Here is a 47663-nt window from a genome sequence, read left to right on the forward strand (position 1 = left end):
TCAGAACCTTTCATAAAAAACGCCTAAAACCTATTTGGATTACCTATACTTTTTCACTTCACACTCGAAAAATTCATGCTTTTCATGTCGGTTATCGAACAATAGAGATCTTCAAAAAACTCCTTAACTCTATCATTCAAACAAAACCAACAAAGATTTATACCGATAAACTCAATACTTATCGGTTAGTTATTCCTTCTGCAATTCATTCAACCAGGTTTCGATCTACCAATCATATCGAAAGAAATCACCTTAGTTTACGTACTCATCTGAAACGATTAAACCGAAAAACCATTTGCTACACAAAAAACATGGACATACTATCCGCTATCCTAATCATTTATTTTTGGGGTTGAACTACCAAACTATTTATCCAAATAAATCAATCTTACTAAAATTTTATAACACCTTTTATGTCAAGTAAAAGATGTTTTAACGTGTTTAAAAATATCAATCTTATTTCGTAGCTATTTGCCTTCAAAAAAAGGATTGAATCCACACAACAAGCCTCTATTTATTGCACTCCCTTAATTTGCTATTCTACTAAATCGTTAAAAATTAATGAAAAAACACAACAAGTAGAGTTTAACATTCAAAACGTTTGTATTTTTGTCTTATAAAATATATCCAATATGAAGCATCAAGCAGTAGAAGGTTTTTCGAAATTATCGAAAGAAGGAAAAATTGAATGGGTTGTAAATGAATATTTGAATGGCGATGAAAAAGCAATTCAAATCATGAAACAATATTGGAATGATGATGCAGATTTACAAAAACTGCACGACGAGTTTTCAGAAAATACAGTTTCTAATTTCTATATGCCGTTTGGTTTAGCACCAAACTTTTTAATCAACGACGAATTATATGCCATTCCTATGGCTGTTGAAGAGTCGTCTGTTGTTGCTGCAGCTTCTAAGGCTGCAAAGTTTTGGCAAACACGTGGTGGTTTCAAAACAACTATTTTATCGACAACAAAGTTGGGGCACGTGCATTTTATGTACGAAGGTGATAAAGAAAAGTTGAGAAATGCTTTCGAATCGACTATCAAACTACAATTAATCGAAACTACAAATGATATTACCAAAAATATGCGTGCACGCGGTGGTGGAATTTTGGATTTAGAATTAATTGATAAAACTGCTGATCTAGCAAACTACTATCAAATAAAAGCCTCTTTCGAAACAATGGATTCGATGGGTGCCAACTTCATCAATTCATGTTTAGAGCAATTTGCAAAAACATTACGCAACGAAATCGAAGCTGATACAACTTTTACAGCTGATGAAAAAGATTCTGTTCAAATCGTGATGTGCATTTTATCAAATTATACACCCGATTGTATTGTTCGTGCAGAAGTTTCTTGTCCAGTAGAACAATTAGCAGAAGGAAATGTAACGGCAGAAGAGTTTGTGGAAAAGTTTTCGCGTGCTGTACGAATTGCAGAAATTGAACCTTATCGTGCTACTACACACAACAAAGGAATTATGAACGGTATTGATGCGGTTGTAATTGCTACGGGTAACGATTTTCGAGCAGTAGAAGCTTGTGCACATACCTATGCTGCAAAAGATGGTCAATATTCTTCGTTAACGCATTGCGAAGTAATAGATGGTATTTTCCGTTTTTGGATAGATTTACCAACTGCACTTGGTACAATTGGTGGATTGACAGCTTTACATCCATTGGTAAAATTAGCGTTAGGAATTCTTGGAAAACCAAATGCAAAAGAGTTAATGGGATTTGTTGCTGTTGCTGGTTTAGCACAAAACTTTGGTGCATTACGTTCGTTGGTTACAACAGGAATTCAGAAAGGTCACATGAAAATGCACTTGATGAATATTTTAAACCAATTGGAAGCAACAGATGAAGAAAAGAACTATTTTGTGAATTATTTTAAAGATAAAACAGTTACGCATCACAATGTTATCGATGAATTTTGCAAATTACGTGGTGTAAAAAATGTAGAAGAGATCAAAAAAGAAAAATAATTTAATAAAATACAAATGCGAATTTGGTCTGTTCATCCGAAATACCTTGATGCAAAAGGAATAGTTGCGCTTTGGCGTGAAACACTTTTGGCAAAGAATGTTTTGGTAGGCAATACAAAAGGGTATAAAAATCATCCGCAATTAAGTCGTTTCAAATCGGTAGAAAAACCTATTGAAGCGATTAATCAATATTTGGCAGAAGTTTGGGACGAAGCGACACAACGAGGTTATAATTTTGACCGAAATAAAATTGATTTTGATTTCAAAAAGATTAAAATTGAGGTTACAACAGGTCAAATGCAATATGAATTCAACCATTTATTAAAGAAGTTAGAACAAAGAGATCCTAAACAATTCAAACAATTTGAAAACCTCAAAATGGTTGATTGCGCGGAGATTTTCGAAGTAAAAGAAGGAGAAATAGAAAAATGGGAGATCATTTCTTAGAAGAATATTTTGCTAAAGCAAAAGAAAAACAACGCGAACACAAAAAATTTTTGGAGAAGTTGAAGAAGAAACCACCTAAAAACTTGGATCAAAAAATGGAAGAAATTCACGAAGATGTTTTCAATCGTATTGATTGTCTTTCTTGCGCGAATTGTTGCAAAACAACTGGTCCACTTTTTACACAAAAAGATATTGAGCGTTTAGCGCATGTTTTTCGAATCAAACCAAGTCAATTTATTGATAAATATTTGCGAATTGATGAAGACAACGACTATGTTTTGCAGCAAGTTCCTTGTCCGTTTTTGGATAGTGAAAATTATTGTTTGGTTTATGAAGATCGCCCGAAAGCTTGTCGTGAATATCCGCATACAGATCGTAAGAAATTTTACCAGATTAATCATCTTACCATAAAAAACACGCTAATTTGTCCTGCGACTTACGAAGTTGTAGAACAAATGCAGAAAGAAATAAAAGTATAAATGGAAACACCTCTAAAAATAATCGCATTTATTATGTTGATATTTCCGACAATTTATCAAGGAATTGCTGGATTTAGAACCAAAGATGCTACTGTTGTAAAAAAAATTGCTTGGCGCGCCGTTTTGATGCAAATCATGGGAACGCTTTTGGCTTATTTTATCTTCATAAAAATTGGTCAAGACAAACAAGTTGCCATTTATGTTGGCTTTATGTTTTTTACGTCGCTTGCAATTTTAGTCCTAATACAAAACATTTTGATTTACTTAAAAAATAATAGTAATAATTAAAACGTCGCTCATAGAGCGACGTTTTTTAATTTAAAATTGAGTTTCTACTCTACTTATTTCTTATAAAAAATTTACCTATTTGTTCATCATTCCACTCATCAAAACCTTTTTCATTTTTATCTAAATAATTAAATAAAAATAAGGTATCATTCCTTTTAATAAAACATTGATTAGAGTTTTCAATTTTATAAATCTGATCGCCAATTTTAGAAAATCCATATAGTTGTTTAGATGGATTAATTATTTTGTTTATTGAATCATTCATTTTAGGTTTATTCCAAACTTCATTTTCAGAAAGTTTAATACTATATTTTTTATCAGATAAATACAATGTATGATTTCTATGAGAGTTCTTATAAACTATGTAAAACTCGCTTTGATTTCTCAATATATTTTCAATTCTATTTATCTGTAAAGGATTTATATAAAATGTCTGAATAATATAAAAGAAAATAATTAGCAAAATAACTAATATCGAAAATACATAATATTTCTTCATACTATAATTCAAGCCAATAAATTAACGTATTGTTCTGCTTTTTCGGTTAGTTTAGTTTTTACTTGATCATAATTTGAATCAAAAAAACTTCGTAATCTGAACTTTGATTTTTTGGTTTGAATAGTTAGAATTTGATTGCGATTCAAGCGAAAAATATCTTCTTCTTCGTACAAATAATAAATTGCTCGATATGGAATTTCATCTTTTTTGAAAATTGTTCTGATTTCGAACGTTTCTTCTTTTAACGTAAATAAGGTCAAATTAAACGTTAAATCGTATAAAATAGACATCGATGCAAGTAAAGAAATCATGAAAACGCCAATGCGTAAAAAAGGTTCGTCTATCCAAAAATTTCCTCCAAACCAAAAAGCTTTGACAAACGTAAAGTTAACCATCATTAATAATAGAAAAATGATGACGAGAAGAAGTGTTTGCCAACTAAGTTTAGATTTTACCATCTCTGATTGGATTTGTACTAATTTACAATTTTTTTGAACAGATTTAGAAAATTTTTCTACAAATAAAAAACCTCATATAAATCTGAGGTTCATTATATTTTAAAAATGTTATGTTATAAAATTTCAATACTAAAACTATGATTGAGATATTTCTTATATTCCAAGATTTATGCCAAACTGAATCATTTTACGATTATCAAATGTGTTATCTTTAAAATAATTGTTCAAATCTTTTCTTACAAAAACATCAATCAATCCTAAACCAATTGTTATTTCAGCTCCGTAGATAAAATTATTCACATTATAATTTCCACGTTCTTTGTTGCGAACACCATCTCCTTTGTAAATATTATTCGATGATAACAACGTTCCTCCATACATATACGCTGCGATATAGTGTTTTCCTTGCGGACGATATGCAAAATCTTCGGTAATATTTTTGACTTTCGAAAAGTTGTATTTAAATCCAACCGGAACCATAAAATAAGCCGAACGCAATTTCGATTTATCTAACGATTTATCACTTTTTACCAAGCCAACATTTCCATTTTCATCACGATTAAAGCGCATATCATCGTCGATGCGATACGTTCTCCACGAAAATAACCCTCCTGCCAAAAAGTTAACAGGACTTGTTAACGATAATTGTCTTTCGTACATTAAACCTGCTGTTAAATTGCTCGAAAACTTCTCATGTTTGTTCAATTCTTCGTCTTTTTTTCCTGTAAACGCCATGTATCCAAAAGAAGCATAACCGTTAATTTGATTCGCAATTCGGTAACGTTTCGTCACATCTTGTTTCGTTTTTGGCGTAATTGGATCTTCGCCGTTCATAATCGAAAATGCAACTTGTTGTTTGATGATATCATCTAAATTGAAATTTACCTCCTGAATACGATCATTTATCGTTCCCGAATACACGCTCGCAATAGCTTCTTTCTTAGCTGTAGCCTCAGAAGCATTCAGTTTTCCTTCTGTTAATTCTTTGTCAACTGCCGCAATTTTCTTTTCCATTGCAGATTTTTCTTCCTGAACAATTTGACGAATCACTAACGTAAATTCGCTGATGCGATCTTTTACAATTGGACTGATTTTTTCGTCGTTTTTATCATTCAAATCAAATGTAAATTTTTGAGCATATAGTGATGTAGCTGATAAGCATAATAATCCTGCTACGATAAGTTTTTTTATCATAATCTTGCTAATTTAGGGATATTAATGTTTTATTTGAAGCCGATAGAAACCACGCGCGATTGGTTTGACTCCTTTAGATTTTCTTTATTTTCGATCGAATACAACAACATATTTGGATCTACAAAATTCTTCTTCTTTTTGTTCACTTTTACAGAATCTAATGTTGTGTTAGCTGCAATATTTTTCTTTGGTTGAGCTTCTGATTTTAAATCTTCTTTCTTCTCTACAATAGCTTCTTTCTTCGTTGGAAAAGCCATTTCAACTTGTTGAGATTCTTCGTTTATTGCCACTTGAACTTTACCATGTTGAATTGGTTTCTTCTCTTCTTGTGTCTGAATTTCAACTTCTTTTTTAGAGGAATCAATCTTTTCATTATTCGCTAAAATCGATTCTGAAGAATGAACTGTATTAGAATCTGATTGAATTTCTTGCGGATTATTTTGTTCCTGATGATTTACAAATTCTTTTGGTCGATCATCTTTCGATTGATTCGAGAATAAATAAATTGATGTAGAAACCGTAAATAACGCCACAACCGCAGCAGACAACCACCATTTAAAATTTGATTTTTGTGGTGATGGAGCGACATCCATACGAGCTTGAATTCTGTCCCACGCATCATGAGAAGGATTCAATTCACGATTTTCTAAATCGTCTTTTATATAGTTTGATATTTTATCGTTGTTTTTCATTTGTCATTTTCTTTTTACTTAGAACAATTTCTTTCAGTTTTGCCTTTGCTCGAAACAATTGCGTTTTGCTGGTCGACACCGAAATATTCAGCATTTCTGAAATTTCTTGATGCGAATAATCTTCGAGAATATGAAGATTAAACACCAATCGATAAGGTTCTGAAAGTTGATCTAACACCTCTTGCACATTAAAATTTAACCACGTTTCTTCTACTTCTTCATCTGCTTCATCATAATTAGAAACTCTTACATCATCAACATAAATCAATGTTTTATTTGCACGTAAAAAAGTTAAACATTCGTTGACCATGATTCGACGCATCCAACCTTCGAAACTTCCTTTATTTTGAAATTTCTCGATATGATTAAAGACTTTACAAAAACCATTAATCATACAATCTTCTGCATAATGCATGTCTTCGATATAGCTTCTACAAACGCTCAGCATCTTTTTGGAGCTTTGTTCGTAGAGTTCTTTTTGCGCCAAAGCATCGTTCTTTTTTAGTCGATCGACTAAAATTTCTTCTTTACTTTTTCGATTTAGTACAAATAATTTCACGTGTGTTAATTGCTTTCTTACTTAATAGACTCAAGGTTTGTAAAAAGGTTACAGAAAATTAAACATTTTTTTTGAAATGATTTGATATAGAACGAAAAAAGCTCGCAATTAGCGAGCTTTTTAATCATATTTATCTAAAATAAATTTATTTCTGAAACGAATCTTTATTCAATTCGTATAATATTTTAAGACCTTTTATTGTGTGTAAACGATCATCAATATCAATTTTATCTGTCAACGATTTGTAAACGCCACCAACTCCTCCTGTCGAAATCACATAACATTGTTCTCCTTCTTCGGCATTGATACGATCAATCATTCCTTCAACCATACTCAAAAAACCATAAACCATTCCTGATTGCATGCAAGATTCTGTATCAGATCCTAAAACAGTTTTAGGCGCTTTCAGTTCTACTGTTGGTAATTGAGCCGTTTCTCCTACCAATGAATTTAAGGCAGTTATAATTCCAGGAGCAATCACTACTCCACCGACATTTGCCGATTCGTCAATCCCTAAAAAAGTTAACGCTGTACCAAAATCAATCACGATTTTCTTGCCTTTGTAGTCTTGATAATGTGCTGCCACTGCATTCGCATACAAATCTGTTCCCATTTGGTTTGACTTATGCTTGATTGCTGATGGCGTATTACGATCCACAACCATTGGTTTGAACTTGTGAATTTTTTGTAAAGCAATCTTAACACTTGCTGTAAGTGGTGGCACAACCGAACCAATCACAATATCTGTAATATCATATTTCTCAATTCCGAAAGGTTCGTACATGTTCGAGAATTTTGCAAAAAATTCGTATTCGGTACGATAAGGTTTTGAATTGATTGTCCATGTAATAATCTCCGTTTCACTTTTGAAAACCGCGAAACGAAGATTAGTATTTCCAATATTTACTGCTAATAACATTATTTTGTAAATACGTTATTTTTATCATTTACATCTGCCAAACGTTTTGTTGGATCGATGGTAACTTGTTTAACTTCTTTTGAAACTTTAACGTCATATGTTGGTTTTGTCCAGAACCAATCTTCTAAAATCGTTCTTTTAGCACCTTGATATTCCACTAAATTTTCTGCTGGTTTTTCTCCACGCATTTCACGTAAAGGAATGTAAAATAATTCTTTCGAACCATCTGTATATTCAACCAATAAATCTATCGGCATTGCAAAATCTGATTTATTTGCAATTGTGATTGTATTTCCGTTTACAGCTTCTACAGCGTAATCAATTTTGCGTGTTGTATTGATAAATAAGTTGAAGTACCATTTTAAATTAATTCCAGAAACTTCTTCTGCAACACGTTTGAAATCGTTAGCGGTTGGATGTTTAAATTTCCATTGGTTATAGAATTCTAAAAATGTTTTGTCTAAATTATCTTGCCCAATAATATATCCTAACTGAATTGCTAAAACTTGACCTTTATAATATGCTTCTAATGAATACGCATAGTTTGTGTTGTAGTAATCTGCTAATAAACTTGCAGGTTCTTCTTTCCCTGATAATGCTAAATTGATGTAACCTTTTGATGCATCTAAATTAGGATTTGATGGTAAAGTTGCTTGCTTTCCGAATACTTGTAAAGAAGCTAAATTTTCGATGTAAGATGTGAAACCTTCATCAAACCATTCGTCAACCGTTTCGTTGATTCCAAATAAATGTTGGTACCAAGAATGCGCTGCCTCGTGGTAAATAACTCCTACCAAAGAAGCTAAATTTCTTTCTCCTGTAATCAACGTTGCAGTTCCGTATTCCATACCACCATCACCACCTTGTACTACTGTATATGTTGGCCAAGGATATGCTCCGAATTTTTCTCCAGCATAATCAAAAAAACCAGTTGTGTAAGGCATTGCCTCTTTCCAAACTTTTGTAGTTTTTTCGCCTGGTTTGTACACGAAATATACTTTTACACCTCCTTTAGATGTAGCCTCATCTACAACAAATTTTTTGTCTGCAGCCCAAGCAAAATCGTGAATATTTGTTGCTTTAAAATTCCAAGAAGCACGTCCGTTTTTCTCTACAATTTTTGCATTTTTATCATAACCTTTTACTTCTTTCGGGTTTTGTAACACTCCAGATGAACCAATTACATAGTCTTTTCCAATATTGATTGTTACATCAAAATCACCAAAAGGCGCAATAAATTCGCGTCCAACATATTCGTCTAAATGCCATCCGAAATCATCAAATTGAGCCATTTTAGGGTACCATTGAGTCATCGAATACGCTACACCTTCTTTCGAATTACGTCCAGAGCGACGAATTTGCTCAGGAACTTGTGCTTCCCAAACCATATCAAATGTTGTTGATTCTCCAGCTTTAATTGGCGTTGCTAATGTTACTTCTAAGATTGTTCCATCAACTTTATACGAAGTAGCTTTACCATTTTGAGTTAACGAAATAATTTTTTGGTAACCCATATTGTCTTTCCCTAAAGTTGCGATACGCGATTCTAATTTAGGATTTTCTTTTGTTCCGATATTATTTACCATTCGCTTGTCTGGATCTGCAATATTTGCTAAACGATAATCCATCATCGATTTAGGTTGGAAGGCATTAAAATATAAATGAAAGTACACCTTGTTCAAGCTTTGACCTGAGTTGTTTGTGTATTTCAATTTCATTTTCCCATCGTATTGATACAAATCGTCTTTGATATCAATCGTCATTTTATAATCTACCTTTTGTTGCCAATATCCTTTGCGCTGAGCGAAAACAAATTGCACCAAACATAAGCAGATTAATAATGTAAATTTTCTCATTCTAACAGTATTATTAAACTTCAACTTCAAAAATACAAAAAAGCTTGAAACAAGTCGGTTTTGTTTCAAGCTTTTGCTTACTTTAAACAATCAAACTCTACTCTTATCAAGTCTAATAATTCTTTTAGAGATATTAATTCATTGTTTTAAACAAAAAAGCTCGTTTCAAATAACTTGAAACGAGCTTTTTAAAATAATAAATAATAAAAAACTATATAATAATCATTTCACAATTACCACATTGGTGTTTGTAAAAATGACGATAATATTCCTGGAAAAATTCCCATTACAATCAAGATAACCATTCCGATTACTAAAAGGAAATTTGTTAAGCCATCTTGTGTTTTTAATTTATTTTTCCCTTTTTTGAAATACATATAGTTGATGATTTTGAAGTAATAATACATACTCAAAACTGCCATAACTAATGCTATTACAATCAAAAATAAATTTTTCTCATTTGTTCCACCAATACTCAACGCCATGAATTTCGCAAAGAAACCTCCTGTTAACGGAATACCTGCTAATGAAATCAATGAAATTGTCATTGCTGCAGCCAAAACTGGATTTGCTTTTCCTAAACCAATGAAACTTTCAAAATTTGGATTTTTGAATTGATCAATTGTATAGAAAATAATAAAATTCGCAATTGTATAAGCAATTGTATAGAACATCAATGCTTCTTTTGAAGCTGAGTTGATATTAAATAAAACAAATAGCATGAAACCTGCTTGCGCGATTGATGAATAAGCCATCAAACGTTTGACAGATTTTTGAGAAACTGCTCCAAAATTCCCGATAAACAACGTCAAAATAATGATTGACGCTAATAATAAACGGTAATACTCGGCATATTCTACATGTATTGGGAAAGATTTTAAGACTAAAATAAATCCTAAAAATGATCCTCCTTTGATAATTGTCGACATAAATGATGTGAACACTGTTGGTGTTCCATCGTAAACATCTGGTGTCCATGCATGGAAAGGTGCGGCAGAAACTTTGAAACAAAATGCGAAGATGATTAAACACCATCCAGCGTAATAAATAGTTTCGAAATCTTTGTTATAGTTCACCAATTGGTCAACCATAAAAGTTCCTGTTGCGCCATACAAAAATGTAACCCCCAGCATCAAAATCCCTGTTGAGAAAGCTCCCATCAAGAAGTATTTTACAGATGCTTCTGTACTTTTTATACTTTCCTTATTGACACCTGCAAGAATGTACATCGGAATTGACATTAATTCGATTCCTAAGAACATAATGACCAAGTTGTGGAATTGTGCTAAAACGGCGATTCCTGTAAAAGAGAAGAAAATCAAGGCATAATATTCTGCTACATGCTTTCCTACTTTCTCAAACGAATCTTTGTTCAACAATAAGTAAAAAATTGCCAGTCCAGCCAATGCGATAAAGAAGGAAACGCCATAAAGCGATTGTCCAATCATATTATCGAATTTTCCTGCGAACATTGAGCAACCTTTCAAATCGAAAATTCCTCCTACAATCATTCCGAAAAACAGAACAACCGAAAGAATATTTAAGGCACGATTATTCTTGATGTAGAATCCACTAAACATCAAAATAATACCTGAAAGTGCTGATAAAATAATCGTATTCATATCTATTTATTCAAAAATGATTAATGTGCTAATAAATTAAAAATTGGTGTTGGATAAACGCCTAAAATGATTATCAAGATTGCGATTACAGAAATAACTGCAATTGGTCCAAAATCTCTTTTTTGAGCATCTCTGTGTTTGATGTTTTTTACTTCTCCAAACAATAATGCACTTGATAATCTCAACGTGTAAACGGCAGATAAAATAACACCTAAACATGCAACCACGCATAAAACTGGATTATGTGTAAATAATGCTGAAAGCATCATAAATTCTCCGATAAATGCACTTGTTAATGGTAAAGCAATATTTGCTAAACCAAAAATCATAAACAAGATTGACAATGAAGGATCAACTTTTGCTAAACCACCTATCGATTTAATGTCTGTCAACTCATATTTTCTTTCCATTACATCTACACATAACCATAATCCAAGAACAACTAAACCATGCGAAAACATTTGGAAATAAGCACCTGTTACACCATTTGCTAATTCTGAAAATAACGATACAAAAATTAAAGCCAAATGCGCAATCGAACTATACGCAATAATTTTCTTTACATTTTTTGTGCTCAAAGCGATTAACGAAGCGTAAACTAATCCGAAAATTGCGACGTACATAATGTATTCGAATAATTCAGAAATCGTTGGAAACATTCCTAAATACCAAGTTACCACAGCAAATAATCCCATTTTTGCCATCAAAGCAGAAAGAACAACTGTTAATGGAGTTGGCGATGTTTTGTAAATCGTTGGTTGCCATGTATGAAATGGAAAGATTGGAATTTTAATTACAAAAGCGATTAAGAATAACAATGCTAACGCGGTGTTTGTTGAATATTGTGGTCCTGTTACTTGTACGATATCCGTTAATAAAAACGAAGTTGGTTGTAAGAAAAATCCGATGTAAATAATTCCAGCTAACATAAACATCGATCCTAAAATCGTGTATAAGAAAAATGTCATATTTGCGCGAATTTTGTCTTTTCCAATTCCGAATAATCCAATTAAGAAATAGACTGGAATCAAAACAACTTCCCAGAAGAAATAGAATAAAATTAAATCTTCTGCTAAGAAAACTCCATTTAAACCAGCTAAAGTGATTAGCAATAATCCGTAGAATGTATTGCTATATTTTTGTTTTGTTGTTGCCAAATAAACAAAAAGAGCGAAGTAAGTAAGGTTCGTTAATAAAATCATTAAACCTCCTAAACCTTGAGCATTTAACGCAAAATAAGTTTTAACGCTGTTGAAATTGAACCATTGTGTTTGGTATGTTAACTCGTTTGTTCCTCCTTGACAACTGATAAACAAGTATAACGCTAACAATGCTCCGCCAACGAATGCTCCTAACCATCTTTGTGGTTTTTGTCCTTGCATTAATAGCATAAAAACTCCTACTATTAATGGTAATATGATAAATAAAGATAAAAGCATTACTAACCTATTTTGAAATTAAATATCCCATAAAAAAGATAGCTATACCTGCAACGATTCCGAAAACCATCAACAAAATATAGAATCCTACATTTCCGTTTTGTAGCTGACGTACATTTTTTGATGCGCGACCAGAAACAGTTCCAACTCCTAAAACAAAAGCTGCAATACCTGCTTTTTCTACATATTTTTTCAAGACATCGCCTAACTCAAACAATGGCTTTACAATTGCATTGTCGTATAATTCGTCGATGTACCATTTATCTTCAAAGAATTTTGCAATTCCTGTCGCTTCTCCATCTACATAATTGGTGTATTTCTTAATTGCAAAATAAATTGCTCCAAGTACACAAATTAATAAAGCGCCCATCATCATCCATTCTGTTGCATGAGAAACAGGATGTACTTCTCCGATAGAAACAACTCCACCTAAGAAAGTTTGCAACTTATGTCCATCTTGCATAAATAAAGCTGGAATTCCAATATAACCTGCAATAACAGAAAGAACTGCTAAAATGATTAATGGAATTGTCATTGCTGCTGGGCTTTCGTGCGGATGAGCATCTTTGCTTCGTAAATCGCCTAAGAAAGTCATGGCATATAAACGGAACATATAGAATGTTGTCATTACTGAAACAATAAAACCAATTCCGTAAACAACTGGGTTAGATACAAACATTCCTAATAACATTTCATCTTTCGAGAAGAAACCTGATAAACCAGGAATACCTGCGATTGCCAAACATCCGATCAAGAAAGTGATATGAGTAATTTTCATGTATTTTTTCAACCCTCCCATTTTACGCATATCCTGTTCGTGGTGCATTCCGTGAATCACAGAACCTGCTCCTAAGAATAATAAAGCCTTAAAGAAAGCGTGTGTCATCACATGGAAAACCGCTGCGATATATGCTCCAGAACCAATTGCTGCAAACATTAATCCTAACTGAGAAACTGTAGAATAAGCCAATACTTTTTTGATATCATTTTGACGCATTGCAATAGTTGCTGTAACAAATGCGGTTGCAATTCCTATGTACTGAATAATTTCTAAAGTCAATGGCGCTGCAGTAAACAATTCATTACAACGTGTGATCATAAAAATACCAGCCGTAACCATTGTTGCAGCGTGAATAAGTGCTGAAACTGGCGTTGGTCCTGCCATTGCGTCTGGTAACCAAGTAAACAGTGGTAATTGAGCCGATTTTCCTGTTGCTGCTAAGAATAACAATAACGTAATTCCTGTCAATACAAAACCTGTAAATGCTCCTAGCTGAATTGTTAATTGGCTAAATACTTTTACATATTCTAACGTTCCAAATTCTTTGAAAATCCAAAACATTGCCAATAAGAATCCAACATCTCCGATACGGTTCATGATGAAAGCTTTCTTCGCTGCTTTGATGTATTCTGGATTTGTAAACCAAAAACCAATTAATAAGAATGAACATAATCCTACTCCTTCCCAACCAATAAACATCATTACAAAGTTGTTTCCCATTACAAGAATCAACATGAAGAAGATGAATAAATTTAGGTAAGAAAAGAATTTTGCAAATCCTTTGTCTTCGCTCATATAAGCTGAACTATACACATGAATTAAAAATCCAACTCCTGTAATAATTAACAAAAACAAACTCGTTAATGCATCTATTTGAAATGCAAACGGAACTTGTAAAGTTGGAATATTGATAATATCAAATGCCTTAAAAATTAATGGTTGCGCATCTGTTCCTGAAGGAACGGCGATGAACACCATGATTGATAAAATGAAACTTGCCAAAACTGCGCCACTTCCAATGAAAGTCACTAAGCTGTTAGAAAGTACATTTCGTCCTAAACCGTTAATCAAAAATCCGATGAATGGAATCAAAGGAATTAACCATATATACTGCTCCATTCTTAACCTTTTAAACGATTTAACACATTAATATCTACCGAGTATACTTTGCGGAACAATAAGATCATCACCGATAATCCTACAGCAACCTCAGCTGCAGCTACAACCATAATAAAGAATACTAAAAGTTGTGCATCTGTTCCTTTTTCTAATGCTGGATTTGCGTGATAGTGCATTTTTGAGAACGCGACTAACAACAAATTCACAGAATTTAACATCAATTCTATACACATAAAAATGACAATCGCGTTGCGACGTAGCATTACACCTGTCATTCCTATTCCAAATAGGATTAATGATAAAGTAATATAATAACTGATTGGTAACATCTTTTACTTTTTATATTTAATCCAATAATTCTTCGTCTTTCTTTGATAACATCACTGCTCCAATCATTGCTGAAATAAACAAAATACTGCTCAACTCAAACGGTAAAACATATTCTGAATACAACAATGAACCTAAGTTATGAATCAATCCTAAATCTCCTGTTCCTAATTCGACAGCTGTTTTTCCTGCTTCTTGATTTTGAGCAAAAATTCCAATTGTCAAAGCAACAAATAACAAGGAGATTAAACTCGCAGCTACTATTTTTGCTGGTCGACCAAAAGATTTTTTCTCACTATTCAAGTTCATTAACATGACCACGAATAAGAACAATACCATAATTGCTCCGGCATAGACAATTACATTTACAACTGCTAAAAACTGAGCGTTTAACAATACATAATGTCCACTGATGCAGAAGAATGTTACGATTAGATATAAAATGGAATGAACAGGATTTTTACTGAACACCATTAGTAGCGCACTTAACACCGTTAAGCTTGACAATACGTAGAATAAAATAATAGGTAATTCCATTAGTTTGTAGCTTTTTTCGGGATTAATAAATCTTCTTTAGAATAGATGAAGTTTTGACGTTTGAAACTTGCTGGTGGGACAGTTTGCGATAAATAAACGGCATCTTTTGGACAAGCTTCTTCACAAAATCCACAGAAAATACAACGTAACATGTTGATTTCATATTTCGCTGCGTATTTTTCTTCGCGGTAAAGATGCTCTTCCCCAGGAAGTCTTTCTGCTGCTTCCATTGTAATCGCTTCTGCTGGACAAGCTAAGGCACAAAGCCCACAAGCCGTACAATTTTCACGATCTTCTTCGTCTCTATTCAAAACGTGTAATCCTCTAAATACAGGACTAAACGGTCTTTGTTTTTCTGGATAACTAATTGTTGCTTTCTTCGAAAAGAAGTGCTTCAATGTAATCATCAACCCTTTTGCGATAGAAATCAAATAGATACTTTCCCAAAAAGTAAGGGGTTTACGTTCTACTTGTTTTACTCTATTTGTAATTGGTTTCATACTTTTAATGATTTTGATGATTCTACTTGTTTAATAATAAAATCACTAAGCCTGTAATTAACATATTGATTAATGCTAAAGGCAATAATTTTTTCCAACCTAAATCCATTAATTGGTCATATCTGAAACGAGGAATTGTCCAACGCACCCACATATAGAAGAAGATGAAGAAACAAGCTTTACCGAATAATGAAAGAAAATTAAGAATTGCCGTTCCATTCACTCCGATAGAGTTTACTAATGTTGCATCGTCTACAAATGGGATATCGTATCCACCAAAATAGATGGTAGAAATTACCACAGAACTGATAAACATGTTGATGTATTCTGCAAATAAGAAGAATCCCATCTTCATCGAAGAATATTCTGAGTGATAACCTCCAATTAATTCATTTTCTGCTTCTGGTAAATCGAACGGAGTACGGTTAGTTTCTGCAAACGAACACACCAAGAAAATGATAAATCCTAATGGTTGTAATAAGATAAACCATGCATGTTCTTGTTGATAATGTACAATATCACTCAATTTTAGAGAACCTGTCATCATCAAAATTGTGATTAACACAATTCCCATTGGTAATTCGTACGAAATAATCTGCGAAGCTGCACGCAAACCTCCCATTAAAGAGTATTTGTTGTTCGATGCCCAAGCACCAATCATAATTCCATAAACACCTAAACTTAACACACCTAAAATGTATAAAAACCCGATGTTAACATCTGCAATTTGAGGAACAACTACACGATCTCCAATCTCGAAAGCTGTCGACCATGGAATAACTGCACCTGTCATACAAGCTACAATCATTGCCAAAGATGGACCTAAGATGAATAAAAATTTATTCGAATCTTTTGGTGTAATTTCCTCTTTTGAGAATAATTTTAAACCATCGGCAAGTGGTTGTAATAAACCAAAAATACCTGCACGGTTTGGTCCGATACGATCTTGTAAGAATGCTGCAACTTTACGCTCAGCCCAAGTAGAGTACATGGCAACAACTAATGCAAAACCAATCATTACGCCTACTAAAGCTAACTTTTCTAATGCATCAGCAATAAATTCTTCTGTCATTTTTGTTAATTTTATTTACGAATGATTAATCTTTAAAATCTTTACTTGTTGCTGGTCCATCAATTTTAGATAAATCACGATTTGGTTCATTTACTTCTGAAACCGAGTGAATATCTAATAAAATCTTTGGATCGCGTTTGATTACTTTCGGAAGTGTTTCTTTTGGCTCCACTTTATTCTCAAAGTAATGACCTTGACGAACAACAGAATCTTTAGAAATTTCTGATGGTTTTTCTAACGTCCAATCGTTGATATCTTTTTTATCGAAACGACATGTGTTACAAATCCAATCTTTTACTTCGTTAAATTCATCTTTGCGAGCTGTTACACGGAAAACTTCGTTTCCACGGAACCACACTTGTGCTTTACCAGAACAAGTCGGACAATCGCGATGTGCATCAACTGGTTTCAAGAACCAAACACGATTTTTGAAACGGAACGTTTTATCTGTTAGAGCTCCAACTGGACAAACATCAATAATATTTCCGATGAATTCGTTATCTAAACTTTTGTTGATATGAGTTGAAATTTCTGCGTGATCTCCACGATTCATTACACCATGCTCACGACAACCTGTGATTTGATCCGCAGTTTTTACACAACGATAACATAAAATGCATCGGTTCATGTTCAACTGAATATTTGGACCTAAATCTTCTTTTGGGAATGTACGACGATCAAATTCGTAACGTGTTGCTTCTGCTCCGTGCTCGTAACTTAAATCTTGTAATTTACATTCTCCTGCTTGATCACATACTGGACAATCTAAAGGGTGATTGATTAATAATAATTCAACAATTCCTTTACGTGCCTCAACAGTACGTTCAGACGTTTTATTGCCTACAACCATTCCGTCCATTACCGTTGTACGACAAGATGGAACCAATTTTGGCATTGGACGAGGATCTGCTTCACTCCCTTTTGATACTTCTACCAAACATGTTCTACAGTTTCCTCCTGTGTTTTCTAATTTACCGTAGTAACACATCGCTGGAGGTGCTACTTCTTTACCTATCATACGAGCGGCTTGAAGGATCGTTGTTCCCGCAGGTACTTCAATCGTTTCGTTATCGATGGTAACTTTAAATAATGGTGTTTCTTCTGCCATCTTCGTATTAATTTGCGGTTTCTTTTATTTCGATTGGATCAGCATAATGTGCTAAACCAAAATTACGCGTCAAACATTCTTCTGGATTGTTAATATGCCACTCGAATTCATCACGGAAGTGACGAATTGCCGCTGCAACAGGCCAAGCCGCTGCATCTCCTAATGGACAAATTGTATTTCCTTCGATTTTACGTTGCACATCCCATAACAATTCGATGTCTGACATTTTACCTTTTCCTTCATCGATTCGTTTCAAGATTTTTTCCATCCAACCTGTTCCTTCACGACAAGGCGAACATTGTCCACATGATTCGTGGCGATAGAAACGAGCTAATGTATATGTATGATACACCACGTCTTGATCTTCGTCTAACACGATAAATCCTCCAGATCCCATCATTGTTCCTGTTTGGAAACCTCCTTCTGCTAAACTTTCGTAATTCATATAACGAGGTTTACCTTCGGCAGTTCTTAACAATAAGTTTGCAGGAACAATTGGCACAGAACTTCCTCCAGGAATACATGCTTTAAGGCGTTTTCCGTTTGGAATTCCGCCACAATATTCGTCTGAATAGATAAATTCTTCAACCGTAATCGTCATATCAATTTCATAAACGCCAGGTTTATTAATGTTACCACAAGCTGAAATTAATTTTGTCCCGGTAGAACGACCAACTCCAATTTTAGAATAGGCTTCTCCTCCAATTTCAATAATTGGAACTACAGCAGCAATTGTTTCTACATTGTTTACAACCGTTGGTCTTCCCCATAATCCTTTTACAGCTGGGAAAGGTGGTTTAAGACGTGGATTTCCACGTTTACCTTCTAACGATTCTAATAATGCCGTTTCCTCACCACAGATGTAAGCTCCACCACCACGCTGAACATAAATTTCTAAATCGAAACCAGTTCCTTGGATGTTTTTACCTAACCAACCTGCAGCTTTTGCTTCGTCGATTGCTTCTTCTAAAATTTCTGCAACCCACGCGTATTCTCCACGGATATAAATAAATGAAGTGTTAGAACCTAAACAGAATGATGAAATCAAAACGCCTTCAATTAACAAATGAGGAATATATTCCATCAAGAAACGGTCTTTGAACGTTCCTGGTTCTGATTCGTCTGCATTTACCACCAAGTGTCTTGGAACACCTTCTGGTTTTGCCAAAAAGCTCCATTTCATTCCAGTTGGAAAACCTGCTCCACCACGCCCTCTTAAACCAGAAGTTTTTACTTCTTCTAAGATTTCGTCGGTTGTCATTTTAAATGCTTTTTCAGCATTTGCATACCCACCATTTTCGCGGTAAACTTGGTAATGACGAATTCCTGGAACATCAATATTTTTTAACAGTAATTTTTGTCCCATTATGCTAATTTTTTCAATTCCTCTAATAATTCGTCCACTTTCTCGATCGTCAAATGCTCACGATAAGTTTTTCCTAACTGCATCATTGGTGCATAACCACACGCTCCTAAACATTCGACTGGTTTTAAGGTAAATAAACCATCAGTCGAAGTTCCTCCAGCTTCAATATTTAACTTTGATTTGATGTGCTCGATAATTTTGTCTGAACCATTTAACATACAAGGTCCTGTTTGACAAACTTCTAACACATATTTCCCAACGGGATTTAGGTTGAACATCGAATAAAAAGAAGCTACTTCGTAAACTTCTACTGGTAAAATTTCTAATACTTCTGCCACATAATCTAAATGAGGTGTGTCTAACCAACCACCAAACTCAGCTTGTGCTACATGAAGTAAAGGGATCAAAGCACTTTGTTTTTTATCCGCTGGATAACGTGCGATGATTTTATCTACTTTTTGTTGTGTCTCTTCTGAAAATTGAATTGCCATTTTTAATAATTTTTATTAAGCATCTAATTCTCCAGCAATCAAATTCAGACTACTCATTGTAACAATGGCATCTGAAATCATTGATCCTTGGATCAATTCTGGATAAGCTTGATAATAAATGAAACAAGGTCTACGGAAATGTAAACGGTATGGCGAACGTCCACCATCAGAGATAAAATAATATCCTAACTCACCATTTGCGGCTTCTATAGAATTATAAATTTCTCCTTTTGGCATATCTACCTCTCCCATAATAATTTTGAAATGATAGATCAACGCTTCCATTTTTGTGTACACATCCTTCTTAAGTGGTAAATAGAAGTCTGGAGCATCTGCATGATACTGTGTTGCTTCTTCTCCTTCTAACGCATCAATTTTTGCAATTGCTTGCTTGATAATGCTTAAACTTTGCCACATTTCTTGACCACGCACTAAGAATCTATCGTAACAATCTCCTGTTGTACCAACTGGAATATCGAATTCGAATTCTTCGTAACGAGAATATGGTTTCGCAACACGAAGATCATAGTCTACACCTGCCGCACGTAAGTTTGGTCCTGTGAAACCATAATTTAATGCACGCTCAGCAGAAATTCCTCCAACTCCTTGTGTACGATCCATAAAAATGCGGTTACGTACGAATAGGTTCTCAAATTCTGTTAAGACATCTGGAAATTCTTTTACGAAACGATGGATTTTTTCCCAAGCAGTTTCAGAAAAATCACGTTCAAAACCTCCAATACGACCAATATTTGTTGTTAAACGAGAACCACAAATTTCTTCGTAAATCTCATAAATTAACTCACGGTATTTCATCATATAAAGGAATCCTGTAAATGCTCCTGTATCAACTCCCATAATCGAATTACATACGATATGATCTGCAATACGAGCCAATTCCATGATGATGACACGTAAATAAGAAACGCGTTTTGGAACTTCAATTCCAACAAATTTCTCAACTGTCATGTGCCAACCCAAGTTATTCAACGGTGCCGAACAATAGTTCAAACGGTCTGTTAAAGGTGTAATTTGGTACAATGGTCTACGTTCAGCAATCTTCTCAAAAGCACGGTGAATATACCCAACTGTAGAAACCGCCGATTTGATGATTTCACCATCAATCTCTAAAATATTTTGAAATACCCCATGTGTTGCAGGATGCGTAGGTCCTAAGTTTAAGGTTATTGTGCTTTTTTCTAAAGAACCGTCTGGAAGATCAAGATGTTTATTTGTTTTAGTTTTCTCTTTTCCCATGGTTAATTTGCTTTTACATTAAAACCTCCATAATTGAAATCTCCTCCACGACCAAACATCTCATCGTCTTTATCTTTACGCGTCTGATCCTCTAATGGGAATTCTTTGCGTAAAGGGAAATAATCCATTTCTGGAACGTTCATTACACGAATTAAATTTGGATGCCCAACGAAATCAATTCCGAAAAAGTCATACGCTTCACGTTCTAACCAGTTTGCTGTTTCGAATAATTTAGTTGCTGTAAAAATCGAAGGTTTTTCGATTGGTAAAGCAAATTTTAAACGAACCTCAACATTCTCGTACATATTATAGACTAAATAAGTTACAACTAATTCCTCTCCAACATTATTTGGGTAATGAATCGCCGTTAAATCTTTCAAGAATTTAAATGCTAATTGCTCTTCGTCGTATAAATATTGAAGAATTTTCAGATTGAAATCTTTGTTTGCATGAATTGTCAAAACACCAAAGTGTTCTTCGTATCCAACGATGTTTTCTTGAAACTTTTGAACCAAACGGTCTTTTATAAATGAATTATCCATTATTTCGACTTATTTAATTCCATAACTTGTTAAAAGTTGCTGATATTCATCGCTACTTCTACGACGAACGCTTTCTGACTCTACCAATTCTTGAATACGCATTACGCCATCAATAATTGCTTCTGGACGAGGAGGACAACCCGGCACATAAACATCTACAGGAATTACTTCATCAATCCCTTGTAAAACCGAATATGTATCGAAAATACCACCTGAGCTTGCACAAGCTCCAACTGCAATAACCCAACGAGGTTCTGCCATTTGAATGTAAACTTGCTTCAGAACTGGAGCCATTTTCTTAGAAATTGTACCCATTACCATCAACAAATCGCACTGACGTGGCGTAAAAGCCAAACGTTCAGATCCAAAACGTGCCAAATCGTATGTCGAACCCATTGTCGCCATAAACTCGATTCCGCAACAACTTGTCGCAAATGGTAAAGGCCAAATTGAGTTTTTACGGGCTAATCCAACTACTTTTGATAATTGCATCGCCATAAAACCCTCACCTTCAAAACCACCTGGAGACTCAACGATCTTCACGTTGGTATTGTGTGTTACTGGTCTTTTATTATGAATCATTATACTATTATTTTAGATTTTAAAATGCTCTATTTTTCCCAGTTTAGAGCTCCTTTTTTGCGTACATATAAGTACATCACGAAGAATAATCCAACGAATGTTGCAACTGCTGCAAATCCTTCCCAACCTAATTCTTTAAAATTCGCTGCATAAGGGTAAAAGAAAATTACCTCTACATCGAACAACACGAATAAAATTGCAACTAAGAAATACTTAATGGCAAATGGCTGTCTTGCATTTCCTACTTTTTCTATCCCCGACTCGAAATTCTCTAACTTTTCATCTGTCTTTCTCGAAGGTCCAAGCAAATGTGTTGCAATGATAGTTCCTGCTACGAATGCAAAAGCAACGACAAAAAGAATGAGGATAGGAATATAACTTGATGCTGTGTCCATAACTACTTTACTGTTTTTCCAACTAATATTTTATCGATAAAAATAATAATAAATTACCATATTATTTATGATTATTAGTTTACAATGAGTTGCTATTCTTAATATGATAAATATAATATAATTTATCTATATCGGCACTTAAGTTTATTCCACTAAAAAAGGAGAACTAACAACTTGGTTAATTCTCCTTGCATATTTTACTAGATTACTAATTAAAACTAAAAAATGTTAATGAATTAATAAATTTTGTAGACTTTGTAAGGCTTCATGCACGTTTTGTATGTGTTCAAATCGCAGTAATAATGTTGGATATTCTTCTCCTTTTTTAGGTGATTTTTCCTTAAAACTGATATTTTTAGGGTTATTTTGAACGTTATTTAAAATTATTCTAAATTCATCTGATTGATAAAACTCGCTTTGTGGTTTATTAATAAAATAAGCCAAAAGCACGCCTTTTTTCATGACCAATCGTTCGAAACCTAATTTTTTACTAATCCATTTCAATTGAATAGATTCTAATAAATTTTCAGCTTCAACAGGTAATTGACCAAAGCGATCAATCAAATTGTTTTTAAACGTTTCTAACTCATTTTCAGTCTCAATATCAGCTAATTCCTTGTACAACAACAAACGTTCTTCAGAACTTTCTATATATTCATCTGGGAACATAATTTGCAAATCCGAATCAATCTGCACATCCGAAACATAGGATTTTACTTCTCCCGTTTTTTGATCTTCGAACAAATCTTTGAAATCCGTTTCTTTTAATTCTTCAATGGCTTCATTTAAGATTTTTTGATACGTTTCGAAACCAATATCCATCATAAATCCAGTTTGTTCTGCACCTAATAGATTTCCTGCACCACGTATCTCTAAATCTTTCATCGCGATATTAAATCCAGAACCTAAATCTGAAAACTGTTCAATTGCTTGCAAACGTTTACGAGCCTCATCGGTTAAAACAAACAACGGAGGTGCAACCAAATAGCAAAATGCTTTGCGGTTACTACGCCCTACACGACCACGCATTTGATGCAAATCGGCTAAACCGAAGTTTTGCGCATCATTGATTAAAATTGTATTGGCATTCGGAACATCCAATCCCGATTCGATAATCGTTGTGGAAACAAAAACATCGTAACGTCCATCAATAAAATCGAGTAAAACAGCTTCTAATTCTTTCCCTTCCATTTGCCCATGTCCAGTAGCAACACGCGCATCAGGAACTAAACGTTGTACCATTCCAGCAATATCTTTTAACGATTGCACACGATTGTGAATGATATAAACCTGTCCACCTCGTTGCATTTCGTACATAATTGCATCACGAAAAACCTCTTCGTTAAATCCTACCAATTGCGTATCGACTGGTTGACGGTTTGGTGGTGGCGTTTTAATCACTGATAAATCACGCGCAGCCATCAACGAAAACTGAAGCGTACGAGGGATTGGTGTAGCCGTTAACGTCAATGTATCAATATTTTCGCGAAGTGTTTTTAATTTATCTTTTACTCCAACACCAAATTTATGTTCTTCATCAACAACCAATAAACCTAAATCTTTGTATTCGATTTTTGGATTAACCAATTGATGCGTACCAATCACAATATCCACTTGACCAGACTTTAAGCCATCTAAAACGGTCTTTTTCTTCGCTCCTGTAACAAATCGATTAAGATAAGCGACCTTAACAGGTAAATCTCTCAAACGTTCTGAAAACGTCTTAAAATGCTGAAAAGCTAAAATTGTTGTTGGTACTAAAACTGCAACTTGCTTTCCATCTACAGCAGCTTTCATTGCTGCTCGAATCGCTACTTCCGTTTTCCCGAAACCAACATCACCACAAACCAAACGATCCATCGGACGCTCCGATTCCATATCAGCTTTTACATCTTGCGTTGCTTTATATTGATCGGGTGTATCTTCATAAATAAAAGAAGCTTCCAATTCATTTTGCAAATACGTGTCGGGTGAATACGAAAATCCTTTTCTTGCACGCCGTTTAGCGTATAATTTGATTAAATCAAAAGCAATTTCTTTGACCTTTGCTTTTGTTTTATTCTTCAAATTTTTCCAAGCAGGCGAACCTAATTTTGAGATTTTTGGTTCTTGTCCATCTTTCCCTCGAAACTTGGCAATTTTATGCAACGAATGAATGTTGACATACAAAATATCATTGTTTTGATAGATCAATTTGATCGATTCTTGCATAACACCATTGTTATTTAAACGTACTAATCCCGCAAATTTTCCAATTCCATAATCGATATGCGTCACGAAATCACCCACTTGCAACGAATTAATTTCTTTAAGCGTGATGGCTTCTTTTTTCGAAAATGAATTACGAAGATTGAATTTATGATAACGTCCAAAAATTTGGTGATCCGTATAACACGTTAATTTGATTTCTTCATCGATGAAACCTTGATAAATAGATCCTAAAACTGGAATATACGACACTTCTTTTCCGATATCATCAAAAATTTCTTCGAAACGTTTGATTTGATTCTCGTTCGAACAAATCAGTGCATTTTTAAAACCTTCCGCTTTATGTTCATTCAAATCATCTATCAATAATTCGAATTGTTTATTAAAACTTGGTTGTGGCTTAAAAGGTGATTCAATTTCTTCAATTGTTTCGAAATAAGATTTCATCGAACATTCGATCACTCCAAATGTTGAAATTTGTTGAAGAAAACCATTTTCATTCAAAAATAATTGATTCGGTTCAGCTTGTTTAATCTCACCTTTTAGTTCTGAGAAAGCAGCTTCGGCTTGTTCAAAATTCCGATTGATTTGTTTTGCTAAAACTGAAATGTTTTTAGCGATAATCAAACTATCTTTTGGTATATATTCTAAAAAACTTTCGCGTTTTTCATTGATTGATTTACTTTCAAGATTCGGAATAATCGTAATTTCTTTTGTTGTCGCAATTGACAATTGATTTTCAATATCAAATGTTCTGATTGTTTCAACTTCATCTCCAAACAACGAAATACGATATGGATGTTCGTTGGAAAACGAAAAAACATCTATAATCCCTCCACGAATCGAAAATTCACCTGGTTCGGAGACAAAATCTACTCGGTGAAAATTATAAGACGCTAATATTTCTGTCAAAAAATCAATCCCTAAATCATTTCCAACTTTTACTTTTAAGGTATTTGTTGTCAATGCTTTTTTCGTCACCACTTTTTCGGACAAGGCTTCTGCGTAGGTCACAATAATTTTTGGTCGCTTTGAATGCGAAAGCACATTTAATACTTCTGTGCGTATGACCACATTCGCGTTGTTCACTTCCTCTACCTCGTAAGGACGTTTATAAGAAGAAGGAAAAAATAGAATTTGTTCTTTATCAAACAAAGTTTCTAAATCATTCAACACATAAGCTGCTTCTTCTTTGTCATCAAAAATTAGAATGGTTGGACGAGCAACACGATCATATAAATGCCCCGTTAGGATGCTTAATCCAGAACCTAAGAATCCTTTGATGTTAACTTTATGATGTGGATTATTTTTAAAATTGACAATAAGCTTCTGTACGAAATCTGAAGAATCGTATAAGCTAAAAACGTTGTGAATAGTTTTCTGTTCCAAATTCTTGCAAAGATAATCAATTGATAAAAACAAAAAAGAGGATAGAAAACTATCCTCTTAAAAATATAATTTTTAAACTATCTATTTCTTGACAGCAACAGAATCTTTTTTTACTGTTATAGAATCAGCATTGGGAGCAATTGGTTTCACATCACTTGCATAGCCAACAACAATTCCGTCCAATTTATCTACTCTTTTTACTTTAAACGTTTCTGTTCCTTCTGCTCCTTTAAAAGATACTTTATAAACTGCTTCGTAAACCGTTTTATCACCGTCTTGTAGCGGAGTCATTTTCTCAAAATTATAGATGTCTACAGGTCCATATTGTTTCACAACTGCATTCAAATCATCAACATTCACACCTTCAACTTTAGCAAACAACGAATCTGGTTTATCGGCTCTGTATTTATAAACGTCTAAAATTGCCTCTTTCACTTTATAATCTGGTAAATCTGATTTTTTATTACATGCTGTTAAAGCCAAAATCCCGCCAACCATAAATAATGCACTTGCTTTCATAATTCAATATTTTTTTGTGTTAAATGATTGTATCTAATGTAATAACAAATAAATTTAAAAACAAGTATTTTTATTAAAATCAATAAGATAAAGGAATAAAAAAAACGACTCTACAAGAAAATCGATTATTTATTGAATTATTTCTATTTAACGTTACACTTCAAAATTCACATAAAATCCTTCGTGCCCACGTACATTAAAAACTGTATTGTCTTCAAAAATTAAGTATTGACCTTTAATTCCTTTCAAAACCCCTTCTATTTCATGCGTTTTTTTCAAATTTAATGATTTCACTTTTTCAGGATAGGATAAAACAGGATAATCTAATTTCATCACTTCTGGTTCTTCGACTAAAAATTGTCTAAACTCTGGGTTAACCTCCTCTTTAATGGTTTGATAGTGTTGATACAAATCAATTTCAGGTACCTCATTTTTCAGCATACGTTGCCAATTTGTTTTGTCAGCAATTACATTTTTTAGGGAAACTTCTATCATTCCAGCTTCATAACGATTATCTGTTCGCGCTATAATAATTGCTTCTGATGCACCTTGGTCTATCCAACGTGTTGGAACTTGCGTTAAACGTGTCACGCCAACTTTAACACCAGATGAATTCGCTAAATAAACAATATGCGGTTGCAATTCGAACTTTGTTTCAAATTCTAAATCACGTTGTCCAATTCCTAAATGTGCGGTAGAAAGTTCTGGATTGATGATACTTGGGTTAGCTTCTGGGACTGTAAAAAAGCAATTTTTACAATATCCCATCTGATAAATTTCTTTATCCTCGTGGCAACTCAAACATTCGTAATGATCAAAGCTAATCTTGATTTTTTTTCCTAACAATTGATTCATCACGATAAAATCATTCTTGAAATTCCAATAGTAATTTATAGGAGTTCCATTTTCAGTTGTCATTTTACGAATTTGTCCTTCAAACTGCATATTGCTAAAAAAGTTTAATTAATTTTGTGTAAATCTACAAAACTTTTAACGGATGGGAATAGTCAATAAGATTATGGAAATTATGATGCGTAGCAGAATGAATGTTATCGAAGAAAGCATCAAAAATCCAATTGGTACGCAAGAACGTGTGTTGTTTGAAAACATCAAAAAAGCCAAATCGACTATTTACGGAAAGGAATTTCATTTTGATGAAATTAAATCTATTCAGAAATTTCAAGAACAAGTTCCTGCTGTACATTATGAAGATTTTCAGCCTTATATTGAATTGGCAAGAAAAGGTGAAAAAGATGTAGCTTGGCATGGAAAAATAAAATGGTTTGCTAAATCTTCGGGAACGACAAATGCCAAAAGTAAGTTTATCCCGATTAGTAATGAATCGTTAGAAGATTGTCATTATGCAGCTGGAAAAACAATGTTTGCGTTATATTTAAATGCATATCCCGAAACGGATATTTTTATGCATAAAAATCTTCGAATTGGAGGAAGTAGTGAACTTTATCAACAATACGACACACGTTTTGGTGATTTATCAGCTATTTTGATTGATAATTTACCTTTTTATGCCGAAATGAAAAACATCCCGAATCGTGAGATTTCGTTGATGTCAGATTGGAATGTAAAAATGGATGCCATTATTAATGCAACAAGAAATGAAGATGTCGGCTCTTTAACAGGAGTTCCATCGTGGATGTTAGTAGTATTAAACAAATTATTAGCTGAAACGGGAAAGAACTATTTAGACGAATTATGGCCAAACTTGGAGGTATTTTTCCATGGAGGAATCAACTTTACACCTTATGCTGAAAATTACAATTTAATCACTCAAAAAGATTTAAATTATTTCGAGTTATACAATGCTTCGGAAGGATTCTTTGGAATTCAAGATCAATTGCATAAAAAAGATTTATTGTTATTATTGGACAATGGTATTTTTTATGAATTTATCCCGATGGAAGAATTTGGTTCAGAAAATCAACATTATTTAACTATCGAAGAAGTTGAAGTGGGAAAAAATTATGCAATAGTCATTACCACTAATGGCGGATTATGGCGCTATATCATTGGTGATACGGTTCGCTTTACTTCAACAAATCCACACCGAATCGTTGTTTCTGGACGCACAAAACATTATATCAATGCATTTGGAGAAGAATTAATGATCGAAAATGCAGAAGAAGCGTTGAAAAGAGCTTGCCAGCAAACGAATTCTATTATTTCTGAATACAGTGCTGGTCCAGTTTTTATGGAAGGTAAAGAAAAAGGTGCACACGAATGGATGATTGAATTTGATAAAGAACCTGAAAATTTTGAGCTATTTATTGATTGTTTAGACAAAGGATTGCAAGAAGTTAATTCCGATTACGAAGCAAAACGTTACAATAATATGACGCTTAATCGTCCTATTGTTCATTGTGCGAGAAAAGGATTATTTATAGAATGGATGTCTTCTCGTGGAAAATTAGGTGGTCAAAATAAAGTACCGAGATTATCCAATACAAGAGAATTTATAGAACCATTAATCGCTTTAAATAGAAAATAAAAACAAAAGAGAATCAACTTAGATTCTCTTTTGTTTTCCGTAAATTTTATAGGATAATTAACTCAAAACCAGTAAATTTATTTCTAAAAAATACGTTTCCCTTGAATAATTACATGAAAAACGATACGGAATATGGTAAATTTTGGACAATCTTATACAAGGAATTCAAATTATCGAAAACTTTATGTGTAGAGATTTTCGATTATACCAAATTAATGCAAAACACAATTCAGCTTAATTTTGAGAATATCTTAATATCTTCGCAACAATGGAAAAGATTATTTTAGGGATTGATCCTGGTACAATGGTAATGGGTTTTGGTTTGATTGAAGTCAAAAACAACAAGATGAAATTAATTACATTAGATGAATTATTGTTGCATAAACTTCCGAATCAACAAACGAAATTAAAAATGATTTTCGAAAAAACCTTGGCCATTATCGATCAATATCATCCAGATGAACTGGCCATTGAAGCGCAATTTTTTGGTGTAAATGTTCAATCTATGCTAAAACTTGGGCGTGCACAAGGTGTTTGTATTGCGGCGTGTTTGCATCGCGATATGCCAGTTGTTGAGTATGCTCCAAAAAAAGTTAAAATGGCAATTACTGGGAATGGAAATGCCTCTAAAGAGCAGGTGGCAGGAATGTTGCAACATTTGCTTGGTCTAAAAGAAATTCCAAAACGTTTGGATGCCACAGATGGACTTGCTGTTGCAGTTTGTCATTATCTAAATTCAGGAAAAACATCAGGAACATCAAGTTCATATTCAGGTTGGAATGCTTTTGTGAAAAATAATCCGAATCGAACAAAATAGATATATTTGTACTATAATTAGCAACCTAATTTATAAAAACATAAAAAAAATCAAATGAAAAAATATTTAATCGCTGCATCCATTTCTGCCACTGTTTTCTCTTCCTTATTGTTTTCATGTAAAGATTCGTCAGGAAAAAACAACACGGCTATCACTGAGATTGTATCGAAAATAGAACAAAACAAATATAAAATTGGAGATAAAATCGATATTCCTTTGACAAGTTTAGAAGGAATAACGAAAGTTGTGGTTTCTGTCGATGGACAAGAAGTGCCAGCTGATTTTACAATTGATGGAAAAACGATAGGATTAGGAAATCATACTGTTAATTTGAGATTCTTCAACGGTGAAGAAGAAACAAATTCACGCGATTTTACATTTGTGGTTTATGCAAATGAACCTGCTGCAAAATGGTCGTATGAAATAGTTGGTAGCTATCCACACAACAACGATTATTTTACACAAGGGTTTTATTTCAAGAATGGAAATATTTTCGAAGGAACAGGACTTCGTGATGGAAAAACACGCCTGATTGAATATAAGCTAGGTGCAACGGAACCGACAAAATTGTACCAAATAAAAGATGATGTTTTTGGAGAAGGTATTACAGAATTAGATGGTTTTATTTATCAATTAACATGGCAAGATCGTGCAATTTACAAATATGATTTGGACTTTAATCAAGTCAAGAAATTAGATATGCCTGCACAAATAATTGAAGGTTGGGGAATTACAACTATCGGAAAAGAATTGGCTGTAACTGAGGGCTCTCAACGTATTCATTTCTTTGACGATAACTTTAATTACCTTAGAACCATACAAGCTTTTGATAGCCAACAACCATATAGTTATTTGAATGAAATTGAATACCACGATGGTTTCATTTACGCCAACGTGTACTTAAAATCTGGACACGCAGATAATAGTAATATCGTGGTAATTGATCCGCAAACAGGTGCTGTAAAAGCTGAATTTAATTTTGCAGAACTGAAAGGTAAACAAGGTAATCCGCAAGCACAAGAATTGAACGGTATTGCGTTCAAAGACAACGGAAACATGCTCGTAACTGGTAAACTTTGGGATAAAATTTTTGAAGTAAAAGTGAAGAAATAAAATAATTTCCAAAAGAAAAGGCAAGCTTTATATAGCTTGCCTTTTTGGTTTGATTATTTTGGTGTAAATAAAAAGCTCGACCTGCAAAATCGAGCTTTTCTTATCAAAAATCATCTAAAAAATTATAAGTAAAAATTTTTAGTTATGAGAGATCTATAACCAAAATTGATCTTTCCAATCTGCATTAGTTAAAAGTGAATTAAACTGTTCATTGATTACTTTTAACTTTTTTTGTGTTGCATTTTTCTCGAATTCTGGAAACATTTGCTTTTCCTCGAATCGAATATGCAAATCCAATTCTTCTTCGATATAAATCAAACTTTTCATCGGATTTTTAGTGTCTATTTTAAACAAACGTCTCAAACGTCTGTGTTCCTTAAGTGCTCTTTTTACCAAATAATGATCCTCATCCAGCATGGTAAAAAGAAATTGTTCTTCGATTTCAAATTTACGAAACAACACTTCTTTTCCGTACCAGCTAACATAATCTACAATACGCTGCATCTCGATTCCCTTGTCAATTCCCGCTCTAATGTTCCAACAAAAAAACAGGGTTTTATGATGTCTTGCACAAGCCTCATTCAAATTTAAACCTAAAGAATAAGTTAAATGCGATGGGTTAGTTTGAGGAATTTCTATGGCTAGTTTCATTTCTTAATATTTTAATTCGGATACTCGGATAGTTTTATCTTATTTATTGGTAATTTTTTTTTTAATGTTTAAGGAAAGCTAATCCTTTCTCAAGGTCATCAATTAAATTGAACATCGAAGTTCTTTCTAACATCGCTCTCAAATCATTTCGAATAGCAAAAACTCTACTATGCAAAGCGCAAGGCTTTTCTGAATCACATTCTACCAAACCAAGAATACAACTATGATACAATCCGTCTCCATCAATCGCTTTGATGATATGAACCAATTTGATATCTTCTAAATGTGTTGCATCCATTTGGAAACCTCCCATTTTTCCTTTCACCGAAGAAATTACATTAGCTTTTACTAATTGTTGTAAAATCTTTGCTGTATACGCTTCAGGTGAATTAATAGAATTCGAAATTTGTTTCAAATTAACTCTTTGTCCTTTTACAGATTCTTGTGCGATAAAAACGCAAGCTTTTATGCCGTATTCACACGCTTTTGAAAACATTAAATTCCTTTATTCATTATAAATTACCTTGCAAATATACAACAAAATTTAAATCGGACAAATTTATCTTATTAAATTTTACATCCTTTTATTTTCACCTTTTAAATCCTTTATTTAGTATCTTTGTCTAACTGCTTCGTAAACACATATTGCTGCAGCATTGCTCACATTCAACGAATCCACATAACCTAACATCGGAATTTTAATAAGTATAGCTGAATGATCTGCCCAAAAATCTGAAAGTCCTGTAGCTTCAGTTCCTAAAATAATCGCTGAAGATTTTGTAAAATCTGTTTCATATAAGTTTTTCGTTTCTTCTCTCAAAAATGTTGAAACGACTTGAATAGAATGAGCGTTCAAAAATGCTAAAACATCTTCTTTACTTGCAGATGCAATTTGATTTGTAAACAATGTACCAACAGAAGAACGAATGACGTTAGGATTAAAAAAATCGACCGTTTCGTCACAAACAATAACAGCATCTACTTTTGCGCCATCTCCTGTGCGTAAAACAGCACCAAGATTACCTGGCTTTTCTACCGCTTCTAAGACAATCACCAACGCATTTTCTGGTAATTGTAAATCAGTTAAAGTAGATGATTTTGTTTTATAGGCACCAATAATTCCTCCCGTAGATTTACGATAAGCTAACTTCTCAAAAACTTGTTTGGTAATTGTAAACACTTTTGCTCCACCAAAATCAAATGATTGGTTATAAATATCTTCACAAATATAAATTTCAACAGCTTCGTAACCACCTTTTAAAGCCAGCTCATTTTCTTGCGTACCTTCCACAATAAACAAACCTTGGCTTTTACGTTCTCTTGATTTTTCTTGCAATTTTAGCAAGTTTTTAATTCTTGGATTTTGAAGACTTTCTATTAACATGTGACAAAATTAATCGAAATTCTTTGAAATAAAGTTCAAATTAGTTCAATGTTGCTAATTTTTTACGCACAACCTTTACTAATTTGTAGTTGATAGAAGATGCGTCTGCTGGTGGATTCTCTACTTTAGTTGTTGAAACGATAAGTTGATATTCAAATCCTGGTTCATACGTAAACTCTTCAATCGTATTATAAAAATATTGCCATTCGTCAACATCAGTATATTTTACCATCATACATTGCATTTTAGCAACACCATTGGAGCAATCTCTTGTTTCTGGAGCAATTGTTAACAACTCTTCTCCTTGTTGCATTTGTTTGGTTGATGCGCAAGAGGTTAAAAACCCTATACTTAAAATAGTCGACAAAATAACTTTCTTCATTCTTTGAAATTTACTAACCTGAGGCAAATACTATGCTAAAACTCTAATGGAATCAAAACTTAATTCATTCTCTGAAATTTAACTTGATTATAAATAACATAGTCACTTGTAATTTTTTTGTAACTTTGCACCTTAAAATCAGAATTTTCGTATGACCAAAGATGGAAAAATGGAGTTGATGGCTCCTGCTGGGAATTTCGAATCGTTACAAGCGGCTTTAGATAATGGAGCTGATTCTGTATATTTCGGAGTTGAGCAGTTGAATATGCGTGCGAGAGCATCAATCAACTTTACAATGGACGATTTACCAGAAATCGTAAAACGTTGTGAAGAAAAAGGTGTGCGTTCTTACCTTACTTTAAATACAATTATATACGATCACGATTTATCTTTAATCAAAAACTTATTAGACAGAGCAAAAGAAGCTAAAATTACAGCGGTTATTGCAATGGATCAATCAGTTATTGCTTATGCAAGACAAATTGGGATTGAGATTCATATTTCGACACAAATTAACGTTACAAATATCGAAACAGTAAAATTCTATGCTATGTTTGCTGATACAATGGTATTATCGCGTGAATTGAGTTTGAAACAAGTGAACAAGATTTGTGAACAAATTATCAAAGATGACGTTCGTGGACCAAGCGGAAATTTAGTAGAGATCGAGATTTTCGGACATGGAGCTTTGTGTATGGCTGTTTCGGGTAAATGCTACTTGAGCTTACATTCGCACAATTCATCTGCAAATCGTGGTGCTTGTAAACAAAACTGTCGTAAAAAATATACCGTTATCGACCAAGAATCTGGATTCGAAATCGAATTGGATAATGAATATATGATGTCACCTAAAGATCTTTGTACAATGGAGTTCTTAGACGAAGTGGTTGAAGCAGGTGTCAAAGTATTGAAAATAGAAGGTCGTGGACGTGCGCCTGAGTATGTTGCAACTGTTATTCGTGCATACAGAGAAGCGATTGATTCGATTGCTGACGGAACTTATTCGAAAGAAAAAGTAGATTACTGGATGGGATTATTACAAACCGTTTATAATCGTGGTTTTTGGTCTGGCTATTATTTAGGTCAAAAATTAGGTGAATGGTCTGCTGTTCCAGGTTCTATGGCAACACAGAAAAAAGTTTACATTGGAAAAGGTGTTCATTTCTTCCCTAAACCAAGTATCGGACAGTTTGTGATTGATGCCTATGATTTGAAAGTAGGAGATTTAATTTTAGTGACTGGACCAACAACTGGAGCCAAAGAAATGGTGGTTACAGAAATGATGGTGGAAGATGTAAAAGCTAATACAGCAAAGAAAGGTGATTCGATTACAATTCCGATGGAATTTAGAATTCGTCCTTCTGATAAATTATACAAATTAGTAAAAGTAGAAGAACCAGGAACGCAACAAAATAGTGTTGAAGAAGGTGCTTACTCACATTAAAAAAACAATAAATCATGGTCATTATTACGCTACAACGCGATAAATGCATCGGATGCAACTATTGTTATGAGTTAGCTCCAGAACGTTTCAGAATGTCTAAAAAAGATGGTAAATCTGTTTTATTAAAAGCAATTGATAAAAAAGGATTTCATACGTTAAAAGATCCTGATCATTCTATCGCGGACAACTGCGAACGAGCAGCAAAAGCTTGTCCTGTAAATATTATTACAGTAAAAGAAATATAGGTTATAACATTCGCTATATAAAAAGTCCATCATGATTGATGGACTTTTGCTTTTTATAAAGAATAAATCTTAATTCATTTTACTTTCTTTTTCTAATCGTTCTAAGGCTTTTTCGTGAGCAGATTTCACATCATTTTTGATTTTTTTATCTTGTGTTGATTTTCTAATCTTTTCAGCATGATAAGCCAAATCATCTAATGTCATTTTATAACTCACATAGAAACCTCTGTTGTAACGAGAATAGGAAGCCAATCCCCAATTCGCAATCAATTGATTTTTGATTTTTTTGGTTTGATATTCATTCAAATAGCGTTGTAATTTCGGAGAAATATCCTCTTTTGCAATCGATTTTACTGAACCATCCATTCGACTAAACCAATATTTATTATCCAATTTGATGTAAGATTTTGCACCTAAAATACTCTTAAACGCTAAATCTCCTAACAATAAAACTTTCTCAAATTCAGACTTCTCATTCGTCATATAGTCCCAATACATTTCAGAAGTCATTCCAACCATTGGACTTTTATCAATTGTTGCTTCGTATAAGGTTTTACCATTTTGATAGGCAGCAGCCACATTCTTAAACTCAATTCCGAAATCATCACAAGCCTTTTGATAACCAGTAAAAGAACCTGAATATTTTTCGAAATTATCAATAAAAACACGATAAATACAATAATGTGAAATATCAATCAAAACTTTTTTAGAATCGTCTAAAAAACCATTTATCAACTGAATCGGGAAGTTATAATATTCGTACGAACTCATAATTATTTGATTGTCTTAAAGAGGTGTTAATTTATCGACTAAGATAAGATAGTTTTTACGAATCATAAAATGATAAGTATCAAAAATAATTTTGAAAAAAATCAGAAATAAAAAAACTCTGCTTCGATGAAGCAGAGTTTTTAGGGTTATTTTCTTTTGAATAATTTACTCAAGAATGAATTGCCTTTGTTATGATTTTCTCCATAACCATAGCCGTAACCATAGCCATAACCGTAACCTTTCGTAAAGTCAACGTCATTCACCACCATAGTCATATTCTGAAGTCGATCCTCTTTGTAAAGATCTCGTGGTATCGTCAACATACGTTTATCCAAATAGTTTGCACGTACTATATACATCGTAATATCAGCGCTATCTGCAATTAACAACGTATCTGTAACCAAACTTACTGGTGCTGTATCAACCAACACATAATCGTAGTTTTCTTTTCCATAATTTATAATCTCTTCAAAACGACCATTCATTAATAATTCTGAAGGATTAGGCGCAATTTGTCCTGAATAAATCACATCAAATTTATAATCGGCAGGGTGTTTAATGATGATGTCATCAACACTGATATCATTAGAAATCAAATATTCCGTTACCCCCTGTCTATTTCTGTATTGATCAGCTATAGTTAAGTAATCCAATATTTTTGGACTACGAATATCTCCTCCAATTAATAAAACAGATTTACCAGACATCGTTAAAATTTGAGCTAAGTTTGTTGAAACAAAAGTTTTACCTTCTCCACTTGTGGTTGATGTAACATAAATTGCTTTGGGATCAGTCGAATTTTTCAATAAGAAATTGACATTTGTTCTTAAAATTCTAAACGCTTCTGCTGTACTCGAACTATCATTATGTTCTATAATTGAAATATCACTCTTCGGAACTTGTCCAGCTATTGGAGCACCTACTGCATCTTCCACTTCTTCTTTTGAATTTACATTATTATTTAATAACTTATAAATGTAAATAATTGAAAACGGAACAATCAAACCTAAAATCATTGCTCCCAATAAGATAATATTCTTTTTAGGTGAAACTGGAATTTTAGAATCATAAGCAAAATCAATCACCTTAATATTGTCTGGTGTTGCAGCAGCTTTAATTTCGTTCTCTTCTCTTTTTTGTAATAAGAATAAGTATAAAGCTTCTACGATTTGTTGTTGTCTCGATATATCTCTAAAACCACGTTCTTGACTTGGTACTTTTTGTATTTTACTTGCTATTTGGTTTTGTTTCGTCTGTATTGTATTTAAAGTCGTTTGAGTATTATTTCGATACAAACGCAAACTATTTTTTAAATTACTCTTAACATCGCTAATTTGCTCCTGTAATTTAACCACATTTGGATGTTCGTTTGTAACAGATTTTAACATATCTTCTTTCGTTAAAACCAATTCATTATACGAAGCAATTTGTGATGCAATTGTTTGATCTTGTAACCCAATATTAGTTGGTAAAAGATCTGTTTTGTTCGAATTTAAAGCTGAATTCATATAATCAACTAATTGTAGCTGAGTAGATGATTCTAATAATTTCTTTTCATTATCTGATGCATTTTGTAAGAAAATATTCGCTTCAGAAGTAACATCAGTAATGTTATTGCTTAATTTATAGCGTTCTAAATCTCTGTCAACACCTTGTAAATCGCCTGTAACAATATCTAACCTCGAATTGATAAATTTAGAAGTAGCTTCAGTCAATTTATTATTATCTGTAACAAGATCTAAATTGTATTGATTAATCAAATCATTGATGAATTTTTTGGAAATATTCGGTATTGTTCCTACTAAGCTAAAGTTAACAACTTTAGAATTTTTATCTGAATTGGGGTCAATCTGAATTTTATTTTTATAATAGTTTACAGTTTGATCTAGTGAATTTAATTGAATTAACAACTCAGCATCAACACTCTTTACGATATTTTTGTTTGGACTAATAATGATATCACCAAAATCGGTACTAATCTTTTGTCCAAAAGAATAGGTGTTGGATTCTTTTGTTTTCCTGTTCGTTAGTTGAAATTTGGTTGTTGATTCTATTTTAACATGCAGTTGTTCAGCTAAATCTTCTTTCAATTTATCTGCTTCATTCAAAAACAAAATTTTAATAGGCGATTCAGCAGCTGTCGTTTCTATCTCTACAATTCTACCAACATTAAAATAGCGAATATTGAAATTATTTTGTTCAACCACTTTAGAAATTAAACGTCTTGATTTCAGAATTTCGATTTGGTCCCCTACTTCAGCATTTGAGCTTGTCCCAAAAACTGTTGCAGCATCGGCTAAACCTGCCAATTCACCAGCAGCTGATTCTTTTTCATTCAACAATATTTTAGCAGAAACTTGATATTGTTTTTGTGTGTATTTTAAATAGAATAAAGCGCCTATAATGGCAATAATAACCCCTAATACAAACCATTTCCAATAGAATAAGTATTGTTCTAGAATTTGTCTTAGGTTTATATTTTCCTGTTCTTCATCAAAAATTGAGTTTTGATTTTTTGAATTATTAATTTGATTCATTTTACCTTGTTAATACAGAAATTACAGAAATAATAACACCTGCCATCGAAATCCATAACGAATAGTTAGGTGTAAATTTTGATGCAGAAACTTGTGCAGAATTTGGTTCAACATACACTACATCATTTTGAGCCAAATAGTAAACAGGAGAATTTAACGCTGCTTCCGAAGTCAAATCAACACTATAACGTTGTTTTACTCCGTTACTTTCTCGAATCACCGTTACGTTTTCTCGTTTCCCTTTAATAGTCAAATCACCTGCCATTCCTAAAGCATCTAAAAGGGTAATCCTTTCTGTTGGTACGATAAAACTTCCAGGACGAGACACCTCTCCTAAAACACTAATTCTAAAATTGACGAAATTCACATTAACGCCTGGGTTAACAATATATTGACTGAGTTTGTTTTTAATTGTTTCTATTGCTTGACTTCTTGTTAAACCTCCTAATTTTATATTTCCTACCATAGGTAAGCTTATATTTCCACTTTCATCCACCGTATAAGTAGGGCTGTATGGAGAAATATTGCTATTTGAAGATTGAATTGTACTCATTTGATTAAAAGGAGCTGTTGCAGTGGCATCTGCTGCAGAAATTATAATTGCTAATTGGTCTGTCGGTTGTATTTTAGGAATAAATTGTTCAAAACTTGTTGTTAATTGCTCTTGATTTTGGAAATAAACAATATCTTTTCTCGAACCACACGATGTAAAGGCGATGAAAGAAAGAACGCATAAAAATTGGAAAATTTTATTTTTCATATACTACATTATCAAGTTTTTCAAATTCTGAATTTTGTGAAATAAATTCAGGAACAATTTCTTTAATTTTTGCTACTAATTCAAGGACTTGCTCATGTTTTTCAATAGTTGATGACATTATGCATAGCTCTTCGATTAATTGCTTATTATTTTGGCATTTAGCTGTATTTACTTTTGCAATCATAATTTTTTCATGATGAGTTTTTACGGTATTTTCACCATTGGCCAACAATTCTTCGTAAATTTTTTCACCAGGACGCAAACCTACAATTTTTATATCAATTTCCTCAGGATATTTGTACCCACTTAGTCGAATCATTCGTTTAGCTAAGTCGATAATCTTAATAGACTCTCCCATATCAAACACAAAGATCTCTCCTCCTTTTCCCATAATTGCAGCTTCCAAAACAAGTTGACATGCTTCAGGGATAGTCATGAAAAAACGGGTAATATCTGGATGAGTAACCGTTAAAGGTCCTCCATGCTCTAACTGTCTTTTAAACAAAGGAATAACTGATCCATTTGATCCTAAAACGTTACCAAAGCGAGTGACAATATAATTGGTCTTCGATTTTTCATTAATACAATTAACATAAATCTCTGCAACACGTTTGGTTGCTCCCATCACGTTTGTCGGATTAACCGCTTTATCTGTTGAAACCATTACAAATTTTTCAGCACCAAAATCGTTTGCCAAATCAGCTACTATTTTAGTACCATAAACGTTGGTATTGATGGCTTCGTAAGGAAATTTTTCCATCAACGGAACATGTTTATAGGCTGCTGCATGGAAAATAATTTGTGGACGATATTTGTCAAATAAACTTAACATACGTTTTCGGTCGCGTACGCTTGAAACAATGTAATCTATTCTATTTTGTTTGTCCTCAGATAGGTCGTTTTTTAAATATTGTTGTATATCATACAAAGCTGATTCGGCGTGATCAATCAAAATTAATTGATCAAAATCCATCATAGCAATTTGTCGTGAAATTTCACTCCCAATAGACCCTGCTGCCCCTGTCACTAAAACAATTTTACCTTTAATTTCTTTATTGATAATGGGATTGTTTAGTTGGATAGATTCTCTTCCTAATAAGTCTTCAATTTTCAATTGTTTGATCTGAGCTGGTTTATAAGTTCCGTCAATCCAATTGGAAATTGGAGGGATTATTTTAATTTTAACAGGTAAATCTTCAACTGATTTTGAAAGTTTCAACAATTGATTGGTTTTGATATTCTGAATAGAAATAATGACTTCAGTGATATCATTTCTATCGATGAACTTTTCAGTGATATCATGAATAGAATATATTTTCACTCCATCGATAAAAGTTCCTACCTTAGAGGTGTTATCATCAATAAAACCAATGACTTTGTAGTTAAATTGTGTGTCATTTTGCAGAATATCTCTCGTAATTAGTCCAGAATCTCCCGCTCCATAGATTAGAATTCTTTGCACAGCTTTATTCTTCGAAAAGAAATAATCATAAATCCATTTATAGTACAATCTTGCAATCACCATAATAACTGTGGTGATAAATAAATGGACAAAAATTACAGAATACGACATTCTAAAAACATACATTAAACCAGAAGTGTCAGGTAAATTCTGTTCAATAATTTGTCTAAAAACAAATGAGATGAAAAATAGAATTAAGAATGCTGTAGCATTAGACACGAAGACATTTTCCGCATCCTTTAGACCCGTTTTCTTTACAACACCTTTGTAGGTTTTGAAATAGATAAAACACAACGCATAGACAAATGTTATGAAAGGTAACTTATAAAAGAGCCTTTCTACACTAAATGTGTCTAAAAAACTGTTTAGGATAAAGTTACTTACAATGTAACTGACCAAAACAATTAATATGTCTATCACTAATACTACCCATCTTGGCGTATTAAAGTGTTGATTAAAGGGATTCAATATTATAGTAATTTAAGTGGTGGTAAAGATAAAAAAAAAATCAGGAATAGACAGCCCTCAATTGGAAAAATCTACCCCTGATTAAATTTTATTTTAGAAAAATTATTTTACTCTGAAAACAACTCTTCTTGCTAATTGATGAGATGAAACTTGAGAGTTTTTGAACTCTTTATCTTCACCTTCACCTATTGTAGTTAATTGAGATGCGTTAGCGCCTTGATTAACTAAAATAGCTTTTACATTTTCTGCTCTTCTACGAGATAAATCTTTATTGAAAGCATCACCTCCTACTGGATCAGCAAAACCTAAAATGTCAATTTGAGCATTTGGTTTAGCTTTTAAGTATTCAGATACAAATTTGATACCTCCAACTGATTGTTGGTATGGTTTATCCGAATTGTAATCAAAGTATACATTGATGATACCAGAGTTGATCATTTGCTCTAAGAAATCAGCATCGTTAACGATTGTTGTATTTCCTCCAGCATTTTCTTTGATGTATTCTTCAATATTATCTGGAATACCATTCCCATTGTGGTCAATTGTAACACCTTTAGTATCAACAACTGCTCCTGGAGCTGAATCTGGCTCTTGATCTAAATAATCAGCAACACCATCTCCATCAGAATCTTTTAACATTTGTTCAATGGTTGCAATACGTTCTTCTAAATCTGCACGAGATGGTTCATACACCCAATCCGCGTGTTTTTGATTTTTACCTAAATAAAATGTTAGTCCTAATGTTGCGTTCCATAAAGAGCCATCAAAACCTCTGTTAACAATAGGATCTGAAGACTGACCATCCCAAGTCGTTTTTTGACGCATCGTTTTTGTATATGACAAGTCACCTGTTAGAACTAGTCTATCTGTCAACTTAACTTGAGGTGTCAAACCGAAAGAGATTAATCCCATTTCAGTATTGTCATCGAATAATCCTGAAGATTCTCCTTTTGTTGCATCATTGTTCATGAAACCATATCCAACTCCACCATGAGCCAATAACCCAATTGTATTTGTCCATGTTTCAAAGTCCATTATACGTCCCAAGTTCGCAACTCCAGATAAATCGACACGATAGAAATTAGATCTAAAGTGTTCAGAACCTTCTCCTTCTTTCAAACGATCGTATCCACCAGATAATTTTAAACCGAATTTGTTGTTAAACATATAACGAACTCCAAAATTTGCGTTGTAAAAACTTGGTGTTTCATTATAGTATCCATCTGTAAATGGACTAATCGCTTTATTAGCTCCAGCTTGAGCTTCTATAGACCATTTGTTATAATTATTATGGTTAGTGGATTCGGTAGTTTCTTGCGCATTCACAAAAACACCTAACCCAATTACACTTAATAAAAATGAAATTTTTTTCATGAGGGTATATTTAATTTTAATAATAAGTTCATCATTCGTTACGAATCAATATGTGTAGTTAGGTTATGTATTGTTTAAATATTGTTAACGTATTTAAAAATAATTCAATAACTGTGCCGAAATTAATTTTCGTTTTTCTTATACTATCTTTGAATCATTTAAATTATTTTTGCATAAATATTTCCCAAAACAAACAATGGAACAATCAGCATTTCTTTTTTCAACAAGAGGATCAGTAGATTTGGCACAAAAAATTGCCGATTATTATGGTCAAGAACTTGGTAAATCTAAAATTGTAGAATTTAGCGACGGAGAGTTCGTACCTGCTTTCGAACAACCTATTCGTGGAGCTCGTGTTTTCTTAATCGGTTCTACAATGCAACCAACAGACAATTTAATGGAATTACTTTTGATGTGTGATGCTGCAAAACGCGCTTCAGCCAAAAGTATTACTGTCGTTATTCCTTACTTTGGTTTTGCTCGTCAAGACCGTAAAGATGCACCTCGCGTGCCAATTGGAGCAAAATTAGTAGCAAAAATGTTAATGACAGCAGGTGCTACACGTGTAATGACAATGGATTTACATGCCGATCAAATTCAAGGATTTTTTGAAATCCCTGTTGATCATTTGTTTGCTTCTACCATTTTTGTAGAGTACATCAAAGGATTAGGTTTAGATGATATTTGTATCGCTTCTCCAGACATGGGAGGTGCAAAACGCGCTAATACCTATGCAAAATACCTGAATGCAGATATTGTAATTTGTCACAAAGAACGTAAAATTGCAAATCATGTTGATAGCATGATGTTAATCGGAGAGGTAGAAGGTAAGAATGTTATCTTAGTAGATGATATGATTGATACAGCTGGAACTTTAGCAAAAGCAGCAGAATTGATCATGTCAAAAGGCGCAAAATCTGTTCGTGCAATTGCTACTCATGGTGTCTTATCAGGACCTGCTTATGAGCGTCTTGAGAACTCGATGTTAACGGAAATTGCAATAACTGATAGTATTCCATTAAAAAATAATAGCACAACTAAAATAAAAGTGTTATCTTGCGCTCCGCTTTTTGCTGATGTTATGCATTTAGTACACAGTAATAAATCTATTAGCCAACGTTTTGTTATCTAATGATTTAGCTTAAATTTAAATTATTTTTATTATATACATATTATTATGAAGTCAATTACAATTCAAGGTGTGAAAAGAGAAGACTTAGGTAAAGTGGCAACACGTAACCTACGTAATGCTGAACAAGTACCTTGTGTGGTTTACGGTTCAGGAGAGCCTATCCACTTTTCAGCTGAAGAAAAAGCATTCAAATCATTAGTTTATACTCCAGAAGCTCACACTGTGACGATCGAGTTAGCTGACGGTGCTAAAGTTCAAGCAATTTTACAAGACATCCAATTTCACCCAGTAACAGATAGAATCTTACACGTAGATTTCTACCAATTAAGTGATGACAAAGCTGTAACAATGGAAGTTCCTGTTCGTTTAGTAGGACGTGCTCGTGGTTTAGTAGCTGGTGGGGTTTTACGTTTCAACATGCGTAAATTAAAAGTTCGTGCTATTCCAGCAAACTTACCTGATGAAATCGAAATCGATATTACACCAATGAGAATTGGTCACAAAATGTATGTTGAATCATTGAAAAATGATAAGTATACTTTCGCACATCCAGATAACGCAGTAGTAGTAGCTATTCGTACTTCTCGTAACGCTGTTAAGGATGCTGATCAAGATGAAGACGAAGAATAAAATCTATTCTTTTTCAAATAAACAAAAAATCCACTCAATTGAGTGGATTTTTTGTTTTCTATAAACTTTTTTAAAATAATTCTGATTGAAATTGCTCTAAGAAACGTTTGTCATTTTCTGTGTACAAACGGATATCTCCAATTTGATACAACAACAAGGCAATACGTTCGATTCCCATTCCAAATGCATAACCCGAATATTTCTCAGGATCGATATCGACATTACGCAAAACATTTGGGTCAACCATACCACATCCCATAATTTCTAACCAACCAGTTCCTTTGGTCATACGATAATCCGTTTCGGTTTCCAATCCCCAATAAACATCAACCTCAGCAGAAGGTTCAGTAAAAGGGAAATAAGAAGGACGTAAACGAATTTCAGATTTACCAAATAATTCTGTTGTGAAGTAACTTAACGTTTGTTTCAAATCGGCAAAGGAAACACCTTCATCAATATATAAACCTTCGATTTGGTGAAACATCATGTGCGAACGAGATGAAATAGCTTCGTTACGGTAAACACGCCCTGGCGCTAAGAAACGCATTGGTGGTTGATTGTTTTCCATGTGACGAATCTGAACAGATGATGTATGGGTACGCAACACTATATCTGGATCTTTTTCGATGAAAAAAGTATCTTGCATATCACGTGCTGGGTGATGCGCAGGTAAATTAAGCGCTGTAAAATTGTGCCAATCATCTTCTATTTCTGGACCTTCAGAAACACTGAAACCAATACGATTAAAAATCTCGATAATACGATTTTTTGTAATGTTGATAGGATGACGAGACCCTAAAGTAAAAGGTTCTCCTGGACGAGTTAAATCTAAAGAAGTATCTGTTTTTCCTTCGTTTGAGATTTCATTTTTAAGAACAGTCGATTTTTCAGTTGCCAATGTTTTTAATTCATTCACAACTTGACCAAATTCCTTTTTTTGTTCATTTGGAACAGACTTAAACTGTGTAAACAAGTCTGCTAAAATTCCCTTTTTACCTAAAAATTTAATTCTGAACTCTTCTATTTCAGAAGCATTCGTCGAATGGAAGTTTTTTACTTCTTCAATATATTGTTTGATTTGGTCAATCATAATTTCTGATCAATTTGATTACAAATTTAACCGATAATCAACTTATAACAAATTATTCGAGTACTTTTATCTTTATTCCACTAAAACTCTGTAAAAATGGCTCAACCAATTTTAGAAATTAATCTTGAAAAAATCAGTTATGATTTAGATAAAGTTATTTTGAAGTATTGAGAAATCTATTATTTTCATTTTTTGCTCATCCAAAAAACGAAACAAAAAAAGATGCCGACAGTAGTCTCTCAATGATTCAACTAAATAAATTATTTCCATAAAGTTGGCAACTCGCTCCACTCAGACACTCCAACTTTTTTTATTCCAATAATTTAGAGTTGAATTGCATTTCGATCCTAAATCGTCGGATTTTTCTAATTCTTTTTTCTAATTCAGATTCGTTATCACTTTTATCAACGAATTTTAGAGTTGACATACGATTTGCAGACGAGCTTCAATCCATTGAAACAAGCGTAAAAAAGATTAGTGAGCGTATGCGAATCATTTAATCTTTTTAGTGCGTGAGATGAGAATTGAACGTCGAAAATCGCAGTCTTGTAATGCTTTGCATTCATGAATACCTTAAAAATAATAATAAACCATATGAATAACTTTTGATTACTTTTTGATCAAGCAAAAAGTAATAAATAAAGAACTACTAATTATCCTCTTATTCACGCAATTATGTTCAGAATCTCAACTCGTTGTTAATTTGAAGTATCGAGAAATCTATTACTTTCATTTTTTGCTCATCCAAAAAACGAAACAAAAAAAGATGCCGACAATAGTCTCTCAATGATTCAACTAAATAAATTATTTCCATAAAGTTGGCAACTCGCTCCACTCAGATACTCCAACTTTTTTTATTCCAATAATTTAGAGTTGAATTACATTTCGATTCTAAATCGTCGGATTTTTTTTTAATTCCTATTTAAACATTCGAATTCGTTTATAACAATGAATTTATAAATCGTCATTGCTGAAAAGTCGAGCGTCAATTCGGCGTAGTGAGCGTTAAAAATGATTTACTGTTCGCATTTCATATGCGAATGTTCTAAAGCATTTAGCGAATAGCCATTATTGACCGACTTGTAAGCACAGACTTGTAATGCTTTGCATTCATGAATAACATAAAATAATAATAAACCATATGAATAACTTTTTGGTTCGTTTTTTCATCAAGGAAAAAATGAACATAAAGTACTTTCTATCACTTTTTTATTCATTACTTTTCTATTTTAATTATCGGTATTCATATGCCCTTCGGGGAAGCTCATCCAAAAAGCATTTGAAATTAAAAATTTGAAATTAAAAGGAGGAGCCATGGTATGGCTCAGGTAATTCAACTAACTAAATTATTTCCATAAAGTTGGCAACTCGCTTCTCTCAAACACTACAACTTTTTAATTTCAATAATTTAGAGTTGAATTACATTTCGATTCTAAATCGTCGGATTTTTTTAATTCCTATTTAAACATTCGAATTCGTTTATAACAACTAATTTATAAACCGTCCTTGCTGAAGAGTCGAGCGTCAATTCGGCGTAAAGAGCGTTAAAAATGATTTACTTTTCGCATTTTATATGCGAATGATTTAAAGCATTTAGCGAATAGCCAGTATTGACCGACTTGTAAGCATAGACTTGTAATGCTTTGCATTCATGAATACCATAAAATAATAATAAACCATATGAATAACTTTTAGGTTCGTTTTTTCATCAAGGAAAAAATGAACATAAAGTACTTTCTATCACTTTTTTATTCATTACTTTTCTATTTTAATTATCGGTATTCATATGCCCTTCGGGGAATAGTCAAAAAAACATTTGAAATTAAAAATTTGAGATTAAAAGGAGGAGCCATGGTATGGCTCAGGTATTCCTTTTCTTTATTTTCATTTCTTCCTTTCATTTTTTTGCTCATCCAAAAAAACGAAACAAAAAAAGATGCCGACAGTAGTCTCTCAATGATTCAACTAACTAAATTATTTCCATAAAGTTGGCAACTCGCTCCACTCAAACACTCCAACTTTTTAATTTCAATAATTTAGAGTTGAATTACATTTCGATTCTAAATCGTCGGATTTTTAATTCCTTTTTCAATACTTAAATTCGTTATCATTCTGAACTTGTCGAAGAATCTTAACCTCTACCTCTCTTCAATCACTTTTATCAACGAATTTTAGAGTTGACATACTATTTGCAGACGAGCTTCAATCTATTAAAGTAAATGTAAAAAATCAGGAATGAAAATGAACATTAAAATTTCTTGAAG

Annotated in this window: 46 protein-coding genes; 12 read left to right on the forward strand and 34 right to left on the reverse strand. The window is 33.2% G+C overall.

The genetic code is table 11. The annotated features are described in order from the left end of the window. The first annotated feature begins 38 nt into the window (after window positions 1-38). The 5 genes from HX088_RS13935 (at window position 39) to HX088_RS08355 (ending at window position 3202) form a co-directional block, all read left to right on the forward strand. Complete coding sequence (locus HX088_RS13935) at window positions 39-356, forward strand: IS1 family transposase (RefSeq protein ID WP_353619298.1); 318 nt, start codon at window positions 39-41, stop codon at window positions 354-356. A gap of 276 nt (window positions 357-632) precedes the next feature. After that, window positions 633-1988 (forward strand): hydroxymethylglutaryl-CoA reductase, encoded by a 1356-nt coding sequence (locus tag HX088_RS08340; protein ID WP_260541444.1) that lies wholly within the window; start codon window positions 633-635, stop codon window positions 1986-1988. Between the two features lie 15 nt (window positions 1989-2003). Then, window positions 2004-2435 carry a pyrimidine dimer DNA glycosylase/endonuclease V gene (locus HX088_RS08345; protein ID WP_260541445.1) on the forward strand — a complete coding sequence of 144 codons (432 nt, stop codon included), beginning with the start codon at window positions 2004-2006 and terminating at the stop codon, window positions 2433-2435. Beyond that, a complete protein-coding gene (locus HX088_RS08350) occupies window positions 2417-2914 on the forward strand; it encodes a YkgJ family cysteine cluster protein (protein WP_171623750.1) in 498 nt (165 codons plus the stop codon). The genes HX088_RS08345 and HX088_RS08350 overlap by 19 nt, the downstream gene beginning before the upstream one ends. Then, window positions 2915-3202, forward strand: a complete 288-nt coding sequence (locus tag HX088_RS08355; protein ID WP_125348911.1) for a hypothetical protein — start codon at window positions 2915-2917, stop codon at window positions 3200-3202. It abuts the gene before it with no gap. 49 nt (window positions 3203-3251) lie between these two features. On the opposite strand, the gene HX088_RS08360 is transcribed toward HX088_RS08355, so the two are convergent. From HX088_RS08360 to HX088_RS08475, 24 genes are all read right to left on the reverse strand, one after another. Continuing rightward, entirely contained in the window at window positions 3252-3701 is a 450-nt protein-coding gene (locus HX088_RS08360; protein WP_260541446.1) for a hypothetical protein, read from the reverse strand. Window positions 3702-3709: 8 nt separating this feature from the next. Beyond that, complete coding sequence (locus HX088_RS08365) at window positions 3710-4159, reverse strand: hypothetical protein (RefSeq protein ID WP_147280029.1); 450 nt, start codon at window positions 4157-4159, stop codon at window positions 3710-3712. Window positions 4160-4312: 153 nt separating this feature from the next. Then, window positions 4313-5353 (reverse strand): PorT family protein, encoded by a 1041-nt coding sequence (locus tag HX088_RS08370; RefSeq protein ID WP_260541447.1) that lies wholly within the window; start codon window positions 5351-5353, stop codon window positions 4313-4315. A gap of 29 nt (window positions 5354-5382) precedes the next feature. Then, window positions 5383-6045 carry a hypothetical protein gene (locus HX088_RS08375; protein WP_260541449.1) on the reverse strand — a complete coding sequence of 221 codons (663 nt, stop codon included), beginning with the start codon at window positions 6043-6045 and terminating at the stop codon, window positions 5383-5385. Beyond that, on the reverse strand, window positions 6029-6604 hold the full coding sequence (locus HX088_RS08380; RefSeq protein ID WP_115002302.1) for an RNA polymerase sigma factor: 576 nt from the start codon (window positions 6602-6604) through the stop codon (window positions 6029-6031). Before HX088_RS08380 ends, HX088_RS08375 begins: the two co-directional genes overlap by 17 nt. A 145-nt stretch (window positions 6605-6749) precedes the next feature. Beyond that, complete coding sequence (locus HX088_RS08385; protein WP_260541450.1) at window positions 6750-7523, reverse strand: type III pantothenate kinase; 774 nt, start codon at window positions 7521-7523, stop codon at window positions 6750-6752. Beyond that, entirely contained in the window at window positions 7523-9379 is a 1857-nt protein-coding gene (locus HX088_RS08390) for a M1 family metallopeptidase (RefSeq protein WP_260541451.1), read from the reverse strand. The genes HX088_RS08385 and HX088_RS08390 overlap by 1 nt, the downstream gene beginning before the upstream one ends. Window positions 9380-9612: 233 nt before the next feature. After that, window positions 9613-11001 (reverse strand): NADH-quinone oxidoreductase subunit N, encoded by a 1389-nt coding sequence (locus tag HX088_RS08395; protein ID WP_171623758.1) that lies wholly within the window; start codon window positions 10999-11001, stop codon window positions 9613-9615. 20 nt (window positions 11002-11021) lie between these two features. Continuing rightward, the gene (locus HX088_RS08400; RefSeq protein WP_188319506.1) at window positions 11022-12440 is read right to left on the reverse strand and encodes a complex I subunit 4 family protein; all 1419 of its coding nucleotides are present in this window, start codon (window positions 12438-12440) and stop codon (window positions 11022-11024) included. A 7-nt stretch (window positions 12441-12447) separates the two neighbouring features. Continuing rightward, window positions 12448-14340 carry an NADH-quinone oxidoreductase subunit L gene (gene nuoL, locus HX088_RS08405; protein ID WP_286483923.1) on the reverse strand — a complete coding sequence of 631 codons (1893 nt, stop codon included), beginning with the start codon at window positions 14338-14340 and terminating at the stop codon, window positions 12448-12450. A gap of 2 nt (window positions 14341-14342) precedes the next feature. After that, window positions 14343-14669, reverse strand: coding sequence for an NADH-quinone oxidoreductase subunit NuoK (gene nuoK, locus HX088_RS08410; RefSeq protein WP_171623761.1), 327 nt, complete (start codon window positions 14667-14669; stop codon window positions 14343-14345). A 16-nt stretch (window positions 14670-14685) separates the two neighbouring features. Beyond that, the gene (locus tag HX088_RS08415) at window positions 14686-15204 is read right to left on the reverse strand and encodes an NADH-quinone oxidoreductase subunit J family protein (RefSeq protein WP_171623762.1); all 519 of its coding nucleotides are present in this window, start codon (window positions 15202-15204) and stop codon (window positions 14686-14688) included. Next, window positions 15204-15704, reverse strand: coding sequence for an NADH-quinone oxidoreductase subunit NuoI (gene nuoI / locus HX088_RS08420; protein ID WP_260541454.1), 501 nt, complete (start codon window positions 15702-15704; stop codon window positions 15204-15206). The genes HX088_RS08415 and nuoI overlap by 1 nt, the downstream gene beginning before the upstream one ends. Window positions 15705-15726: 22 nt before the next feature. Continuing rightward, the gene (nuoH, locus tag HX088_RS08425; protein ID WP_019974862.1) at window positions 15727-16776 is read right to left on the reverse strand and encodes an NADH-quinone oxidoreductase subunit NuoH; all 1050 of its coding nucleotides are present in this window, start codon (window positions 16774-16776) and stop codon (window positions 15727-15729) included. Window positions 16777-16801: 25 nt separating this feature from the next. Beyond that, window positions 16802-17884, reverse strand: a complete 1083-nt coding sequence (locus HX088_RS08430; RefSeq protein WP_038333449.1) for an NADH-quinone oxidoreductase subunit G — start codon at window positions 17882-17884, stop codon at window positions 16802-16804. A 7-nt stretch (window positions 17885-17891) separates the two neighbouring features. Continuing rightward, window positions 17892-19250: an NADH-quinone oxidoreductase subunit NuoF gene (gene nuoF, locus HX088_RS08435; protein ID WP_260541456.1), complete on the reverse strand. Its 1359-nt coding sequence runs from the start codon at window positions 19248-19250 to the stop codon at window positions 17892-17894. After that, window positions 19250-19741, reverse strand: a complete 492-nt coding sequence (locus tag HX088_RS08440) for an NADH-quinone oxidoreductase subunit NuoE family protein (RefSeq protein WP_260541458.1) — start codon at window positions 19739-19741, stop codon at window positions 19250-19252. The genes nuoF and HX088_RS08440 overlap by 1 nt, the downstream gene beginning before the upstream one ends. Window positions 19742-19756: 15 nt before the next feature. After that, the gene (locus tag HX088_RS08445; protein WP_171623768.1) at window positions 19757-20998 is read right to left on the reverse strand and encodes an NADH-quinone oxidoreductase subunit D; all 1242 of its coding nucleotides are present in this window, start codon (window positions 20996-20998) and stop codon (window positions 19757-19759) included. A gap of 2 nt (window positions 20999-21000) precedes the next feature. After that, complete coding sequence (locus HX088_RS08450) at window positions 21001-21540, reverse strand: NADH-quinone oxidoreductase subunit C (protein ID WP_171623769.1); 540 nt, start codon at window positions 21538-21540, stop codon at window positions 21001-21003. 9 nt (window positions 21541-21549) lie between these two features. Beyond that, window positions 21550-22122, reverse strand: coding sequence for an NADH-quinone oxidoreductase subunit B (locus HX088_RS08455; protein ID WP_171623770.1), 573 nt, complete (start codon window positions 22120-22122; stop codon window positions 21550-21552). Between the two features lie 29 nt (window positions 22123-22151). After that, complete coding sequence (locus tag HX088_RS08460) at window positions 22152-22517, reverse strand: NADH-quinone oxidoreductase subunit A (RefSeq protein ID WP_171623771.1); 366 nt, start codon at window positions 22515-22517, stop codon at window positions 22152-22154. A 228-nt stretch (window positions 22518-22745) separates the two neighbouring features. Beyond that, window positions 22746-26114 carry a transcription-repair coupling factor gene (gene mfd, locus HX088_RS08465; protein WP_286483924.1) on the reverse strand — a complete coding sequence of 1123 codons (3369 nt, stop codon included), beginning with the start codon at window positions 26112-26114 and terminating at the stop codon, window positions 22746-22748. An 81-nt stretch (window positions 26115-26195) separates the two neighbouring features. Continuing rightward, the gene (locus tag HX088_RS08470) at window positions 26196-26633 is read right to left on the reverse strand and encodes a hypothetical protein (RefSeq protein ID WP_188319497.1); all 438 of its coding nucleotides are present in this window, start codon (window positions 26631-26633) and stop codon (window positions 26196-26198) included. 153 nt (window positions 26634-26786) lie between these two features. Then, complete coding sequence (locus HX088_RS08475; RefSeq protein WP_188319496.1) at window positions 26787-27578, reverse strand: DUF2797 domain-containing protein; 792 nt, start codon at window positions 27576-27578, stop codon at window positions 26787-26789. 52 nt (window positions 27579-27630) lie between these two features. Here HX088_RS08475 and HX088_RS08480 point away from each other — a divergent pair, with 52 nt between their 5' ends. The 3 genes from HX088_RS08480 to HX088_RS08490 all read left to right on the forward strand — a co-directional run bounded on the left by HX088_RS08480 (window position 27631) and on the right by HX088_RS08490 (window position 31069). Continuing rightward, window positions 27631-29139, forward strand: coding sequence for a GH3 auxin-responsive promoter family protein (locus HX088_RS08480; RefSeq protein ID WP_171623775.1), 1509 nt, complete (start codon window positions 27631-27633; stop codon window positions 29137-29139). A gap of 268 nt (window positions 29140-29407) precedes the next feature. Beyond that, the gene (gene ruvC / locus HX088_RS08485) at window positions 29408-29956 is read left to right on the forward strand and encodes a crossover junction endodeoxyribonuclease RuvC (RefSeq protein ID WP_286483925.1); all 549 of its coding nucleotides are present in this window, start codon (window positions 29408-29410) and stop codon (window positions 29954-29956) included. A gap of 54 nt (window positions 29957-30010) precedes the next feature. Beyond that, window positions 30011-31069 (forward strand): glutaminyl-peptide cyclotransferase, encoded by a 1059-nt coding sequence (locus HX088_RS08490; protein ID WP_188319495.1) that lies wholly within the window; start codon window positions 30011-30013, stop codon window positions 31067-31069. 153 nt (window positions 31070-31222) lie between these two features. Here the strand turns inward: HX088_RS08490 and HX088_RS08495 are convergent, their stop codons facing one another. From HX088_RS08495 to HX088_RS08510, 4 genes are all read right to left on the reverse strand, one after another. Beyond that, a complete protein-coding gene (locus HX088_RS08495) occupies window positions 31223-31720 on the reverse strand; it encodes a hemerythrin domain-containing protein (RefSeq protein ID WP_171623669.1) in 498 nt (165 codons plus the stop codon). 61 nt (window positions 31721-31781) lie between these two features. Beyond that, window positions 31782-32216: an RrF2 family transcriptional regulator gene (locus HX088_RS08500; protein ID WP_225541906.1), complete on the reverse strand. Its 435-nt coding sequence runs from the start codon at window positions 32214-32216 to the stop codon at window positions 31782-31784. Between the two features lie 114 nt (window positions 32217-32330). Then, window positions 32331-33104: a TrmH family RNA methyltransferase gene (locus HX088_RS08505; protein WP_225539098.1), complete on the reverse strand. Its 774-nt coding sequence runs from the start codon at window positions 33102-33104 to the stop codon at window positions 32331-32333. A gap of 40 nt (window positions 33105-33144) precedes the next feature. Beyond that, entirely contained in the window at window positions 33145-33486 is a 342-nt protein-coding gene (locus tag HX088_RS08510; RefSeq protein WP_286483926.1) for a DUF4377 domain-containing protein, read from the reverse strand. 151 nt (window positions 33487-33637) lie between these two features. Here HX088_RS08510 and HX088_RS08515 point away from each other — a divergent pair, with 151 nt between their 5' ends. Together HX088_RS08515 and HX088_RS08520 are read left to right on the forward strand one after the other, a co-directional pair. Next, on the forward strand, window positions 33638-34930 hold the full coding sequence (locus tag HX088_RS08515; protein WP_286483927.1) for a peptidase U32 family protein: 1293 nt from the start codon (window positions 33638-33640) through the stop codon (window positions 34928-34930). A gap of 14 nt (window positions 34931-34944) precedes the next feature. Next, window positions 34945-35175, forward strand: coding sequence for a ferredoxin (locus HX088_RS08520; protein WP_038336269.1), 231 nt, complete (start codon window positions 34945-34947; stop codon window positions 35173-35175). A 69-nt stretch (window positions 35176-35244) separates the two neighbouring features. On the opposite strand, the gene HX088_RS08525 is transcribed toward HX088_RS08520, so the two are convergent. From HX088_RS08525 to HX088_RS08545, 5 genes are all read right to left on the reverse strand, one after another. Further along, on the reverse strand, window positions 35245-35946 hold the full coding sequence (locus tag HX088_RS08525) for a hypothetical protein (protein ID WP_171623664.1): 702 nt from the start codon (window positions 35944-35946) through the stop codon (window positions 35245-35247). 146 nt (window positions 35947-36092) lie between these two features. Continuing rightward, window positions 36093-38483 carry a GumC family protein gene (locus HX088_RS08530; RefSeq protein ID WP_286483928.1) on the reverse strand — a complete coding sequence of 797 codons (2391 nt, stop codon included), beginning with the start codon at window positions 38481-38483 and terminating at the stop codon, window positions 36093-36095. A 1-nt stretch (window position 38484) separates the two neighbouring features. Next, complete coding sequence (locus HX088_RS08535) at window positions 38485-39243, reverse strand: polysaccharide biosynthesis/export family protein (protein WP_286483929.1); 759 nt, start codon at window positions 39241-39243, stop codon at window positions 38485-38487. After that, window positions 39233-41125 (reverse strand): polysaccharide biosynthesis protein, encoded by a 1893-nt coding sequence (locus HX088_RS08540; RefSeq protein ID WP_286483930.1) that lies wholly within the window; start codon window positions 41123-41125, stop codon window positions 39233-39235. The genes HX088_RS08535 and HX088_RS08540 overlap by 11 nt, the downstream gene beginning before the upstream one ends. 150 nt (window positions 41126-41275) lie before the next feature. Next, complete coding sequence (locus tag HX088_RS08545; protein ID WP_286483931.1) at window positions 41276-42547, reverse strand: OmpA family protein; 1272 nt, start codon at window positions 42545-42547, stop codon at window positions 41276-41278. Window positions 42548-42743: 196 nt separating this feature from the next. On the opposite strand from HX088_RS08545, the gene HX088_RS08550 reads away from it, so the two are divergent. Further along, window positions 42744-43679 carry a ribose-phosphate pyrophosphokinase gene (locus tag HX088_RS08550; RefSeq protein WP_171623660.1) on the forward strand — a complete coding sequence of 312 codons (936 nt, stop codon included), beginning with the start codon at window positions 42744-42746 and terminating at the stop codon, window positions 43677-43679. 45 nt (window positions 43680-43724) lie between these two features. After that, window positions 43725-44309, forward strand: a complete 585-nt coding sequence (locus HX088_RS08555) for a 50S ribosomal protein L25/general stress protein Ctc (protein ID WP_171623659.1) — start codon at window positions 43725-43727, stop codon at window positions 44307-44309. Window positions 44310-44379: 70 nt separating this feature from the next. On the opposite strand, the gene pheS is transcribed toward HX088_RS08555, so the two are convergent. Further along, the gene (pheS, locus tag HX088_RS08560; RefSeq protein WP_225539092.1) at window positions 44380-45399 is read right to left on the reverse strand and encodes a phenylalanine--tRNA ligase subunit alpha; all 1020 of its coding nucleotides are present in this window, start codon (window positions 45397-45399) and stop codon (window positions 44380-44382) included. Window positions 45400-47663: the final 2264 nt, after the last annotated feature.

The organism is Empedobacter sp. 225-1, assembly GCF_030328185.1.
GTDB classification, from domain to species: Bacteria; Bacteroidota; Bacteroidia; order Flavobacteriales; family Weeksellaceae; genus Empedobacter; species Empedobacter stercoris.

Bases quoted from the DNA above. Each gene is read 5' to 3' on its own strand.
- HX088_RS08340 (WP_260541444.1), top strand. From the start codon at position 633: ATGAAGCATCAAGCAGTAGAAGGTTTTTCGAAATTATCGAAAGAAGGA.
- HX088_RS08345 (WP_260541445.1), top strand. From the start codon at position 2,004: ATGCGAATTTGGTCTGTTCATCCGAAATACCTTGATGCAAAAGGAATA.
- HX088_RS08350 (WP_171623750.1), top strand. From the start codon at position 2,417: ATGGGAGATCATTTCTTAGAAGAATATTTTGCTAAAGCAAAAGAAAAA.
- HX088_RS08355 (WP_125348911.1), top strand. From the start codon at position 2,915: ATGGAAACACCTCTAAAAATAATCGCATTTATTATGTTGATATTTCCG.
- HX088_RS08360 (WP_260541446.1), bottom strand. From the start codon at position 3,701: ATGAAGAAATATTATGTATTTTCGATATTAGTTATTTTGCTAATTATT.
- HX088_RS08365 (WP_147280029.1), bottom strand. From the start codon at position 4,159: ATGGTAAAATCTAAACTTAGTTGGCAAACACTTCTTCTCGTCATCATT.
- HX088_RS08370 (WP_260541447.1), bottom strand. From the start codon at position 5,353: ATGATAAAAAAACTTATCGTAGCAGGATTATTATGCTTATCAGCTACA.
- HX088_RS08375 (WP_260541449.1), bottom strand. From the start codon at position 6,045: ATGAAAAACAACGATAAAATATCAAACTATATAAAAGACGATTTAGAA.
- HX088_RS08385 (WP_260541450.1), bottom strand. From the start codon at position 7,523: ATGTTATTAGCAGTAAATATTGGAAATACTAATCTTCGTTTCGCGGTT.
- HX088_RS08390 (WP_260541451.1), bottom strand. From the start codon at position 9,379: ATGAGAAAATTTACATTATTAATCTGCTTATGTTTGGTGCAATTTGTT.
- HX088_RS08395 (WP_171623758.1), bottom strand. From the start codon at position 11,001: ATGAATACGATTATTTTATCAGCACTTTCAGGTATTATTTTGATGTTT.
- HX088_RS08400 (WP_188319506.1), bottom strand. From the start codon at position 12,440: ATGCTTTTATCTTTATTTATCATATTACCATTAATAGTAGGAGTTTTT.
- nuoL (WP_286483923.1), bottom strand. From the start codon at position 14,340: ATGGAGCAGTATATATGGTTAATTCCTTTGATTCCATTCATCGGATTT.
- nuoK (WP_171623761.1), bottom strand. From the start codon at position 14,669: ATGTTACCAATCAGTTATTATATTACTTTATCATTAATCCTATTTGGA.
- HX088_RS08415 (WP_171623762.1), bottom strand. From the start codon at position 15,204: ATGGAATTACCTATTATTTTATTCTACGTATTGTCAAGCTTAACGGTG.
- nuoI (WP_260541454.1), bottom strand. From the start codon at position 15,704: ATGAAACCAATTACAAATAGAGTAAAACAAGTAGAACGTAAACCCCTT.
- nuoH (WP_019974862.1), bottom strand. From the start codon at position 16,776: ATGACAGAAGAATTTATTGCTGATGCATTAGAAAAGTTAGCTTTAGTA.
- HX088_RS08430 (WP_038333449.1), bottom strand. From the start codon at position 17,884: ATGGCAGAAGAAACACCATTATTTAAAGTTACCATCGATAACGAAACG.
- nuoF (WP_260541456.1), bottom strand. From the start codon at position 19,250: ATGGGACAAAAATTACTGTTAAAAAATATTGATGTTCCAGGAATTCGT.
- HX088_RS08440 (WP_260541458.1), bottom strand. From the start codon at position 19,741: ATGGCAATTCAATTTTCAGAAGAGACACAACAAAAAGTAGATAAAATC.
- HX088_RS08445 (WP_171623768.1), bottom strand. From the start codon at position 20,998: ATGGGAAAAGAGAAAACTAAAACAAATAAACATCTTGATCTTCCAGAC.
- HX088_RS08450 (WP_171623769.1), bottom strand. From the start codon at position 21,540: ATGGATAATTCATTTATAAAAGACCGTTTGGTTCAAAAGTTTCAAGAA.
- HX088_RS08455 (WP_171623770.1), bottom strand. From the start codon at position 22,122: ATGATTCATAATAAAAGACCAGTAACACACAATACCAACGTGAAGATC.
- HX088_RS08460 (WP_171623771.1), bottom strand. From the start codon at position 22,517: ATGGACACAGCATCAAGTTATATTCCTATCCTCATTCTTTTTGTCGTT.
- HX088_RS08470 (WP_188319497.1), bottom strand. From the start codon at position 26,633: ATGAAAGCAAGTGCATTATTTATGGTTGGCGGGATTTTGGCTTTAACA.
- HX088_RS08475 (WP_188319496.1), bottom strand. From the start codon at position 27,578: ATGCAGTTTGAAGGACAAATTCGTAAAATGACAACTGAAAATGGAACT.
- HX088_RS08480 (WP_171623775.1), top strand. From the start codon at position 27,631: ATGGGAATAGTCAATAAGATTATGGAAATTATGATGCGTAGCAGAATG.
- ruvC (WP_286483925.1), top strand. From the start codon at position 29,408: ATGGAAAAGATTATTTTAGGGATTGATCCTGGTACAATGGTAATGGGT.
- HX088_RS08490 (WP_188319495.1), top strand. From the start codon at position 30,011: ATGAAAAAATATTTAATCGCTGCATCCATTTCTGCCACTGTTTTCTCT.
- HX088_RS08495 (WP_171623669.1), bottom strand. From the start codon at position 31,720: ATGAAACTAGCCATAGAAATTCCTCAAACTAACCCATCGCATTTAACT.
- HX088_RS08500 (WP_225541906.1), bottom strand. From the start codon at position 32,216: ATGTTTTCAAAAGCGTGTGAATACGGCATAAAAGCTTGCGTTTTTATC.
- HX088_RS08505 (WP_225539098.1), bottom strand. From the start codon at position 33,104: ATGTTAATAGAAAGTCTTCAAAATCCAAGAATTAAAAACTTGCTAAAA.
- HX088_RS08510 (WP_286483926.1), bottom strand. From the start codon at position 33,486: ATGAAGAAAGTTATTTTGTCGACTATTTTAAGTATAGGGTTTTTAACC.
- HX088_RS08515 (WP_286483927.1), top strand. From the start codon at position 33,638: ATGACCAAAGATGGAAAAATGGAGTTGATGGCTCCTGCTGGGAATTTC.
- HX088_RS08520 (WP_038336269.1), top strand. From the start codon at position 34,945: ATGGTCATTATTACGCTACAACGCGATAAATGCATCGGATGCAACTAT.
- HX088_RS08525 (WP_171623664.1), bottom strand. From the start codon at position 35,946: ATGAGTTCGTACGAATATTATAACTTCCCGATTCAGTTGATAAATGGT.
- HX088_RS08530 (WP_286483928.1), bottom strand. From the start codon at position 38,483: ATGAATCAAATTAATAATTCAAAAAATCAAAACTCAATTTTTGATGAA.
- HX088_RS08535 (WP_286483929.1), bottom strand. From the start codon at position 39,243: ATGAAAAATAAAATTTTCCAATTTTTATGCGTTCTTTCTTTCATCGCC.
- HX088_RS08545 (WP_286483931.1), bottom strand. From the start codon at position 42,547: ATGAAAAAAATTTCATTTTTATTAAGTGTAATTGGGTTAGGTGTTTTT.
- HX088_RS08550 (WP_171623660.1), top strand. From the start codon at position 42,744: ATGGAACAATCAGCATTTCTTTTTTCAACAAGAGGATCAGTAGATTTG.
- HX088_RS08555 (WP_171623659.1), top strand. From the start codon at position 43,725: ATGAAGTCAATTACAATTCAAGGTGTGAAAAGAGAAGACTTAGGTAAA.
- pheS (WP_225539092.1), bottom strand. From the start codon at position 45,399: ATGATTGACCAAATCAAACAATATATTGAAGAAGTAAAAAACTTCCAT.